The sequence below is a fragment of the Salinimonas chungwhensis DSM 16280 genome, from assembly GCF_000378185.1.
GTDB classification, from domain to species: Bacteria; Pseudomonadota; Gammaproteobacteria; order Enterobacterales; family Alteromonadaceae; genus Alteromonas; species Alteromonas chungwhensis.
Genome location: NZ_KB899390.1, coordinates 1 through 57,671, shown reverse-complemented (window position 1 = coordinate 57,671; position 57,671 = coordinate 1). Strand labels below are relative to the sequence as shown.

Genomic DNA, 57,671 nt, shown 5'->3' with positions numbered 1-57,671 from the left:
CGGTTCCAACCCACTATTAAGCATATTTGTCAGGAAATGGCTGCACTCATGCAATCAGAGGGCATGATGTTTGAACCACAATTATTAGCTGATCAGGTTCGTCATGTAATCGATGCTACAGCGCAAAATTATTCCAGTATGCATCAGGACATTAAGCATCGCCGGCGTACAGAAATAGATGCCATTAACGGATTTATTGTCGAACAGGCGCAAAAAAAAGGCATCGACGTTTCCGTCAATGCCATTTTATATGAAAAGATAAAAAAAATGGAAGCCGCTTACTCCTGACCTTCCGGCCGCATATGCGGGAACAATATGACATCTTTAATTGTCGGACTGTTCGTAAACAGCATAGTTAAACGATCAATACCAATGCCTTGACCCGCTGTAGGGGGTAAGCCGTGCTCAAGGGCGCGGATGTAATCTTCATCAAAATGCATCGCTTCATCATCGCCGGCATCTTTTTCAGCAACCTGCTTACGGAAGCGTTCAGCCTGATCTTCTGAGTCATTGAGCTCGCTAAATCCGTTAGCAATTTCACGCCCGCCGACAAAAAATTCAAAGCGATCGGTAATAAACGGGTTGTCATCATTGCGTCTGGCCAGTGGCGACACTTCCCAGGGGTACTCGGTGATGAATGTCGGCTGTTCCAATTGTTCTTCTGCAGTAGCTTCAAAGATTTCGCATAAATATTTACCAGCGCCCCAGATGCCTTCAACGTCTGGCTCTTTAATATGAAGCTGTTTTGCCATAGCTTTTAATTCATCCAGATGGGATTCTGGATCGCGAATGGCCGCTTCATTCGCTTCTGGCCAGTATTTGAGAATAGCATCGCCCATACTCAGGCGGTCGAAAGGCTGACCAAAATCATAGCGCTTTTCTTCCAGCACATTACCTTCGGCATCGGTTACCGTATTAAGCAGTTCTGACGTGCCCAGGATATCCTGCGCCAGCGTACGCAACATATCTTCAGTCAGATCCATCAAATCATGATAATCCGCGTAGGCCTGATAGAATTCCAGCATGGTAAATTCAGGATTATGGCGCGTAGAAAGTCCTTCGTTGCGGAAGTTTCGGTTGATTTCGAATACACGCTCAATGCCGCCCACTACCAAACGCTTAAGATACAGCTCAGGCGCGATACGCAGGTACATATCAATATCCATGGCATTGTGGTGAGTCACAAACGGTTTTGCTGTAGCTCCACCTGGAATCACCTGTAGCATCGGCGTTTCAACTTCTATGAACTTTCGCTGCGTCAGATACTGTCGGATCCCATTAATCAGCTCACTGCGAATACGAAATGTCTCGCGGGTTTTATCGCTGGTGATCAAATCAACATAACGCTGGCGATACTTGGTCTCCTGATCGCTCAGGCCGTGAAATTTTTCAGGTAGCGGCCGCAACGCCTTGGTAAGTAGCTCATAATTTGCCATATCCACATACAGGTCGCCCTTTCCTGACATTTGCAGGGTGCCGGCAACACCAATAATGTCACCGATATCGAGGCTGCCATAGCGAGCTTTAATAGCCTTTTGCGCATCTTTTGAGGCGTAAGCCTGAATGCGTCCGGTCATATCCTGTAGCAATAGAAACGGCCCGCGTTTGGCCATTATACGGCCGGCAATACTCACCTCATTGCCCTGCTCTGCCAATGTTTCTTTATCCGACTGCCCGAACGCGTTCTGCAATTCGTCGGCATAATGTTCGCGACGAAACTGGTTAGGAAATCCATTGGAACGACAGTTTTCGCGAATCGCGCTCAATTTTGCCCGGCGCTCGGCAATTAATTTATTCTCATCTTGCTGTTGACTGGTCATACCTAATCACTTGTCTGTTAAAGCCCGGACTTCAGGCTGGCTTCAATAAATTTATCCAAATCACCGTCTAACACGGCCTGGGTATTACGGTTTTCTACACCCGTGCGTAAATCTTTAATGCGTGAGTCATCCAGCACGTAAGAACGAATCTGGCTGCCCCAGCCAATATCTGACTTACTCTCTTCCAGAGCTTGTTTCTCAGCATTCTGCTTTTGCAGTTCAAACTCATGAAGCTTGGCTTTGAGCTGCTTCATAGCCTGATCTTTGTTCTTATGCTGAGAACGGTCGTTTTGACATTGCACCACTATCCCGGTGGGCTCATGGGTAATACGCACCGCCGAGTCGGTTCTGTTTACATGCTGACCGCCCGCGCCTGATGCCCGATACGTATCAATGCGTAAATCTGACGGGTTAATATCTATTTCGATATTGTCATCAATCTCCGGATACACAAACGCAGAAGAAAAAGACGTATGGCGTCGATTACCCGAATCGAAAGGCGATTTTCTTACTAACCGGTGAACGCCGGTCTCTGTGCGTAACCAGCCAAACGCATACTCGCCCTGAAACCGCACGGTAACGCTTTTTATGCCGGCTACATCACCTTCAGATAACTCAATGATTTCAGTTTTAAGGCCATGGGATTCCCCCCAACGAAGGTACATCCTTAGCAGCATGTTCGCCCAGTCCTGAGCCTCGGTGCCTCCTGAACCTGCCTGCAAATCAATGTAACAGTCGGCAGCATCATTGGGCCCGGAAAACATTCGGCGAAACTCCAGCTTTTCCAACTTCTGTTGCAGGCCTTCCACCTCGGCTTTGGTCTCTGAAAATGTTTCCTCATCTTCAGCTTCCACTGCCAGTTCCAGCAGACCTTCCACATCCTCTGCACCCTGCTCCAGTTCATGGATGGTTTTTACCACCTGCTCCAAAGCAACTTTTTCTTTCCCCAGATTCTGGGCATAGTCCGGATCATTCCAGACATCAGGATTTTCAAGTTCCCGATTAACTTCTTCTAACCGCTCTGACTTTGCATCAAAGTCAAAGATACCCCCTAAGAGCCTCGGTACGGCCCCGGATATCAGAAATAGCATTCTGTACAGGATTGATTTCGAACATAATCCGCTTTCGCTTGTTTAATAAGACGGCGAATAGTATCTAAATTACGACTTTTTTAATAGCCGTCACCAAGAAGAAATTAGTCTTTGCTACCACCGGCGGGAATAAAGAGAGGGGCAGAATGGGTGAGCAATCAAGCTCGCTCACCCGGATAACATTAATTACACACTTTCTGACATAGCATGGCCGTGTCTCTACCCAGCCCTTTGAGTTGTTTGATGGTCTTTTCGTCTGACACCTTGTGGTTATCATCCAGCAGACCACTGACTTTTGCGATAGCCTTTTGGTTCGGGGCCACAATCACCCCCATATTTTCCAAAAGCATGCGTAGCACTACCAAGACTCGCAAACCACCAATACTACCGGCCGAAGACGCCATAATCCCGGCCACTTTGCCTTTGTAAGCCTGCATCATCGTTTCATCACCAGTCTGACGGGAGGCCCAGTCCAGTGCATTTTTTAACAGTGCAGGATAGCTGCTGTTATATTCAGGTGAAGCGATAAGAAAGCCATCATGTTTAATCAGTAATTCTTTGAAGGCCTGCGCATTGGCCGGAATGCCTTGTTCAGCTTCGTCATCCTCGTTGAAAATAGGCATAGCATAATCAGCCAGACTGACCATTGTAACTTCAGCACCGGCCTCCTGAGCCCCTTGCACAGCAACATCAAGAATAGCCTGATTGTATGAATGACGACGGGTACTTCCGGCAAATGCTAGTAATTTGGGCATAAATACTCCTTCAAAACAAAAAAAGGCTGTCACCAAAACAGCCTTTTATTAATTAAGTAACATGGGTGTTCCCACATACAAACACAGTTTACATTTTTTCCAGCGTTTCGATACCCAGTAACGATAATCCCAGCGACATCGTGTTGGAAACCAGGGCTGCCAATGCCAGACGACTGTGCCGAACTGCCACCGGCGTATCGTCGCGCAGTATCGGACATGCTTCGTAAAAACTCATAAATGCAGAGGCAAGATCATACAAATAGGCGCATAACACATGGGGGGTCGCATCCCGGGCGACCACATTAATGGTTTCTTCGAACTGCATCAGCTGAACTGCCAACACATGTTCCTGTTTCTCAGCCAATGTTATTTCTACGGGCAGGTCCGCCACGGAAATTCCAGACTTTCTGAAAATACTCTGTACCCGCGTGAATGCATACTGTAGATAAGGCGCTGTGTTACCTTCAAAACTAAGCATACTATCCCAGTTAAACACGTAGTCGGTGGTTCTGTTTTTACTAAGGTCGGCGTACTTGACCGCACCGATACCTACTTTACGCGCCACCTCGTCCAACTCGTCTTCGCTAAGCTCAGAACTGCGCCTGGCGATAAGATCCCGGGCCCGGATTACGGCCTCATCGAGCAAATCCACCAGCTTAACCGTGCCACCGGTGCGGGTTTTAAATGGTTTACCGTCACTGCCCAGCATCATCCCGAATGGACAATGTTCATAAGATTGCTCAGGCGTCATAAACCCTGCTTTACGGCCAACAATTTCTGTTTGCTTAAAGTGATATGCCTGACGCGCATCTGTCAGTATCAGGGTGCGATCAGCATTAAGCTTACCACTACGATAACGCATCGCCGCTAAGTCGGTGGTGGCGTAGAGATAGCCACCGCCAGATTTCTGTACAATAAATACCGCCGGAGTGCCTTCTTTATCGGCAAGCTCAGGCAAAAATACTACCTGCGCGCCCTGATCTTCCACGGCAATTCCCTGCTGTTTCAGCTCAGCTACCACATTAGCCAGATCATCATTGTATGCTGATTCACCCATCACGTGGTCGCGCGTCAGGCTAACATTGAGTTTCTTATAAACTTCTTCACTGTGTTGAATAGAAATATCAATAAACTTTTCCCACAATGACAAACACGCCGGATCGCCACCCTGAAGCTTCACCACAAACTCACGGGCGCGATCGGCAAAACCCTCTTCTTTGTCAAAGCGAACTTTTGCTTCACGATAGAAATCTTCCAGATCAGACAGTGCCGTCTCAGCCATCCAGTTGGCCTGGAGTTTGTCATTAAAATGGGCCAGCAACATACCAAACTGGGTGCCCCAGTCGCCCATGTGGTTCTGGCGAATTACGTTGTGCCCTAAAAACTCCAGCAATTTTACTACGCTATCGCCAATAATCGTGGTACGCAGATGCCCGACGTGCATTTCTTTAGCCAGATTCGGTGACGAATAGTCCACCACCACATTTTGTGCAGGCTGTTTGGCAATTCCCAGACGCGGGTCGTGCAGGGCCAGCTCACACTGATTAGCCAGCCAGTCATCGTTCAGATGGACATTTATAAACCCGGGGCCTGCTACTTCAAGTTTTTGTGCCACGTCATCCAGCTTTACCTGCTCAACAATGTTTTGCGCAATATCCCGAGGCTTTTGTTTTAACTGTTTAGCCAATGCCATGGCGCCGTTGAACTGATACTCCCCGAACTCAGGGCGAGCGCTTCGGGCCACCGGAACCGGTGCATCCTGCACGTTCATTTCTTCCAATGCCTGCCTAAAGCGGCTTACTAATAATGCATGTATGTTCATATTAAAATCTTAGTGCTCGCGAGTTTTAGTAAACTGGATGTCTGGATAGCGCTCCTGCGCCAGTTGCAGATTAACCATGGTAGGTGCGATATAGGTCAAATTGTCACCGCCATCAAGCGCCAGATTCTGTTCAGCCTTGCGACGAAATTCATCCAGCTTTCGTTCGTCGCTGCTATAAACCCAGCGTGCGGTATTAACACTGATGTGCTCATAAAGCGCATCCACATTGTACTCTGCTTTGAGCCGGGCAACGACCACATCAAACTGCAGCACACCCACGGCGCCAACAATGAGATCGTTACTGGTCAACGGGCGGAAAACCTGGACAGCCCCTTCTTCAGCAAGTTGAATAAGGCCCTTTAACAATTGCTTTTGCTTCAACGGATCACGCAGGCGGATCCGCTTGAACAGTTCCGGCGCAAAGTTAGGGATACCGGTGAATTTAAAGTTTTCACCTGAGGTAAATGTATCGCCAATACGAATCGTACCGTGGTTATGCAAACCAATAATATCGCCTGCATAAGCTTCCTCAAGCAACGAGCGGTCACCGGCAAGAAAAGTAAGCGCGTCGGCGATACGGATGTCCTTCCCTATCCGCGAGTGGCGCATCTTCATGCCTTTTTCGTATTTACCGGAAACAATTCGACAAAAGGCAACGCGGTCACGGTGTTTGGGATCCATGTTCGCCTGAATTTTAAATACAAAGCCGCTGAATTCAGGCGAATCGGATTCCACTTTACCGTCTTCTGTTTCTCTGGACTTGGGCGCCGGCGCCCATTCAACCAGACCATCAAGCATATGATCGACACCAAAATTTCCCAGCGCGGTGCCAAAGAAAACCGGGGTCAGCTCTCCTTCCAAAAATAATTCTTCATCAAACTCGTTAGACGCTCCGCGCACCAGTTCCAGTTCATCGCGAAGTATGCCAGCCAGCTCGCTGCCCACAGCGTCATCCAGGTCGGGATTATTTAACCCTTTCACCGTGCGGGTTTGCTGAATGGTATGGCCCTGGCCACTTTGATAAAGAATAGTCTCGTCACGATAGAGGTGATAAATGCCCTTGAAGCCTTTACCGCTGCCGATAGGCCAGGTAATGGGAGCGCACATCATGTTCAATTCGGTCTCAACTTCATCCAGCAGCTCCATAGGATCCCGGATATCACGGTCGAGTTTGTTCATAAACGTAATGATAGGAGTATCCCGTAGTCGGGTAACTTCCATCAGCTTGCGCGTTCGGGCTTCAACCCCTTTTGCCGCGTCAATTACCATCAGACAAGAGTCGACTGCCGTAAGAGTCCGATAAGTATCTTCAGAAAAATCTTCGTGTCCGGGTGTATCCAGCAGATTCACCAGATGATCGGCATAAGGAAACTGCATCACGGAGGTAGTTACCGAGATACCCCGTTCCTTTTCCATTTCCATCCAGTCGGATTTGGCATGCTGACCAGACTTTTTGCCTTTTACCGTACCGGCCTTTTGCAGGGCACGTCCAAATAACAATACTTTTTCCGTGATAGTGGTTTTTCCGGCATCCGGGTGCGATATTATAGCAAAGGTGCGTCGTTTTTGAATTTCGCTCGCTAGCGCGTTATTACTCATGATCTGACTTATTGGTTAGCAGGCAGGCTGGTGTAAGCGCCCGGCCATTAGATTGCAAAATTAATGGGACGAGATTATATAGTGTAAAAGCACTGAAATACACTCGGCCGTTACAAAGTGGTAGGTTTACGGCTGAGAACGCCGCGGGATAAAGCGTAGCTAATAAAAAAGGCACTGTGATTACAGTGCCTTAAAGGATGAAATCAGGGGTATTTATTTAATTTGTCCAATCGCGCGCATTTCATCGTTAAACGCGCGTAACATATGGGCATCGGCTTCGGTTTGTCCCTGTGTTTCTTTCAGGCCGATGGTGCGTGGCCGATCGTTTTGGGCATAACTTGCGCTGTCACAGTACTCGGGTTGCTGAGAACCTGAGATACCTTTGCCTGCCACAAACAGACCGCCCCCCTCTTCTCGCCAGACAGAAAATACCGACTGGTAAACATCGTACATCTGAGAACTTTTAAGCACCTGGTAGTTGAGGTATGACGAAGCACTAAAATCATGGCCGCCTGAATAAGCCGTCAATGAGAGATTATAATCCCGGGCCAGCGCCGCGGCGCGACGAATTGCGTAACGCAAGCCCGGCGCATGGGCATCTTCGTAATACTGACTGGTACCATCGACAAAATTGATCGCGTCGATAAGCATGGCATCTGCACTGGCTACACTAAACTGGTTGGCTGAGTTGTTCACCACGTGGGGATCTACCGCCAGAGAATCTACCAACAGTCCCGGCGCATCGGTATTTTCGAATTCCTGCAACAATAAGCCTTCCAAAAGCATAGCGTTATACTGATGGTCCTTCATAGTGTTGTTAACTGTACCGGATAAAACAGTTACCACTCTATCAGCTTCATTTTGCCAGACGGTGTCGAAAATAGTCTGTATTTCCAGAGTCCGGGCAGCCTGCCAATTGCTGATAAGCATATTCTCTTTTGCCAGCAACGAATAGGTCCCGAGCAACTCACTCCCCATGGCGTCTGGCCAGCGTCGCTTAGCCTGCTCAAGCGCATACGCTCGCCCTTCGCGCTGAGGATATGTACGGCGAGCCAGTTCATTACCCAGCTCAATATACAGAATACGGTTTACATCCAGTGTTTCACTCAACAGCTGGGCAAGTGCCGTTACATATTCATCATCTGCTGCCAGCGGAATATTCAGCCATAAATCTGATATTGATTCGTTCGCCAGGGTAGTCATCGCTTCATAAGGTACCCCTGATATCGCGCCCCAGTGACTGCTTTGCAGCGTACTTCGATTAGACCAGCCGTTTCCGGTAAACAGGGCTATATGTTCCGGTAGTGCATAAAGTGCTGCATCACTGAACATGCTGGTTGTGCGAACCACTTTGCCAGGCTTCAGATAGTCCACATACGCCTGAGAAAAAATACTATCAGCTGCCGCCCCGGGGCGGACCAGAGAAATATTCTTCAGATAATCTCCGGTCTGATCAGGGTCAGTCTCTGTGATAGCCACTTTCAGCGCCCCGGCTCCGGGATACTGCAAACTAATTGTATTATCTGTCTGATCAATGATATCAGCATTTTCAAACCGGAAGGTCCCCTGCCCCTCAAAGCGCAAAGTATATACTCCGGCCTCGTAAGCATTATCCACTGATGAGGTCATTACTGTTGTGTAGATTTCGTCTGCGACTGAGCCATTTTTCAGGGTCATTGTAACAGGCCAGCCATCGGCATCGGTCTGGATTTGTTTTTGATCGTCAGTGTGTAAGGTACCTTCTTTACTGTAAAACCAACCGTGCTCAGATTGCCTAATCGAGGCGTTTGCTGAGCCACCGGATTTCAAAACATCGGAAAACATCCAGGCCGTCATATCGCTGCTTACACCTGAGACCTGATGGCCCAGACGATAACGAGCAGGATCAGCGGTCACATCTTCTGTAAGCTGACCTATGGGAATGCTTTCTTTAGGCAGCTCAACAGGTGCCGGCTCTTCTGCAACATCCTCTGTGGGTAATTCCTCTTTGCTTTCACCGGGTAACGGGTTACTTGGCAAAGGGTTACTTGGCGCCGGTAATGCCCCCGCAATCAATGGTTCGGACTGATTTGGCGCCGGTAATGTTTCAGTGCTTTCACCGCCCGAACCACAGGCAGTAAGTGTTAAAACAGAAAGGCATATACTGGAAAGAAGAAATCGTCTGGTCATAATTACAACACACTTCAATTAGGACATGAAAAGCGACCGGGCTGGTCGATTAGATGTGCTAAGAGTAGCGGTGAAGTAGACAACTGACTAAGGATTGTGGGTATAACAGCTGATACGCCAGTATCGACACTTTTTGAAAAAAAGGCTAAAGGTCAGGCATACATCTTGTAAAACAGCAGCTTATCAGTCTCGCTTTAGGTAAGAAATAATCTATATTCTAAACTTAGGGGCGTTGAGGTGCAGTTCTGCTGTTATCCGGGCGCGATTTGATACTTCATAATCACCGCATCTTCTTTACCTGCAGCGCTATTGTAATAGTTTTTACGCCGCTCCTGCTCGGTAAAACCATAGGATTTGTATAAATTCAAAGCGATATTGTTACTGGCGCGTACCTCTAGCCATAAGGTAGACATCTGCTTTTGGGTACAAATCTGCATAACTTTATCCATCAACATGTTGCCATAGCCAAGACCACGGCAAACTGGCGCCACGCCTATGTCCATAAGCGTTGCTTCATCGGCAACCATAAGAACAATGGCATAACCACAAACACCAGCAGATGAAAGCGTTATTATCTGATAAGGCGGCGTTGTGCAATCGACAAACGTAGCCAGTCGCCATGGGGCAAACGTGACCTGGCAATGAATCTGATAGGCCTGTTCTATGGCATCAGCATCCTGTGTGGCGAGCTGTAAAACCGGCTTTACTGCCACAACAGCTTCCACAGCATTGATTTTTGCTTGGCAGATAATGCTTCAGGCATGACTGGCAGGACGATGGTGGTAGATGATACAGACAACGCTGCGCCAATATGGACAGCAGGAAAAGGTTTGGAAGGATGACACCCCTTCCAGGCCAGTTTGAGATCAGTCACAAATGCGGCATGTTGCTTTTGTTGCTGAGCAGTCAACGGTACTGGCTCCCTCCCATCGGTGCTCTCTGGCATAGCGTTCAGGGATTCACGAAGTTGGGCGACGCGTGCCTGTGAGGTTGCGTTATCCACAGACGCTCTTGTCTCATCCGCAACCTGCGTATCGGCAGCCACAGACGTTACCGCTTTATTATCTGATCCCGCCATTTGGGCAGGCAAATCAAAATTATTGGCGCGTTGCCAGACGCAGATTCCCATCTGTTGCAGGGCGGCGATTTGAGCTTGATTAAGAAACGACATGGCCATTGTGGCTTTAAGATTTGTGCTAACTATACGACAAAAAGAAGGAAAGTGGCAGGGGTGGAGGGACTCGAACCCCCAACCATCGGTTTTGGAGACCGCTGTTCTACCAATTCGAACTACACCCCTAGCGCGAAATGCATTATACGTATGCGTGCTGAAAGGTAAAGACTTTTTAAGATGCCCTTGCGCTAAGTGGTCAGGATTTCGCCATTAATGATAATAAGAGTAAAAACTGGCTAGGACTGGTCAGGATGATTTGCTTTAAGTGCTGCTTCCCATAACGCTTCGGTCACGGCAACTACCTGTTGTTGTTCAGCAAAAAAATGTTCCACAGTGGTATGGCTGATGGTTGTCGCCCTTGCATATTCTTCGATTAACCGCGCGGTTTCTGTCTCATCGAACTGATTGATACTGGCGCAGGAAGCCAGATCAAAAAAACGGTTTCCCATCGCTCCATATTCCCAGTCTACAATTATCATTGGCTCTACCGACTGAACGTGTCCCCACGACAGATCATTGTGGCAAAGGACCAGATGCTCAGCAGGTACATAATCCAAGGCGTACTGACTAATGATCTGATGGGTTTGCCTGACCAACTTATGATCAGGCGCTAACCCTGCCCTTTCAATATAATGATGTAACCTCTGGGGCAAATTCAGGGGGCGCACTGTCACCGGCTGACTATGAATATTGGCTATCACCGCGCCCAGGGTTACAGGAATATCTTTGCCAGCCAGTTCTTGTGCGGGTTGCTTTTCCAACCACTTTTCCACCCACAGATTCTGCGACTGATTCATCCAGACAGGAGACGGGGCGATACTGCGATGAGCCAGTTGTTCTTGCAAAAGATATTGATGGAAACGATTAATACCACTGAATTCATCCCTGGCCAGCGACTTAACCGCATAACAGTTGTGGCCGTCCTCCAGCTGAAAAACCTGATTGACTTCACCAGCTTCGATTTGAGTAAGCCTCGCCTCATCTGATAGCGATAATGCAGGCTTTAATTCTTCAATTATAGACATGTGTTCCATGTTGCAGTTTCCATTGGCCGAGCCATTGCCAGTATCCGTAAACAGAAAATCCTACATATCCAGCAAACAGGCAGGCAGATAAAATCAACCCTGATTGAGCATAAAGATACGCTGAAGCGAGGTTTATGAAAAACCAATACACCCAGTTTTGCAAGACTTTATGTGCCACCATAAACGTTGTCACCACACTCAATACCTGAATACAGGCATCCAGCCACAAAAATTCGTTATTGAACTGCCCTGCCGCAATGGTCGCCAGCCCCCACCCGGCAAGCAGTAAAGTTGGGACTATCGCAAGGTGCCAATACCATGGCAGTGACTGCACGCCGGCTTGCTCCTGCCCGCCTTTTTTCCACTGCAAGTACCCGTAAACAGCCATAATCATATAAAAAAAGTTCAGCAGGGACTGAAATGGCAGGGTAACCTGCCAGAACAGATAGGTGTATATGGCTGTGCTGAGAAATGCGCACAGCCAGCACCAACTGTTTTGTCTTGCCGCCAGCCATACATAGGCAATTGCCAGAACTACCGCCAGCCATTCGGCCAGCGAGGTAGCCAAAATCTGGGCAAAAAATGTATCAGTCATGGTCACGCGACTGCATGGCATCAAAATTTAAAAATTTGGCCACAAATACTGCCTGCCCAACTTCTTCATGGGTACGTTGCATCTCCTGGCCCAGCAAGTTCATCACCTGCTGGTAATCACCCGTTATCTGGGTGCTGGTTGAGCAGGTAGTAACCGCCAACTCATCATAGCTGTTGATACGATCCAGAAATGCTTTGATGGGACCAATAAATTCATTGGCCAGCGGATATAAAGAAAGTTCTACCATTACTTGCATATATTGCTCCTAAAATTGATAACCTACCGTGACACCATACTGACGACCCGGGCCGAGTTGATAGTAAGGCTCTGGCATACCGTAGCCCTCTTCACCATCGCGGGGATCGTTGCTGAATCCACCAAAACCACGCACATAGTAGGTTTTATCGAACAGGTTATTGGCCCATATCGACGCATACCAGTTGCTGTCTTCCCATTTAAGCTGCGTATTTACCAGTGTGGTGGAAGGAGACATCACATCGTGACCGTCTGAGAAACGGTAGCGGTCTTTAAAATCAATATCTGCCTGCCAGGACCACTGGTCAGACAGCAATACTCGGCTAAACAAATTAGCAGTCCAGCGCGGGGCCTGAGCCTGACGCTGTTCAGCGATAAAGTCGCCCCGTGCATTGGTATATTCCTCAAACTTTGCGTCGAGGTAACCGACGCTGCCCTGCAGCTGCCAAATAGCCGTGACAAGCCAGTCAGCTTCTATCTCAACGCCGCGATTGGTGCCTAAATCAGCATTATCAATGATATCAATAAACTCTGGCGTGCCGTCATCACGAATCAGAACATCGTAATCATTGACTTGCGTGTTATCCCGCTGCATATAAAAAATAGCCGCACGAACCGTGGCTTCCGGCACCAGAAACGGTCCTTTCACACCAAGCTCATAATTCCAGTTATACTCTTCATCAAAAAACCGTTCTTCTTCAGTAACACGCTGCGCAGGATTGATACCAGCGCCTTTAAACCCGCGCGAGATACTGGCGTACCATGTGTGCGTGTCCGGCGTATATTGCAGTGCTACTTTTCCACCTACCATATCTGTATCGTATTCACGGCTAAGGCCCTGATTATCGGCATAATCAAAACCATAATTTTCAAACCGCAATCCGGTGGTAATAGAAATGTCAGGGGTAATTTCTGTTACAGTCTCACCATATAACGCTTTTGTTGTTGGCTGGTATTCACTTACAAAATCACCATTAGCGTAGGTATATTCTCTTAACAGATCCTCATCGGTAGCTTTGTACAATGTTCCCACAAGCCAGCTGGTAGTATCGTTAAACAGCAATGCTGAGGGTGAACTGGTAAATCTGACCTCTGCGGTTTGCGTTTCTATACTACGATAATATGCATCAAATGATGTGTATCCGAAAGGATGAAAACCGGTGTATGTCCAGTCCTCATCAAAACCATAATCAAGGTTATGGGAAGCGTGAGTAAGAATACTGGTAAGTGTGCCATATTTATAAAGGGTCGAAAGTTTAGCACTGACCGCGTGAGTTTGTTGTCTGTCGAAACCAGGCTGGTCGGCCAGAGAGGTGCGGGTATTATCCAGTGAGAAGGCGTCGTAGCCGTTATCGATATCATACCAACGATAGTTTACATCAAGTGTGCTGGTATCGCTTAAGTCCCACTGTAAAGCAGCTCTGGCGGCGGTTTCACTAATGTTTGCGGTATCATCCACATTTAAAAATGTGTTGTTAACAAAACCATCGCTGGCATTTTTCACCACTGCCAGGCGATAACGCACGTTATCGGTAATGTCGCTGCCGGTAGCCGCTTCTATCCGATATGCGTCTTTGTTTGCGAGACGGAGTTCTGCGTGACTTTCCTGCTCTTCATCAGGCTGGTTGGAAACGATTTTGATGGCGCCGGCGAGTGCTCCTGTGCCAAATAAAGTAGACTGCGGCCCACGAAAAATTTCCACCTGCTGCGTGTCAAACAAAACACCGGCAGCACCCAGTCCGGAAAAATCGAAGTCATCTACCAGGAAGCTCACTGAAGGATTGATGGGCTCAGCAAATTGTGAGCGCTCACCGATCCCCCGGATCTGCACAAACCGTCCCCGTGATGCGCCTGATGCAAAATTCACATTCGGTGCTACGTTTAATATATCATCAAGAAACGTTGCCTGACGTGCATTCAGTCGGTCATTAGACAATACTGTGGCGCTACTGCTTAACTGGTCAAGGGTTGCCTGTCTAAAATCACCGGTTACAGTGATTCGTTCAATATCCTGCGCCATCAAAGGACTCGATATTGTTAGTAAGGCTGCAAGTATTGCGTTGTATTTCATTAAGGATCTCTTGTCTGATTAGAAAAAGATCCGGTACTGCGGCAGGAAAGCTGGCTGGATTCTATCACCATCCCTACGCCGGTATTATCCGGATCAGGTAAAGGGTTCCCGCGGGTGGCGGATCTCAGCCTAACTGGCACCCCTTGGTATTGCAGAGTCTGAATCTGCAGGCGTGCAGTGTAACAAGTAATGTAGCAGGGTCAATAAAAAACGCCCGCATGAAAGTGACGGCGCGGGCGATAAGAGGTCGGACAGACCAGTTGGTAAACACGTTCATTTTAAGCGGCAACGATAATAATGCGGAATGGCAGATGAACTACTCCACATATCTCGCGGTAGAAGCTATAGAACGTAAACTAATTATAAACAGTGCAGGACTCTGGCAACAGGACACTTGCGGCTGACTATGGGTCAGTTGATGCTGCTGTCTGAAAAAATCCGGCTGACTCTTTCTGAATAATGGAGCAATAATGACATTTCACGGACTCTTCTGGTCGGCGATTATTCGAGCTCTGCTTAGCCTGCGGCGTGATTTACAAATTCAGTCAAACGCTGATGCTAAAGCGTTTGAAAAACTCGCTTCAGTGGAGTCAGAGCGTATTGATGATGATGAATTTGATGCTTTACTAAACGATCTATCCCCTCGTGAACTATGCCAACAGACAGGTCGTTCTCTGGCCGGTTATTTTGATTTCAACAAAATGGGGAATTTGGTGGTGTATATGATATCCACCAAGAATATACAGCGGGCCTTGCAGATGCTCAAACCTCGAAGTGAATCTTTACTCGCCAGCAAAATTACCATCACTCATTCCGAGGTACCGGCACGAATTACTATGCAATGGGATAGTCAGGGAGACATTATCAGAGATGAGTTTTTCTGCTATTTTTTTCTGATTCTGTTCAGGCATATTGCCGGCAGACGTTTTGATTTTGATTCTGTGACACTTCCTGGTAATGGCGCGGGTATATTGGAACCATTGTCCTGCGCCTCATTTACACAGGGAGAGCAAATATGCCTGACATTTTCCCGCAGCTGGTTAACCGAGCCATCGTTTTATCACAGCCCATCTATTGAAACATTGCTGGAACCCGCCCTGGCAATTCGCGCCCCTTCGGTGAAGCAGCAATTACTGGATACCTTCGAGACAGCCCCGATGCCAGCGCGTATCAGGGCTGAATGGGTAGCTAACAAGCTTAATGTCTCACAGGGCGCACTAAGAAAAATGCTCAAAGCTGAAGACATTATTTTCAGTGATTTGCTTAAATCGTTTATTCACGGCCTCTCCTCAGGGCGGCTTCTGCACGGAGAAAAAACTGATGAGGTCGCAGTGGCGCTGGGATTTTCTGACCGCCGGTCGTTTGAGCGAAGTTTTAAAGCGTTCTCAGGCATTAATGCGGGTCAGCTGAGACAGCTTGGGGCACGGTTGCGCTTCTCGCGTGGCAACGATAATTTGCTGACTATTGTGGATAACTTACCGCCTTTACCCGCGACCATTCAGGCTATCATGAGTACCCCTGAAGACAAGCTCACCTTAAAACAAGTGGTCGCGCTTATCCAAAAAGATCCGATATTCCATGCGCATGTCATGAGTAAGGCAGGTAAAGCTGTGTATGGTGGTAGCGTCAGCACGCTGGAACAAGCCGTAGGACGCAATCTGGGACTGACTACAATAAAGCACCTGGCGATGCTTTTTGCAGCGCAGCAACAGCTTAGCGAGCAATGCCGGCATCCCAATATAGAACGGCTAACTGATGCCATGCTATTTAGTACATCAGTATTTGACGCACTTGCTGAAACAAGATTAAACACGACCGAGCGCGAAGATGTGCGTCAACAATTAGTGTTTGGCACCCTCTCATTACTGCTACTTTTCCATGAAGACTGTGTGTTTGCCGATGGTGCGCTCAGAATGTGGCAGGACAGCGATACATTTGCAGATTTTTCAGCCCAGTTATCGCGAGAACTGGGTGTCTGCGTGTACGGCGCATCTTCACTTATGCTCTTAAGATGGGGATTCGGGCATGATACCAACCATGCCCTGTGGCAATTGTGTAAATACATTGAGGCAGCTGACGGAACCAGTGTGCAGGAGGAGATTGTCCAGGCCCATAACCTCGCCTTTTCAGCTCTGGCCAGCCGGAACGGTACCGAATCCTTGCAACATTTTGACGAGCCACTGCGATCCCGGGTAATAGCTTTAAAAGAAAAGTGGGGCTAACCAGCAGATTCCGCCAGTAAATTCAAACTACGCAGCTCTTCATCGGTTTGTGCTTTAAGACTTTCCAGTGTTTTGCCATGGGGGGCTGGCTGGCGTGAAACCGGGTCAACCTTAACAAATACAATATCATCGGCCAGACATATCGTCTTCTTGGTGGCTTTATTACGCACCAGGCAACTTACCGTGATAGACGACCGGCCGACTGCTTTTGTCGCTAATCCGAATTCAACGATATCTCCCTGCATAGCTGGCGATTCAAAACTAATTTCACCAATATGCTTAGTGACCAGACAATTGGTTTCAAGCTGACATATGGCATAGATTGCAGATTCTTCGTCAATCCACTCAAGCGCACGTCCCCCAAAAAGCGAGTCAGCATAGTTAAGATCATTGGGCATCACTAAACGGCGTGATAAAAAACGCATTCGAATTCCTTAAGATTAATAGGTTAAACTTCAGCTTTCATTATACGGTAAAAATAGGCTGATGGCTTTTACGAACCTGATTGATTGGCTGCGCTACCCTGAATCCGCGACGGCACCACGTTATCATCGGCAGTTATTACTGTATCCGATGGAAACAGATGTCTATGAATCGGTCAATTGTCTGCTCCAGGCGTTACCCGAGACTATCAGGATCGCTCTGCTTGGTTGCGCGGTTGCAAAGGATACATACCCTACTGTGACGCAGAGCGATTTGCGTCATTACAAAAATCTCCTCGGTCAGGAATTTGATATTGGCATTTACAACGCCTACGAGGGATTTCATCCCAACGCATTACTGGCACTGGCAGGTACGCTACGTCGTGCCGGTAGACTCATAATACTTTGCCCGCCTCTTGCACAATGGCCAACGCACAGCAGTGTTACCCGACCACGGTTTCTGAGTTATGGCTGCACACTGAGTAAAAGTTATTTTATCGAGCAATTTATCCAACAAGTAATGGGAGAGCCTTCGGTAGCTGTGTTTGAAGCGGGGCGGCTACGCTTACCCGTTTTACCCGTTGACGAACACAGTGTGGCAGGCCCTGACAATCCAATCTTTGCAACTCGGGACCAAGAGAATATCTATACCAGTATCCTTGCAGATATAGGTAATAATCTTCCACTTTGTGTTCTTACCGCGCCACGTGGAAGAGGTAAGTCAGCATTAGCCGGATTAATCTGCGGTGCACTAATTCACAAAGCAATGAAATTGCGGCTGATTAGCCCTTTGCATCAAAGCCAGACTGTTTTTTACCGTCATCTGGCACAAAGCCTCGCGACTACTGAAGAAAAAGCAAAATGCCTGGTGCCATGGCTTCCTCCGGATCATCCTGATATTACCGCTGATATCGCCGACATTCTGATTGTAGATGAGGCTGCAGCACTGCCCCTGCCTGTGGTACTTCGTATCGTTAATAGTAATGCCCGCTGTTTATTAACCACTACCACGCTGGGTTTTGAGGGTTCGGGCCTGGGCTTTTTACACAAATTTCTGGCGCCCAGACTTCACCATGGTTCACTGGCTCATTTTGAACTGCATGAGCCTGTCAGATGGGCCAGTGATGATCCGGTAGAAAAATTATTGGACCGCTGTTTATTGTTTATACCATCGCAAATACCGATGCAGCTATCCAGCGAGAATATTTTATTTGAAAGGGTCCGCGCTGAGCAATTAACCTTTGAAAAACTGGCAGAAGTGTTTCACTTACTTCACGAATCACATTATCAAACCTCCCCTGATGATCTGATGAGACTTACTGATGCACCGGATATTATTTTTATCCTCGCCAAAAGTGACGGGCATTTGATTGGCGCGGCGGTTATCAATATCGAAGGGGGAGCATGTCTTACTGGACTCGCACAAGCGATCGCAAGTGGCCAGCGGCGAATACAGGGACATCTCAGTGCACAAAGTATTGCGCTAGTTTGCGCTCAGCCGGAATTTGCAAATCAGGTATACTGGCGTATCAACCGAATTGCTGTGCACCCTTCTTTCAGGCGACAGAGAATTGGCAAAAAGATGGTCAGATATATCGCTGACTTGGCTGAAAGCCACAATGTAGACTGGTTAAGCTGTTCATATGGCTCGACACATTCGGTAGATCGGTTCTGGGAGGATTGCGGCTTCACTATAGCCAGAAAAGGCAACAAGCAAGACAAAGCGAGCGGTCAGGTAAGTAATCTTATTGTACAACCACTCAGTAATACCGCCCACAACAAATTATCACTTATCTACGGACTACACCTGTTTGACAAAGCCGATTCAGACGATGAGCTATGCCAGAGCGTAAACGATTTTGGCCTCCACACTGTTATAGCAAACCGTCTAAATGCGTACCTGAAAGGCTCTCGGAATCGGTATCAGACAGGTAATGCATTACGATATGCCTTTTTAAAACGCGAACAGGCGTCTAAAGCGCCACTTCCGGTTATGGTCGCCATGTACATAGAAAGGGTAACTGAACATAAAATTATCGAAAAATTTAAGCTGGCAGGAAAAAAGGGGCTTGAGCGAAAAATCAGACTAGAGGCGGAACAACTATTAGCAGACAGGTGAAATAGAAAACCGACTAATTAAACATCGCTGTTTGTCAGACATAAATCACAAAAGCTTTTCATCGTTTTACAAGCAAAAAAAAAGCCCCGTAATGGGGCTTTTTGTTAAATATCAATATTCCGGTTTTTAGCCTTTTCCTTGATGTAGGGTTCCCATGCTAAGGCGTTACGCCGCATAGAACTCTCTTTTTTCGCTAACTGATTATACTTCCAGGCTTCTTTGTAGTTACCCTGGTAGAAATGCGCTTCCATCAAAGAGAAATTAATTTTCCCTTCTTCTTCAGCACCACGGTCAAGAGCATTATTCAACGCTTTAACCGCACCTTTATAATCTTCAGCAACAAGCAAAAGTGTACCCTGTTTCTGGAAATCTTCTGGATCCGAACTTAGTTCACCCGCTTTACCGTAGTAATTGGCGGCTATATCATAGTTCTTGGCCTGGTGGTAAGAGTTAGCAATGTTTCGCATCATCGCCTCATCTTTTTTGATATCACCAGATTCCAGGTGCTTTTCCAAAGTTACAGCAGCTTTATACGGAATACCGTTAGTGGAATACAACTGTGCAAGATTCTTAAACTGAGACTCTTTTTCAAGATAGCCTGCATTATAAGCAATCTCCATCGTCGCCAGCGCGTCATCGTAGTTTTCTACCAACATGTAGAAAACTGCTAACTGCGTCCACCACGTGGGGTTTTCTGGGAAGGTGTTAACCAGCTTCTCTGCCACCTCAACGGTTTCCGGATACATCTTACGCTGATAATAAGACTGAAGCTTAAGCACATAAGGATTCTTGTTCGGCTCTTCGTAAAGCTCAATGGCTCTATTAGCCGGCTCAATTACCTTATCCAGTTCCTTTGTCTCAAAATACGACTGGGCCATACGGACATAGACATCAGGATCTTCCTTACACGTAAAGTCCATCCACTTGTTATACCACTCGATGGCTTCTGCGTAGTTTTCTTCCCGAAGATTCAGGTTCGCAACCAGTTGCAGCGTTTGAGCATGCTCAGTGTCATTAAGGATCTTCGTATCAACAGCATCAGTTAAGTAGCGTAACGCCTCATCCGACTTTTTCTCATCTGAGGCAAGCAAATTACCAATAAAGCGGCCTACATAGGCCTTGTCAAAGTCATCGGATGCATCGATATCATAAAGAATATCCAATGCTTCCTGAACCTTGTCTTCATTGTAAGCTTCAAACGCTCGCTGAACTTTTTTACCAGCCCGCTCACCAACCAGCTTAGTTTTGCCCTTTTCATAACCGGGGCAAACTACCGCAGCACTAGACTGCGCCAGGACAGGTGTTGCAAATGTGCCTGCTAAACCCACTACCAAAGCAAGTGCTGACATTTTGAATGCTTTTTTCATCATGATCATTGCTCCAGTTTAAAGTCTAGCTGAACGAACATATTAGTTTGCTTAACACGTTTACCATCAACAATTTTTGGCTTGTACTTCCATTTACTTAACGCTCGACGCGCTTCACGGTCAAAGATACGCTTTGGATCCGCATCGATAACTTCGATGTCATCTACGCCGCCTTGTTCATTAATAGTAAATGATAGCTTAACCCAACCTTCCCGGCCATCTCGAGCAGCCTGTGGCGGATATTTAGGGTCAATACGAACAATTGGTGTCGCTTCACCATCTTGCTGCATTGCACCTACTGCACCAATGTTTGCACCAACACCACCTGTATCAACAGACGGAACAGCTAAGCTGAAACCACCTGCATCTGGCTCCGCAGCGTCCGGCTCAACAGGCTGTTGCTTCGGTGGCTGTTGAGGCGGTGGCGGCGGTGGAGGAGGCGTACGCTGACGAGTTTGCGTGTCAGAGTCTGGCTCCTGCATAATCACATCAATCACTGGAGCTTCGGGTATTTCATCCGCTGGACGCTCTGTGTTGCTTATTAACATTGCCATCACGACAAATAATCCAAAAGCAACCGCCGCGCCTAATAATATAGAAACGATAACTCGAACCATCTTATCCCCTTGCTGCTACTGATATGCGATCAACACCGGCAGCTTTAATCTGGTCCATGACTTTCACTACAGTACCGTGTTTGGCCTTAACGTCAGCCTGGATGATAACGTAATCAGTCGGCTGTTCCGTCAACAACCGTTCGATGTTTGCTCTAACACTATCTACAGACACCTCACGCTTGTCCAGCCAAACACTACCGTCGTCTGTAATAGCGACGAAGATATTGGCATTTTTGCGCATGGTGGCCTGATCTGCATCAGGCTTGTTAACTTCAATACCTGCTTCTTTAACGAAAACAGTAGTAACGATGAAGAAAATAAGCATGATAAATACAACGTCAAGCATTGGCGTCATATCAATCTGCGCATCTTCCTCTTCAGTTCTGACTTTCCGCGCCATAATATCTCTCTCTAGTGATGTGGCAGGCTATCTACCAAGCCTTCTCTTGCCATCTTAGCTTTGGCTTCGAGACGAGAACTGATAAATAGTCCCGACAAAGCTGCAACCATACCGGCCATTGTCGGAATTGTTGCCATCGAAATACCAGAAGCCATCAAACGAGCGTTGCTAGTACCTTGCGTTGCCATGGTTTCGAAAACACTAATCATGCCGGTAACTGTACCTAACAGTCCAATTAGCGGGCACATTGCCACCAACGTACGGATGATTAGCATACGTGCGTCTAAACCGTCTGACGCTTCAGAAATCCAAGCTTCACGGATTCTATGCGCATACCAAGAGGTCGTATCAGAGCGGGCGTCCCATTTGGCGATAATATCTTTCTTCACCTTTGGGAAGACTGCTGTGATGTACCAATAGCGCTCAATCATTAATACCCACATTAGAAAGAGCGCGGCAGCGACAAAATAAAGCACGTCGCCACCGGTAGCGATAAATTCCCTGACAGATTCCCATAATCCAATCAGGCTATTCATATTACGCTTTCCCCGTCTCTTTATGAGCTGCGATGATACCCGCGGTTTGCTCATCAAGAATGTGGATGATTGATTTGCTGCGCGAAGCAACAATGCTGTGTGTCAAAATCAATGGCAATGCCGCAATGATACCCATCGCCGTTGTTATAAGAGCCATTGAGATACTACCTGCCATTAGTTTAGGGTCGCCCGTACCAAACAGTGTGATTGTCTGGAACGTTGCAATCATACCTATTACGGTACCTAACAGACCTAATAGCGGTGCGATAGCAGCAAAGATCTTGATAATGTTGATACCACTTTCGATAGAAGGCAGCTCTTTAAGAATTGCTTCATCCAGTTTCAGTTCAAGGTTTTCCACATCACTGCTTTTATTAGACTGATAAACTTTAAGAACACGGCCTAACGGGTTACCAGTAGATGGATTGCCTGGGTTTTTCAACTGCGACTTAATCTTACTTCCGGTAATAGAAAGTGTGACAAGCTTATAGATACCAATCAACAGACCAACTATCAGCATGACAGTGATTGTGTAGCCTACCGGACCACCTGCATGATAACGCTCTTCCCATGTTGCTTTTTCTTTAAGCAACCCAAGAATTGCACCTTGCGAAGGATCAGCATAAAAAGGAACAGTACCTGAGGTCGCTTCAGCAAGCTCCTCAGCACTGGACGCTAAATATCCTTCAGGCTGACGTCCAAGCGGTTGAACCACGTCATTTTCCGCATCATAGGAAAGATAGCCCTGGTCACTTACCAGGTTAAATGTACCTACACGCACTACTTCATGCTGACTGCTACCACCATCAAGGTCTACAACTTCAGTAGTAAAACGATCAATCTGACCGCCCTGAGTCATTTCTGTCTGTAGAGCAAACCACAGATCTTCAAGTTCTTGCATGTTAGGAAGGCCCTGAGACTCTTCAGACATTTTTGCAAGGAACTCATCACGATTAGGATATTGCGCACTTACAATTGATGTAGATACACGACCATAGGCTTCTGAAGCAGCCTGACGTACAACACCGAACATTTCGCCCAGCGTACCAGTCGCTTGCTCAAGCTCAGATGATTTTTCATTCAATGTGGTTTCATTGTCAGAAAATTGCTGTTGTAAACGATCGCCACGATCCTGCTCGGCCTGAAGGTCAGACTGGGCTTGACGAAGCAATGCTTGTTTATCCGCACGCTCAGAACGGAACTCTGCTTCGCGATCTTCATTGATGCGCGCCTCAGAGACACGATTCTTCTTTACCTGCTCCAACAGATCTTGCAGGCTGGCAGCTTCCTGTGCCTGCGCGCCGGTTGAAATAACCGCCATAGTTGCAGCGGCTACAAGAGATTTAAATACTTGTTTCATTAAAACTTACTCCGCTGCTTTGATTGGTAATTTGATAAGGTCTGGGGTTTTCACACCGTTGGCCATTTTCACAGCGTCAACAACCGATGCCAGATAATCATCACCCAAAGCTTTCCACTGACGCTCTTCGTTATCCCACACCCACGCACTGGTCTGATCCAGTGACAGTGCTAAGAAAGCGGTACGTCCAAGATTAAAGAAATCAACCGTGTTTTCAGTACCATTAGCATTGATGGTGCCTTGATAAGAAGACATCTTTGTACCGTATTCAACTTCAACCAAATAGGCTTCGATTACCTGACGGAACTGTTCTGATACGGTCACATTCGAATTAGCCATCAAATCGCGCAGACGCTGAATGCGTTCGCGGCGCTCTTCAAGATAAATTGGAATATCCAGTTCAACAAACTTTTCCAGGCTGTCGATCATACGGAACATCAGAGGAACAATGCCTTGCTTTGTTTCTTCGATGCTGTCGATCTGACGCTGAAGTGAGTCTATGCTGCGCTGCTGATCTTCTACCAGGCTCGCAATATAGTCGTTGTAAACTTTCAGGTTCTCTGTTTGATCAACAGTTGAACGATACTCGACCAACAACTCTTGTGACTGTTCAAACAGTGCGTTTATTTTTTCTTGAGATTTCGCTGCAGCCGCGTGAATCTTAGCTTCTTCTTTTTGAAGATCGTTAAGAGTAACTGCAGAGACGGCTGCACTGCCAGACAGTGCAAATGCACCCATGACAGTAGAAGCAATAAGAGTTCTCTTGCTCATCTTGGACATAGTTCCCAACCAAATTTCTTTTTTAAATCCTCGCTGTGCTAATCACAGCAAGGGGCGTATAAACTTTGCTTTTTTGCTTTTAGAAGGTAGCTGCCAATACATACATACCAGCACTACGAATCCCTAATAGTCACATGGAACAGATTACAGAGTCAAGTAACACCGTCTTTACACAGTGTTTCGCACGGTGCGCAGACAGAATGTGAACATTTAGTAACCAAAAGAATAGTACCCATTTGTACTTGCCAATGTCGTAAATTTGCCATCCATGAGACACTTATAAAACTCAGACTGGTAATAAAATCAGATTTTCTGCTCAAGCTATATTAAATAAAGCTGTAATTTAATTACTTTTTTTCACATTTTTGAGTCCAGCTTCGTTACAACTTGTTTACCCTGTTAGTGGCTTCCGTTGTTATTCGGTAAATGAAAGTCGATAGAACAACTGTTTTTTTAACCTTACTTTTCATTTAATAGACAGAAAACACGTGCCGCGGTTCCACGCTGGTCGTTTGCACCAATAACAAGCACGTTGCTGGCTATTAAATGTACTAAATATTCTGAAGCACGTCACTGCTGTAAACATTAACTTTTATCGCTAATGCCACTTGCTATTTCACACCAAACCAACCTGTCAGGGCATACCGAGCGGACTTAGCAAATGGGGTTACGTAAGTAACACTATGAATATTTTTAACCCCGAACAGGCTCAGTGTATTAAATTCTGGTGTCCAGCTTTCAGTGCTGGTTCCATCGGTGTCAAAAAACTGAAGTAACCCGCCCCAGTCTGGATGCCACACAGGCGACAAATTGAAAACATACGCTAATCTTCGCCCTTCTGACTCAACAATATCATTGTGGCGGGTGATAAACTGGCCTGGTAAAAAACGCGTAGCCTGCATACTGGCATAGTTTATTTCGCTATAACCTGAAAGTTTTCGCATTTCAGTGAGAAAAGATTCTGAATTTAATGTTTCAAACGCGTATTTCAGCGCTGAATTTTGCTCATTTTCGTCGACTTTTTTTCTACCATAAATGAAGCCTTTTCCATCCGCTGCGTTTGCCATTATCTGTTGACGAATTTCCCGTTTTCTTTTATCTGGCAACTGGGACCAAGCCTCATCAGAAAGCATAACATTCTGGTTTTCAAAGAAGAGCGCGGTCTCAAAGCTCACATCTTGCTGCAGCGTAGTAGACAGCGACTTACTGGTCTCAGCGCTCAAGACTGATGTTACCCGCAACCGCTCTTTTGCAAACGCATCTTTAAAATCGCTAATCCTAAGCTGGGTATGTAAAAATGATGACATCACTTTCCTCTTCTTTTTGTTTTACTCCGATTCGTGAGAAACCAGGTACGGTTTATCGGCCTTTGCTCATCGCTCACTCACCCAAATTAATTCATAGCGATATCAAAGGCTATGGTTAGCCTGTTCTGGTCACTTTCAAAAGGCAGGGTGCCATGCCAAACATGAGAAGGGAAAAGAACCAGTTTGCCGCGCTCCGGCAGAACGCTGTATTCTGGGTTTTCCTCGCCTGTGGCAAGAAACTCGGGAATGCCAAACGCGAGATGTCCCTGTAGGTCTGATGTCCCTATTTCCTGCGGCAAGTCAATATAAAAGACAGCGCTCAATGCTCCCTCCGGATGGATATGATACTGATGTTTACCGTCGCGCTTTAAGCTCACTGACCAGCCCTCCAATACTGTATAACGACGATTTGCAAAAGAAAAACCACTGATATAATGCGTGGCTTTATTATGAACAGCATCAATATACCTATCTACAGACTGGTGGATAAATGACAGCAATTCTGTGGAAGCAGGATTGTCTGCATCATACAATACATTGGAGATTTGTGTGCCCCCATTAACAGATTGAGATTGGGGATGGGTGGCATGTTGGTGTCTTGCTTCCAAATAGCGCTTTAGTGCTTCCAGCGTATCTGATGACTCAGCGGTGTCTGCAAATCGAAATTCTTTGACTAAGGCTTCGTAGTCAGCTTTTACTGACACCGGATCGCAAGGCTGACAATATTTTAAAGCATGCTCAAGCGCTTTGGTTTCGATGGAAAAGTGTTGCTGTTTTTTCAGAATTGAAAGCGTATGGCGGGCATTCTGCCATTGCTGGTCCTGAATGTAGCGTTTTGCCAGTTCAGGCTTTAACGCTATATGCGTATCCTCTTGTGCCAGCAATGCAAGCGCTTTGGAGCGGTCATGTTCCCATAACAGGCGAGATTTAATTTTTATAATATCAACGTGATGCTGAAGCTCGCCGGGCGCCTCATCCAGGATGCGCTGTGCTTCTTCATTCTGCCCCTCACTGATAAGTGCTTCGCATAATTTACCGTACACTGGTGCTTGTAGGGGATTATGCTCAATACATTGGAATAAAGGCTGCAGGTACGTCTCTTTTTCGCCAAGCTCGTATAATGTAGAGGAAAGGTATATGTATGCTCTGATATCATCAGGCTGCAAGGCTATCGCCTGATTAAAGTCGTCCCTGGCCAGGTTTTTTCTGTCAAGGTTATAGTAGGAAACCCCACGATTAAAAATCACATCGAATGTTATGGAACCTGCGTCTGTCAAGCGCTCGTAAATATTTAGCGCACGATGATACTGGCCCACTTTGTCCAGCGATAATGCCAGTAAATACTGACTTTCATCATCTTTTGGTGATATAGAACAGACATAGTCAAAATACTTTGCCGCCAAATGAAAGTGTTTTTGAATAAATGCCTGTTTACCTATCTCCATTATCTGCCAGGATTTTAGCTGAGCGGGGTCAAGCTTATGCGCACTTTTGTCGTACTCAACGCATTTAACATAGAGCTTGAAGCACTTTTTGTTATTCAAATGCTTTTGAAGGGCTGTGCGGACTTCATCATATTTGTTTAGCGCATAAAGATTTTTCGCAAAGGCATAAGCAATGTCGCCGTTGTCTGGTACGGCCTTAAATGCGAAAGCAAGTAACGGTTCTGCTTTTGAGAACGTCTGTTTTTCATGATAAAGAGACCCCAGAAGATAATGACAGTTAACATCTTTTGGGTGGCTGTTCATAAGTTCAAGATAAAGCTTTTCAGCTTCATCGAACCTTTTAGCTTTATGTAGTTTAATTGCTGAAGTGAGTTTTTGCGCTAGCACTTTTTGCCCCTCACTGACCACGCTACAGGTTCATTTTGACTTGAAATATACAGGGGTTGGATAGCCAGATTATCTTTGATACCGCCCAGAAAGCACATATGTTTCACATCATCTTCTGATTTTGCTACCGAAACAATTTCCATCATATTATCTAAAGCCGCCTGCAACTGCTTTTGCATACCTGAGAACCAGTTTCTGACGTCACCCATTGTGTACTTATTGTAGTTACTAAGTAGCTGCGTACTGCCAGCATATAATGCTTCAGGACCGGTGAGAAGATCAGACAAATTAAGCCCGGTCTGCGCCCATATTCCTTTTGCCTCATTTGTTAACGTTTCCTGAAGTCTGGCACTGCGCTCATGTAATTCACCAAGACGTGCGCATACATCGTATTGTAAGAGAGATTGAATCTGTTCGCCTTCCGCCTTGTATTTATTGTAAATGTAGCCGGATTTTTTGTGTACCAGAGCTGCAAAATTCCCCCCCGGTAGCAATGTATCAAATGCACCTTGCACGTGCTCATCATCTAAATACTCTATACCAAACTGGCTGACTAACTGTTCGATAAAGGGTTTTTTATATTGCAGTAACCTCTCGTTTGATACTTCCGAGGCGTGTGGATATTTTTTTAAAACCTTACTTCTAGCAATGGGTGAACCATCATGCGCGTAAAGAGTATATGCATTAGCATTTTTAATAGCGTCAAAAACAGCACCCGCCCCGCAGGCGACATCTAAAACTACTGCCTTTTCAGCTAGATTTTCAAATACAGACGCCCAAAAGTCGCATATCTCCACACGACTCTGTCCTAAATGATTGGAAAAAACAGGCGTGTTCGGATTGTTATTTTGCCAGTATGAATCCCATGCTTGCATATACATTTCCACAAAATTTTTTGAATAATGAATAAACGTTATTTCTAAAGACATGTTCTGAGTTGCGAGACGCTTTTGAGGCAAGTGAAAGGAATAAAGCTGTAGCGTATTTCTGTGTGCTCGGGTTTGCTAGTTTCTTTCCTTACATCAAAAAAAGGCCAGCGAAATGCTGGCCTTTCCACACTATCATCAAATGATAGTAATACTCATGTCGCTTAGAAGCGCGCTGTTACACCAACAAAGTATGTGCGTCCGAAAACGTCATATGTCGCAGGCCAGGTGTTTGACTGTTCTGCGTTACCACCAAATGCTGGCGGCTCTTTGTCAAGCAAGTTACGAACACCGGCATTCAGACGGAAGTTTTCATTCAGGTGATAGTTACCTGAAAAATCAAAGTAGCTGAATGAACCAGTTTCTTCACGGAAGTATTGTGTTTCCTGGTCATCATCGTCGGTAGAACCGATGAATCTCCACAGAAGCTGAACATCAAAGTCATCCATGCCCCAGCCTACAGTCATACGATGCGAGTATTCAGTAGTTGGTTCGCCACATACGTTACCAAATTGGCCAGTACAGTCGACCTGGAACGGACCGGGATAAGTGGTAGAGCTCTCATCAAGGATGGTACCCAGATAGTTGATGCTCATATTTCCACCAGCTACTTCCATGCTGTAATCAGTAATGATGTCAAAACCGGTAAGTTTAGTTACCGCAGTGTTTTCGTTACCAGCAAGAACCTGTTGGATTGAACCATCTTCACGACGTGTGATTGCGTCACACTGAGGAGAACCTACACCACCTGTAGGTGAGGTGTAACAAGTACTCAGAATGTTGGCAACACCGCCAGAGAAGGTTGCGATAGCATCTTCGATTTCAATATCGAAATAATCAACAGAGATACTCAGGTTATCTGTTGGTGTTACAACCAAACCGATTGTCAATGTATCTGCTTCTTCTTCTTTCAGATCTTCATTACCAACAAAGATACCCGGCGTTTGACCTGAAACAGCGTTAAGCGTGCTGGTGAAAACTGAGTCAGCCGGCGCGCCTGTTGCTTCACAAATCGCGCGGATAGCATCTGCATTGGCGCTATCGGCATTACCGCTTGCTGCTGAACAAGGATCTTCTGCTGAAGGGAAACCCTGCGCTTCAGGCTGGAACAACTCACCGATATTCGGCGCTCTTACCGCACGGTTAAAACCAGCACGAGCTCGAACCATATCGTTTACAGTCCACGAACCAGCAATTTTAAATGCGGTAGTTCCGCCCACTGTTGACCAGTCTGCATAACAGTATGCTAGTTCCAAATCAACCACTTCGGCAAATTCTACGCCTTCAAGCAGAGGAATATAGGCTTCCGCAAAGTATTCATTTACATCGAATCCACCAGAAACTGCAGGAGAACCGTTAAATCCGGCTATTGTACTTGCTGCCAGATCCTGTGACGGGTCAAAAGAGAAATCTTCTTCACGGTGCTCAAAACCAAATGCCAGACCGATAGGACCTGCTGGTAGTTCTAACCAACCAGAAGAGTCACCGGTTACGTTAAATGCAGCAAGTTTTTGCTCGTAGGTAGAATCAGCGTTAACACGGGTACGCAGGAACTGTGCAGCGTCTTCAGAAATGTTACCTTCACCGTACAGGTTAAGAGGTGAACAACCTGTCAGACCACCATTTGCACTGGTATCCGCACAGCTTGGGTTGCCGTCAGCGTCCAGAATTACGTCACCATTTTCGTCGGTGGCCAGCAACAATGCCTGGTCGAAACGACCACGGTTAACGTTACCTTCCTGGATAGAGTTCTGGGTTACACGGCCAACCTGGAAGTAACCATCGTACATCCATACTGAATCACCGATTGCACCACGAATACCAGCAAGCATCGAGTACATTTGGCTATCATCTTCAACCTGACGAGGACCAACCTCAAGCAGACGACGACGCAGGAACGCACGGCCCTGATCATCAATACCGTCACCATCTGTATCTACGCCCTGACCAAACGCATCAGAAATAATTTGTTGGGCACCAGAATCAATGAACGGGTTACCGTCCAGCGTAAAAGTAGAAGTCTGGAAAATAGGCGTTGCAGCCAGCTGCTGAGGAACATTACTGTTAGCATAGCTACCACGAACATAAACTTCTGCATCATCGCTAACTTCATAGTGCGCCATCGCTGTGATGTTGTGACGCTCTTGTGGAAGCTGCAAGTAGTTTACCGGAGCGAAGTTATAGAAGTCATTTTCATTGCCGCTTTGTACAAACGGTCTGATGGTACCATCAGGATTAAAAATAGCTGCTTCGCCAAAGTTTTCTGGTAATGCACCACTGAAGATAGACGTGCCAGGTACGCCTGACGAACCAAATGGCTCCAGGAAGAAATCACCATTTGCATCAGTTTGGTCATCCAAAGCGACACGTGAGATAGAACGTGAGTCAGCAAATAACGCTTCACGCTCGGTATATTGCATGCTTACAACAGCATTACCCTTACCGTTGTCAAAGTTGCCACCAATTGTCAGAGCGGTATTCCAAATTTCTGCATCGCCCTCTTCGCTTTGCTCATAACTTGAATTTAACTCAACACCCTCAAAGTTCTTTTTAAGCGAAAAGTTAACAACACCGGCAACAGCATCTGAACCATAAACCGCTGATGCACCACCTGTTAGTACTTCAACATTTTCAATAAGCGCGGCTGGAATAGTGTTGATATCCACAGTACCAGCAGATGTTGTAGGAACAGCGCGAACGCCATTGATCAAAACAAGTGTACGAGACGTTCCCAGACCACGTAAGTCAACCGTAGCGATACCGCCGCCAGGGTTGTTAGAAGAGCGATCAAGACCTGGAACAGTCTGTGGAAGTGTATTAAGAAGTGCTTCTGTGTTTACCGAGTTAGTCAGTTCGAACTGCTCAACACCAACAGTAGCAACAGGCGCATTAGTTGCGAAATCCACTTTGCGAATGCGAGAACCTACAACCGAAATTTTCTCGACAGATTGCTCTTCAGCAGAAGCATTTTCTTGTGCAAGAGCAACATTGGATGTCAGAAGCGCAGCTGAAGCCGCACCAAAAGCGCACGCCAGCTTAACTGACTTAGCCAGTCTATTATTTGTAAACATGTATTGTGTCTCCCTGGACCACTAATGCAATTAGTGATTGTAGTGTAAATCGTTAAAACGACTTTTTATTTAAGTAAGACCCTGAGTCTTGAGTTGATAATAACCACATAGAACTTGTGCGGTCAACTGTCTTGCGCATGAGATGAAAAGAAAATTGAACTTTTTTGCATCCCGTTTTTAGCGGTTTTTGTCAATTAATAGTTACACTATGTTTACATTAAGTCCGCCATTTCGTAAGTCACTTTTAAAAATGTAGGAAAGTTACGAAACGAATACGAGCAAAACCGGCGTCTCCAGTTCTGCATAGTGTTTCAGTTCACGTGCATATTTAAACACAAAGAGTTGTAAATAAGAAACAAACAGTTTACAAAGCCAGCAAAGAAATTATTGCTAATAATTTTTCAATGTGTCAGCGAGGTTTCCACATTGTTCATTCATATCTAAAACTGACAAAGGTGTGAAAACTAACAATCTTGTCGGTGAAAATAAAAAAGGCCGGTAAAACCGGCCTTTTTAACTTATTAGTATTTATTTACTTATTCAAAGCGAACCGTAATCCCCGCGTTAACGCGACGGCCAAGCAGATCATATAGTGCATTGAACGTATAACCAGGTGGAACCTTGTTGGTAATGTTTCTCACACCAAGGAACAATTCCATGTTGTCACTCAGGTCATAATTAACACTTACATCGTGGGTCCAGATTGAACCAACAAAGCTGATGTCCTGATCTATACGGGCACGGTTTTTTGGGGAGGCCAGTACTGAAACATTGGTAAGTAATTGTTAGAAGTTACATTCGAAGGTAAAACGTTACTAGCTTCTCAGATTTTTGAAACTAGCAACGTTAATTTTTACTTTAATAAACAAAGTTATTAAAACGCGTGATTTACACGCAAGCTAAATCTACGCCCTAACCTTTCGTCCAATCCAAACTGACCGAAACCAAATGAAGTAGCGCTTAAGTCATCTGCTGTTCTGTCAAACAAATTTCGAACATTCAACTGAATGGTCGTTGATTCACCCAATGTATAACCAACACTTAAATCGTGAATGAATCTTGAAGCATTCTCATTTGTGAAATCACCAGTAAGCGTGTCGTCTTCCTGACGTTCGAAATTATACGAGTAGAGTTGTTGCTCAAGTGAATCAATTAAGGTTCTGTTCTGCCAGCGAACTCGATGGCTAACAAAAAACTCTTGATAAGACCAATTAATATCCACGGTACCATTCCACTCTGGGTCAGCCCAATCGCCAACATCTTCCTGAACTTCAGACGTTGCGGTGGCTTGATTTTCATTGGTAATATTATGTTGTGTGGCTGAGCGAATTCCTAAATTACCCCATTCACCAAAGTCATAGTTATAGAATATGGAAAGCGACACAGCTTCAAAAGTAGCCAAAGCTACGTTAGCAGGGCGGTTACCAGCGCGAACAACCTGAAATTCATCATCTCGAGTAAAGGTTGAACATGCTGCGTCAGTAGGAAAATCTGGAGAATCATAACAGTTGGCGGCAAGTGTCTCGAACTCAACATCATCGATAGCGCCTTCAATTTCCAAGTTATAATAATCTAAGCCAATTTGTAGATTTTCTATAAATTGCGGTGTCCATGCTGTACCAATTGTGTACGATTTACTAGTTTCAGGGTTTAGCTCTGGATTACCTGAAACATAACCGGTTGAAATTGTACCGTCAGAGATAGAGGACGTAAATGTATCAGTATCTATTCCTATGGACTCACAGTTTGCCCTGCGGACATCTGGATTTGGGCCCAAACCTACATAGCGCGCATCACATGGGTCATCGCCCGAAATAAATGACTGCGATAATGGCTGGAACAGTTCATTTATAGACGGGTTACGGAACGCTGTAGCGTATGTTGCACGAAACGACAGATCATCGTTGACTATCCATTTCATGCTCGCCTGAACCACATCTTCTTCAGTAGAGCGGTCAGAAAAACCAGCAGGAGCGTTAGTATTGAACTCTTGGTTGCGGTAAGCACCGCTAAGCTCAAAATATTGAACAAATGGAATATCCATATCAGCCGAGATTACTGGCGCTACCAGCTCAATATAGTACTCATTTGTATCATAGCCGCCGGAAACTGGCCGATCAATGGAACTACGCGTAATTGGCACGCGCCCTCCCAATGCTGGCTCGTATTCGCTTTTTTCAATACGACGCTCTGCTCCGACAACAAAATCTAGAGGGCCTGCAGGCAGTTCAAATAAGGTACTTCCTAAGTTGAAAGTATAAACGGTCTGCATGTTACTAGCCTGTGACATTTGAGAGCCGCCAGTAATGAAGTCCAACGAAGCCGCAGACGCTTGTGAGCCGAATAGATTCAATGGCTGACAGCCATCTAGGAAAGGCAGGTCTTCGTCAGTTAGGCCAGAGCCTGAAGCTTGGGAGTTGAAGCCTTCCAATGTCCCGGCAGCAAGATCAGCATAAGCACCACAGATAACATCACCACGTTGAAAGCCGCCGGTAAAGGCTGCACGCGCGCCTTGCAAGGTTGCTAGCGCGTCATCGAGAGTTTCCAAACCTTGTTCTGAACGGATTTGCTCAAGTAAATCGTCATCAACGCGTCGCGCGTCAACCGCATTAAGAAAGCGGCCATCTACTATTCCTGTAGTTTGGATATTCAAATCCGAGCGACCGTGTACAACAGCAAAGTCCCAGTAGAAGTAACGATCAGCAAGTTCAAAATCGCCTTCTAAAATATTGCTTATGCGCCACGTGTGGGTTTCGTTAGAGTTTCCACCCAACGACACAAGGTCGTTATTAAAGCGGTGAACAGAGAACTGGTCGCCTTCTAGACCAGCTTCTATCAAAGTGTCTCTCGCTTGCGTTGAAAGGAAAGGGTTGTCCAAGCCCAAAGTGATTGCAGCAGACGTACCACCGAAGAAACCAGTTTGGAAGCCACCTTGATTCACTAGCTCCGTACCACTTGTATTCGCATATACTACATCACTGCTGAAACGCAAATTATCAGCGATATCGTAGTTGAAAGATGCATACAAGTTATGACGGCTAGTGGGAGATCGAATCTGGCTCACACTATCGAAAAAGTCAATACCACATATATTGCCACGGCCATCGTTGTAGGTCTCCAGCAGTGCACGACCAGACGGCAATTGGGGTCCAGCCATACATTCTTGAATCTGACCATCACGGGTAAACTCGTAAAAATTTCCGTTAGGCAGAGCACCACTGCCCACACTGGGAGCGAAACCAGCGCCAGCAGGAGTCACTGCGCCAAAATCAGTAAACAGTTGTAGGTTTACTTCATCATAGAACAAAGAAACTGACTGCAAATCTTCGGCGGTGATTTCGCCGTCCCCGTTTATATCATCCGGCTGACCATCGCCATTACGATCTAAATATTCGTTTGTTGTGCCTCCGGAGCCCGGGTTATTATTACATAAAAATTCTTGGTCACAATCCAAAAGACCATCGGTGCGTGTATATTCCACACCAAAGGTAATATTACCACGGCCATTATCAAAATTACCGCCACCTAGCATGCTGAATTGCATTTCTTGCGCATTGCCGTTGTCGTTATCACCGTACTGTGCAGTAACTTCAAAGCCTTCGTAGTCGTCCTTTAAGATGACATTAACCGTACCGCCGATGGCGTCTGCCCCGTATGTGGCCGCACCAGTCAACGGTACTACCTCGATGCGCTCAATTAAAGCTACTGGGATCGTATTAATATCCACCTGACCGCCGCCCAGTGAAGCTGACTGGGAGCTAACCATGCGCCGACCATTAACCAGCGTTAAAGTACGCTGCGTGCCCAAGTCAAAAATATTGGCTTGGTTTTGTCCAGCGTTTTCTGCGTCTTGGTCACCCTCTGGTGTTAAAGAACCCCCAAAAAGTGGCGACTGATTGAGGATATCAGCTGCATTAGTGAAACCGCGAACCTGGATATCTTCGTCACCGAATGAAAAGACCGGTGTACTGTTACTGATTTCAACACGTTGGATCCGTGAACCAGTAACTGTTATTTTTTCAACACCAACTTCCTTAGCCTTAATATCATCTTCGCTTTGAGTTTCCTGCGCAAAAGCGGCGCCAGAAGTTGAAATAGCCAAAGCCGTGCCGAAAGCACAAGCCAGTCTGACAGACTTTGCTACCCGTGAATTGGTAAACATTATTATTTTCTCCCTGGAACGCTAATCCTTTAGCTACAACTATTATTATAATTTGGTGATTATGCGAGGTTTTTTGTACCTCTAAGGGATATTAACCTTAATTTATTTAAAGTTTCAATATGTAAATAGAAGTTAAGTCTATTATTTATTTTTCTAAAATACCGGTCTAGTAAATTTACTACCACCGTCTCCGCGTATATTCTGCACCATGTTTTTAATCAATAAATTCAAACACCTAATTAAATTTTAATCATTCACTTACTAAGGATCCAAACTTACAATAATATAAGGTTTTCCTCATATTCAGGCATAATGGAAGCCAAAGTAATGTTTTACCTGATCAGGCAAAGGGGGAAGCATATCCTTTGGCAGCAGAAAAGTTGCCATGTTGAAAAAGTCTACAAAGATTCGGTTGGATTCCGTGGTTTTTTTGAGGTAGTGGTGGCCTGATGAACCACCGGTACCGATTTTGGTGCCCAACATGCGCTGCACCATCATTGCATGGCGGTAACGCCATATGGTTAATTTTTCATCAATTTCTGTCAGGGCTGTTATCAACTGAAAGGGTACATTGAAAATAGGCTCTTCAGGATATTGTTTGATAAACAACGTCGCGAGCATCGCCTCATGACTCAGCCTGAACGCACCCTCTTCACGCAGTTTTGCGTAAGAATCTTTATCAAAAAGAGCATCAAATGTTTCTCGCGTCCCCTGCCAGTCTTTCAGTTCCTGACGCTTTTCTTTCTCTGTAAGGGTGGGATTTTGTTCTATAGTTTGCTTATCGTTTATGAGTAAATCATCAGCCGCCGTTTTGTAATGCTGCCAAAACGCAAATTCATCTTTTTCCAGCAAGGGCAGCCTGGCTAACCATGCATCAACCAGCTCAAACAAACTCGATTTTTTCTCCAGTTCCTCCAGCAAGGCTCTGTCTTTTTCAGACAATCGGTTGAAAAAGCTTTGCTGATCAAAGTCTATGCGATACTCACGTTTTAAACCCAGCGAAATTTCCAGTGTTTTGAACTGGATTGACTGAAATCCTGAGGCGGGCACCAAATAATCGCGAAAGGCTAAAAACTGCTGGGGTGTCATGGTTTCCATGACACTGATTTGATCGTTCATCAGTTGCTGAATCTGAATGATCCGGTGAAGCCGGTGCACTACACCAATAAGTTGATCATCCGGCATTTTAGGCTGGCTGAACGTATCAATAACGGCGTTTAACTCGTGCAAGACCTGCTTAAACCAAAGTTCATACACCTGGTGCACAATTATAAACAGCATTTCATCATGAGCCGGCTCACCGTACTTTTCACTTTCAAAAGCCTGGGCGCCAAGAATTTTGTCTAACTGAAGATAATCACCATAGTAAACGGGCGTTTTATTGCGTTTCATCACTTTTACAGGTTGCGAAATTGTCCATTTAGTCTAACACTTTGTTAACAGTACAGACATTGTCTACCGATATCTGTACTTAAACGCTGTAAAACCTTTTGTATCGCACGCAGGATTACTATGAAATTACACAGTGATATTCACAATTATTATGAGCATTTGATTGTGGAAAGAATCAGTGCTCTGGGTTTAGACAAGACCAAATCAACGGACTATCTGGCAGACCTTTGCTGCCTGGCGCTTAATGAAGTACCACCGCGCTATATCCGTTTTGAAGTTGATATGGCTTTTTATCTGCCGCAAAGCGAACGTCAGCAGATGGAAATGAATGTTGATTATGCTTTGAAAAAGTCCAGAGAATTTCTGGATAAAGAAAATAGCAGAGAAGTAGGCATATAGGGTGGCAGGCCCCCAGCCACATCTCGGCACATGAGTCGTCTGCTGCGGCTGCTCCCTTCCGGGCCTGACCGAGTTCACAGAGTATCATTGCGAGAGGACCAAAGGCCTACCATAGACACTACGCTGATACGAAGCGATGCTTCATCTCAGCGGCGCGCATTATGACGAGTTGCGCGCCAAGTTTCAACCCTTGTTTTTAAAACGCTCTTCGGCAATGACATTAGCCACGCGACTAGTGGCTCTGCCTTCGGCATCAGCGCGCTCAAAGATTTCTTTAAGCGTGTCGCCGATTTGGTCAAGATGATCCCGCAGTGCTTCGTTAGAAGATGACATTCTTTGATGATAAATATCAATTACACCGCCAGCGTTGATAACATAGTCAGGCGCGTAAATAATTCCCCGCTCCTGTAATACATCACCAATTTCCTCACGAGCCAGCTGGTTATTGGCTGCACCGGCAATCACCTTGGCTTTAAGGGTAGACAGTGTTTCATCGTTAATTGACGCGCCCATGGCACATGGCGCAACAACATCTACATCCAAGCCATAGATTTCTTCAGGGGCAACCGCTGTTGCACCAAGCTCCTTCACCGCGCGGTCAACGCCTTCAGGATAGATATCTGTTACAAATAATTTGGCCCCGGCGTTGTGCAGATGCTCCGCTAACCGATAACCCACATGACCCATTCCCTGAATAGCTACGCGAACCCCATTGAGATCAGATTTCAGGGCATGTTCAACTGAAGCTTTCACACCCACGAATACACCGTACGCAGTAGAAGGTGCCGGATTGCCATCTGCTGTTTCACCCGCATAATGATACTGCGCTTTTGTTCCGGCGATAAATTCTGACTCTTTAGCCATTATCTGCAGGTCGGTCACTGAGATACCTGAATCCTCAGCTGTAAAATATTTGCCGCCAAGGGAGTCGACAAATTTACCCATAGCCGTCATCATTTCCGGCGTTTTTATTTTTCGGGGATCGCCGATTATAACGGACTTGCCGCCACCAAGCTTAAGATTAGCCATGGCTGACTTATAAGTCATGCCCTTGGATAACCGCAGAACGTCAGTCAGCGCTTCGGCACTATTGATATACGGCCACATGCGGCAACCGCCCAGCGCAGGTCCTAAATTGGTATTGTGAACGGCAATAATGGCGCTAAGTCCTGCCTTTTCGTCATGATAAAACGCAACATGCTCATGGTTATCAAATTCAGAGTGATCGAATACAGACATAGGGCCTCAAATTGTAGTCTTAAGTTTACGAGATTTTACCGATGAATCAGGAGGACATGCCTTGCGATGTTTGTTAATGAATTTAACATACGAAAACATCGATACCGGCAAAAACAGATTGCTATGATGCTTATCCTAGAATCTTTTTCAATATATAATAGCCATCATAAAAGCTTGGAATATTGTACATGAAGTTAGACAAATTTGATCGCGAGATTTTGCGGGTTTTACAGCAAGATGCCACTGTCTCTATGGCAGAGTTGAGTCAGAAGGTTGGTTTATCACATACACCCTGCTGGCGACGGGTGAAACGCATGGAAGCAGACGGCATCATTGTCGGTAAAGTTACTTTGCTGGACAGCAAAAAACTTAACCTAGGCGTATCGGTTTTTATTTTTGTTACACTTAAAAATCATGATGGTGATTCTTTGATTGATTTTGAACAGTCCGTCCAATCCATTGATGAAGTAGTAGAGTGCCATACCACCAGCGGTGAGAAAGATTACCTTTTAAAGGTAGTGGTGGAAAATATAGAGGAATATGAATACCTGCTGAAAAATAAGCTGACCCATCTACCTCTGGTTGACCATCTCAGCTCTACCTTTGCATTGAAGCAGGTTAAAAACACAACGCAACTACCAATTAAAAGCCAGTAGCAATGCATTACTGTACTGCATCAGGCTGATTTTCAGGCTTTGCGTTTGCAAATGCTTCCAGCGCATTGCAGTTTGAATAAATTTTGCTGATCAGAGGAAATGAATCAATGTCGAGCCCGAAGCGTCTGGCATTGTACACCTGCGGAACCAGACAAATATCGGCAAGGGATACCTCAAAATTAAAGCAAAACTGCCCCGCTTGCGTGTGCAGGCGTTGCTCTATGGCCGTAAAGCCGCGTTGGCTCCAGTCCCTTACCCACTGTGCTTGTTCATTTTCATCCGCGCCGAAACGATGAGTCAGTGTTTGTAAAACTCTGAGATTGTTCAGCGGCTGAATGTCACAGGCAAGATCCTGGGCTAAAGCTCTCACTCTCGCCCGTTTTACGGGGTGGACAGGCAGTAGCTGATGAGGCTGCGGATATTTTTCATCCAAATACTCCACAATACTCATCGACTGGTGGAGAATAATATCCTCATCATCGTCTACAAGGGTTGGCACCAGCTGTGCAGGGTTAAGGTGCCTATAGCTTTCAGAGTGTTGCTCTCCGCCTTCCTTCACCAGGTGGACAGGGATATAGTCATAGTCTAATTGCTTCAGGTTAAGAGCAATCCGCACCCGGTACGTTGCGGACGAACGCCAGTATCCATAGAGCTTAAGCGCCATAGCCTGTTTCCTACGCTTTAAGCGGCTTGAGCTGCTGATCGATGGCGCCAAAAATACTGTTGCCCCTGCCATCCAGCATTTCCATATGAATCTTGTCACCAAATTGCATAAACGGCGTCGAAGGGCTGCCGTCGCGAATGGTTTCTATCATACGAATTTCCGCAATGCACGAATAGCCACGGCCGCCCTCGGCCACTGCCGAGCCATGCGCCGTGCCCTGCTTGTTAGAAACGGTCCCTGAGCCGATAATGGCACCAGCACCAAGGTTGCGAGATTTTGCCGCATGAGCAATGAGCTGGCCGAAGTTAAAGGTCATATCCTCACCCGCTTCGGGCTGACCAAATAGTTCACCGTTATAGGTTGTGCGTAGTGGTAGGTGTACCTTGCTATCCTGCCAGGCATCGCCCAGTTCGTCCGGTGTCACGGCTACCGGCGAGAACGCACTGGCTGGTTTTGACTGGAAAAAACCAAAGCCTTTGCCTAACTCACCAGGAATTAGCCCCCTTAACGATACGTCATTGACCAACATTATCAGTCGGATACGTTTTGCCGCCTCTTCCGCTGAACATTGCATGGGAACATCGTCAGTAATCACCGCAACTTCACCTTCAAAGTCTGCGCCCCACTCATCGCTGGGCAGAATAATATCCTCCATCGGCCCGATAAAGTCGTCGGATCCGCCCTGATACATCAGCGGATCTGACCAGAAACTTTCCGGCATTTCTGCGCCTCGGGCTTTTCTAACCAGTTCCACATGATTGACATAGGCACTACCGTCCGCCCACTGATAAGCCCGGGGAAGCGGTGATTCGCAGCGTTGGGGGTTGAACGGCTGTGCCTCGATCTGCTGGTCATTTAATTGCTGATATCGCTGTTTAAGCTGCGGTTCAGTCTGCGCCCAGTTATCCAATGCATATTGCAATGTTGACGCAATGTCACTGATCTCGCAGGCTTGGGTCAAATCCCGGGAGACCAGCATTAGCTGGCCGTCCCGGCTATCATTCCTATAGGTTGCAAACTTCATTTATGTTCCCTGTTTATCTTCGTCGCTGCGCCAGCTGTATACATAGTCCGGGTTTTCTACTGCACTGGCGGCTTCACCAATATCCAATGCATCCCGGGTGTCCAGCATCACCGCAACCTCGTCAGTGAATGTTTTTTTGTGTTGACGGCCGGCTTCAAATGCTTTTGGGTGCGGGCCGTGCGTAAAGCCTGCCGGATGAAAGGTGACCATCCCTTTTTCAATATTGTCACGGCTGAAAAAATCCCCTTCGTGGTAAAAGAGCACTTCGTCATAGTCGTCGTTGTTATGATAAAACGGAACTTTCAACGCGCCGGGATCTGATTCAATTGGCCGGGGCACAAATGTGCAGATAACAAACCGTGCGGCCACAAATGTAGTATGGGCTGAAGGTGGCAAGTGATAACGATGGCTCATCAGCGGCCGGATATCACGCCAGTTGAGTCGCACTACAGTCAGATCCCCATGCCAGCCGATGGCGTCCAGAGGATTATAGGGGTAGGTAATTCTAGATAAACGATTGTGTCGTTTTACCTCTACCTGCCAGCTAGCCTCATCCTGTTGTTGTAAAAACGCAGGATTAATTTGTGGTGTATCCAGCACTGCTGGGTCAAAAATGGCATGCCCCCCAACCATTCCCTTCTCGGGTAACTGGTAAGCATCATTGGTCGCCTCGATCATCAGTATCTGCATCGCAGACTCTGGCACCAGGCGCCACATGGTTGAACGCGGGATAACAATATAGTCGCCTTTAACTACCTGCAGATGCCCAAAATCACAAAACAGATCACCCTGCCCTTCGTGGATAAACAATAAATCATCACCATCAGCATTGCGGGCTAATCGAGGCATGACTTGGGTACAGTGCCACATCCGGTACTGACAGTGCGCGTTGCTTAAAATCACCGGTGCGCTAAAGGGCGATGCGGCGTCCGCAGGGTGATTATTTGCATCCAGTTTATTCAAATCGAACGCCCGTGGCCGCAAATCGCCTTCCCACTCTACCCAGCCGGTGGGCGCATGTTTATGATGCATGTGGGAAGCAGGGCCGAAAAAGCCACTGCGGCCCATTTCCCGCTCGTAGATGCCCTCTTCCGGAAAGTCGGCATGCGCCTGACGTGAATGGCTTCCCTGTGCGGTAGGAAACTTAATCCAGTTACGCATCTTCTTTCTCGCCAGAAATTACGCCACGGCGGATCTGATCTTCCTCAATCGACTCAAACAGTGCTTTGAAGTTACCTTCGCCAAACCCTTCGTTACCTTTGCGCTGAATAATTTCAAAAAATACCGGTCCAATAACTGTATCGGTGAAGATTTGCAGCAAAATGCCATCTTTCATTGGCGCGCCGTCGATCAGAATACGTAAGTCTTTGAGCTTATCCACCGGCTCATCGTGACCGGAAACGCGATCATCGATTGCTTCATAATAGGTATCTGGGGTATCCATAAACTTCATACCACGGTCGCGCAGGTCAGACACGGTTTGATAAATATCGTCAGTGGCCAGAGCAATATGCTGAATCCCTTCGCCTTTGTACTCGCGGATAAACTCTTCAATTTGTGATTTATCATCAGAAGATTCATTGATGGGGATCCGAATTTTGCCGCATGGAGACGTCATCGCCTTACTGACCAAACCCGTAAGCTTACCTTCAATATCAAAATAACGAATTTCACGGAAGTTACCGATACGCTCATAAAAATCAGCCCATACCGCCATATTGCCACGGCGCACGTTATGGGTAAGATGGTCGACAAAATCCAGACCGGAGTTGGCACGTTTCATCCGGGCTGTCCAATCGTCATAAAAATTGAAGTCAACATCATAAATGTTGTCCTCCAAATATCGGTCGACAAAATACAGGGTGCTTTCACCGATTCCGTAAACGGCAGGAATATTAAGCTCCATCGGCCCTAAATTACCGACAAATTGTTTGGCGCCGTTGTCAACCGCATGTTGTAAGGCTTTACCGGCATCTTTTACCCGAAAGGCCATGCCGCATACACTCGGCCCACGTAAGCGGGCAAATTCTTCGGCTTGAGATGCGGGCTCTGCATTGATAATGAAATTGATATCATTCTGCTTGTAAAGCCACACATTTTTAGACTTGTGTTTAGCAACCTCGGCAAAACCCAGAGAAGAAAATAGCTCCTTAAGGGCCTGTATACCCTTATCATCGGCGGCAGTATATTCCACGAACTCAAAACCGTCTGTACCAAGGGGGTTATAGGAATGATCTACATTCGTCATGAGCAAAATCCTTAATCTGTTATTTACAATACATTTACACAATAAACATGATTTACCGGGCTATGGAAAGCCGAGGCATGCAAATAACTGATCGGACAGGTTGACACGATGTGTACAGAGTTTTTGACAGGCAAGATGAGGATAAAATAAGTGCCGGTAGCACGCTCGCTGCAGCTGAGCGGGCGGCTTGCCGGTATCGCCTAACGTGTATTTAAAACTTTACAGTACCTTTATTAATGCCATATTCACGCAATTTATTCGCAATCGCGGTATGGCTAAGACCAAGCTTTTTAGCCAGTTGCCGGGTGCTTGGATAAGATGGATAGAGCCTCTTTAATAAGTCGCGCTCAAATTTTTTGACCTCTTCATCCAGGGTGCCCTGAAAATTTTCATCAATATAGGTGGTGCTGGGCGCACAGCTGGGTAACTGAATATCTTCTTTGGTAATCTCTTTACCATCTAGTAAAGAAAGTGCTCTATACAGTGCATTTTGTAATTGTCTGACGTTGCCCGGCCAGGGATAATTTTGCAGATAGTCCACACAGGACTTACTTAACTTTGCCGGACGCCGCCCCAGTTTTGAACTGTGCTGGACAATAAAGGCTTCTGCCAAAGGCACGATATCCTGCTTGCGTTCTTTAAGAGATGGCATGACCAGCGCCAGTACATTTAGCCGATAGTAAAGCTCTTTTCTGAAAAGACCATCTTCCACAAGCTGTCCCAAATCCCGGCATGTTGTACAGATAAAACGCACATCAATTTTGACCGGTTTATCATCACCCACGCGACGAAATTCACCGTTTTCCATTACCCGTAACAGCTTGGCCTGCAATTGGGTGGACATATCGGCGATTTCGTCAAGAAGCAAGGTACCGCCGGCAGCAAGCTCCAACAACCCAGGTTTGCCTTCCGGCTGATTGAAAGCACCGGCACCGTATCCGAATAACTCTGTTTCTGCCACGCTGTCGGGTAATGAGGCACAATTGAGCGCAAGAAAATCGCCCTCATTACGCCGGCTCGCCTGATGACAGGCCCGCGCAATCATTTCCTTGCCAGTCCCGGTCTCGCCAAATATTAAAATGGGTGCATCCAGATCGGCCACTTTACGCGCCTCTCTGACAGCTTTGTCCATCGCCGGGGATTGCACAACAAACTTGTCAAAGCTGTCGGTTTCCTGCTGATGAAAAGCGGTGAACTGCTGACCCAGCCGCATTTCTGATTTAAGCAAAATAACGGCCCCCGCCATTATCGTACCGTCCTCACCATCGGGTACAATAATAGGTAGCATATCAGCCAGGTAGTCTTGTTGGATGAATTGTACTTTAGACGATGCAGGGCCAATTACTGAAGATTCCAGCCAGCGATGAAAATTAAATCCTTTGACCCATTCAGCGACTTCCTCACCTTTAATAGACTCAACAGACATCTCTAGCCCCGCTGTCACCGCTTCGTTGCACATTAGGATATTGCCCCGGGTGTCGATGGAAAAGACGGGATCAGGCAATGTCTGTAGGATCGCAGAAAGCTGGTTTCGCTCCCTTTCGGCGGGCATGAAAGGGGTGGTTTTAACATCATCGATACCATCAATTCGACGGATCTTGGGCATTAAGTGCTGGAAATCAGCAAATTCTATATTGGGGAAATTGAGAAAGATTTTACCGCCGACATCGATTTCTATACCGCGAAGGTCAATTTCGTGCGCGACCAAAATATCAAGCACATCCTGGGCAATGCCCAGTCTGTCCTGACAACTAATCTCTAAACGCATACACCACTCTAAACTGTAAAGTATTTTTTACAGAATATCACATTTGCATAACATGTGAAGGGTTTTTATAGCTCCCCAGCTAGTTTTGCCCGCTCACCTTTTTCTCTTTGGGCGGAAAGAGTGGCTCGAATAAACCCAGCGTCTTGGCTTGCTGTACCAACGCCATCAGATCCATTTCCGATAGCGTGAACAAATCATCAAACTGCTCCAGAATATAATAAAGCGGCTGCATGATATCTATCCGGTAAGGTGTCCGTAGCGCATCAACAGGCTCCAGCGGTTTACGTACCGGTGTCGCGCTTTCCAGCGCATAGATAGTTTCTCCGGGTGAGGACAAAATACCACCGCCATAGATCCGCAAGCCATCGGCGGTATTTACAAGCCCAAACTCAACAGTAAACCAGTAAAGTCGTGCTAAAAATACGCGATCTTCTTTGCTGGCATTCAGGCCAAGCTTGCCGTAAGTATGAGTGAAATGGGCAAAGGCAGGGTTGGTCAGTAACGGGCAATGCCCGAAGACTTCGTGGAATATATCCGGCTCCTGCAAATAATCGAACTCTTCACGCGTGCGGATAAATGTTGCTACCGGGAACTGTTTGTTAGCTAATAATCGAAAAAACTCTGAAAAATTAATCAGCGCCGGGACCTCTGCGGTTTGCCAGCCAGTTGTCTTTTTCAATTTCTTATTTAATTCTGGCAGTTGCGGTATGCGGTCATTACTTAGCTGAAGAATATCAAGGCCGTCGTGATACTGATCGCAGGCGCGATTTTTAATAAGCTTTATTTGCCGGTCGAACAGTTCAGACCAAACCTGATTCTCTTCATCGCTCCAGTGAATGATGCCGTTGCTATCAGACTCTCTGGACTTATACTGCGTACCTTTCGACATGAAAGAACCTCTGTGATCGTCGTACGTGATAGGTATCAAGTCTATCGAAAAATCGCGTGGGCAAAAGCTTTGTGGCGACGATGCGCAGCGTTGTCACCGTAACAGTTTATTTACATTATCCTGGCGGTTGCTACTGACAAGCCGATAATAGAGGGCGCCAGGTAAGGAATACCTTTCACGCGCTGAAACAAAAAAAGCAGGTGTGACCCTGCCTTTTAAGCGTGTTCTCATCAACAGTTGGTTACAGGCGGTTAATCTCCCGATTAAGCTGATACTCCCGTGACGTGACATATTTTTCCATACTACGCAGGCGTTTTTCGGTTTCATCAAAACGTTGCGAAATGTTGCTGACTGCACGCCTGGGCGAGACGCCGGCCTGCCACACTTTGCTTTTTACCTCAAACCGTTCGTCAATGTCTTTATTGGCTGCATGATTGTGCCACCCTTTGCCTGACGACTGGTGGGTGGTATCGGCAGTACCTTGAGTATAAAGCGTATCGGCTGGCTTCTTTTCCAGAATAAACCAGCAAATAATGTATCCAACAAAGATAAATGAGCCGGCCAGTAAAAAGAACGCCGTAACCACCAAAATTCTGACTAACCACCGCTCCAGGCCAAAATAGTTGGCGATGCCGGCACATACACCCGCAATCTGAGCATGCTCGGTATCGCGATAAAGATGTCGGTTTACTCTCATGCGCGGTTTCTCCACTCCGGGGACTCACTGTCTAATATAGCTTCCAGGGTTTTCACACGCTCTGACATAGACTCGGCCTTTTCCGCCAGTTCATGTAAAGATGCCTGCTCCTCCTGACTGAGTCCCTTGTTGATATGACGCTTACTGCGATAATGCAGAATCAGCCAGATTGGCGCGATAAAAATCATAAATAAGATAATTGGCGCCACTAATATCCCGAGTATAGCTTCGTCCATTGTGTGTACCTCCGTCTAAATAAAATTGCTCACTAGCCCTGCCAACCTGATACCTGTGAGCAAAGTATCAGGTTAGGGCAGTCGGTCTTATTCAGCCGGCTTGTCTTTATTATTCATTTTAGCCTTTAATTTGGCTAATTCCTCATCAATTTTTTCATCCGATTCTAAATCGGCGAACTCATCGTTGAGGGTTTTCTTGCCGAGATCGTAGGCGTCTACCTGCGATTCCAGATCGTCGATTTTACGCTCATATTGCTCAAAGCGTCCCATCGCGGCATCTACCTTGCTGCTATCCAGCGTACGTTTCACATCTAATCGCGAGCTGGCGGTCTTCTGGCGCATGATGATGGTTTTCTGACGAGCTTTGGCATCAGCCAGTTTATCCTGTAACTGACCAATCTCTTCCTGCAGCTTGCTGATCTGTTCATCGACGACACTGAGCTCTTTATTCAATGCCTCAGCAGCTTCTACTGACTTTTTCTTTTCCTGCAATGCCGCCCGGGCTAAATCATCGCGATCTTTACTGAGCGCCAGCTCCGCCTTTGCTTCCCAGTCAGCAGCATCGCTTTCATATTTATTGATTTGCGCGGTGATTTCTTTCTTGCTGGCCAGGGTCTTTGCAGAAGCAGAACGCACTTCTACCAGCGTGTCTTCCATTTCCTGAATGATCAGACGAACCATTTTTTCAGGATCTTCGGCCTTATCCAGCAGGGCGTTGATATTTGAGTTCACTATATCGGTGAAACGCGTGAAAATACCCATATTTATTACCTCAGACTCATGTTAAAAATAATGCGCGTTGGCACATACTGGTATTTACTATTCAAATTGCTTGCCAACCCTAACATCTCTATAACCTAATGATATTTTTGATTTTTTATCCATTAAAATAAATTCGTCACATCATGCTTTTTAATTTACACTAGATATTGGTCGAAATGACTAACTTTTGAGGCAATAAATGAGTAGATTTCGCCAGCAGGATAATTTGTTAGGTCAGGCTAATAGCTTTCTTGAAGTGCTCGAGCAGATTTCGCAAATTGCACCGCTGAATAAACCTGTGTTAATCATTGGCGAGCGAGGTACCGGCAAAGAGCTGGTGGCTGCTCGCCTGCACTTTCTTTCCCAACGCTGGGACCAGAATTATGTCAAGCTCAATTGTGCTGCTCTGAACGAAAACTTACTGGAAAGTGAGCTGTTTGGTTACGAAGCTGGCGCATTTACCGGCGCAGCCAAACGCCGGGAAGGCCGCTTTGAAATTGCCCATAATGGTACGCTGTTTCTGGATGAGCTTGCAAATACCTCCGGGCTGGTTCAGGAAAAGCTGCTTCGGGTGATTGAGTACGGCGAATTTGAACGTGTAGGTGGCAGCAAGACGGTTAAAACCGATGTGCGACTGGTCGCTGCAACTAACGAAGATTTGCCATCACTGGCTGAATCCGGTGAATTTCGGGCTGATTTACTGGATCGTCTGGCCTTTGATGTCATTACGATCCCACCTCTGCGCGAACGCCCGGAAGATATCATGATGCTGGCTGAACACTTTGCCATTAATATGGCCCGGGAACTGGAAATGGAACTGTTCAGCGGGTTCACTGAAAAAGCGCGCCGTACCCTGATGGGACATGCCTGGCCAGGCAATATCCGAGAACTCAAAAATGTCGTTGAACGCGCCGTTTATCGGTGCAATAACCCACACCTTCCGGTGCATGAAATTGTGCTGGACCCGTTTGCTTCGGCCTACCGCCCCACTGGCAGAATAAAAACGCAGGACAGAATTAGTCGTTCATCTACTGCTGCTGGCGATACGCCCTCGCCTGAACCCTCGGTGCAGCCTGACGATGCAGAATCGATGGCCAGCTTACCTGCACAGCCTACATCCGACGAGATTATTTATCCGATAGATTTAAAGGAGCGCTCAGCGACCTATGAAATTGCCATGATTGAACGTGCGCTATCTGATAGCCAGTTCAATCAGAAAAAAACGGCTGAGAAGTTAAGTCTCACTTATCATCAATTGCGAGGTTATTTAAAAAAATACAATCTGTTAGACTCTTCACAAGAAAGCCCTGAAGCTCAGTGACTCAGCCCATGACGCGTATCGCAACTGTTTTGATATGTCTGGCCAGCATAATTACCCTTGGTGCATGCAGCAAAAAAAATACTGACACCTTTTATCAGTCAGGGATATTGTACTGCTCGGAAAGCGCTCCGGTTAATTTCAATCCGCAATTAGATACATCAGCAACCACATCCGATGCCACTGCGCACCAGCTATACGACCGGTTACTGGACTTTGATGCAGAAACCGGACGCATAGTACCCAGCCTGGCGAGCAGTTGGCGGGTATCTGATGATGGCCTGACTTATACATTTCAGCTGCGTAAAGACGTAGCTTTTCATACTACCGAATACTTCACACCAAACCGGACCTTTAATGCTGATGATGTGCTGTTCAGTATTAACCGCTGGCGCCAGCCCTCGCATCCATTTCATGATGTATCTGGCGGTCGTTATCCCTACTTCGAAAGCCTCGGTATCGCTGACAACGTTGCTGCGGTGAATCGGGTCAATGGTTATCGGGTGGAGATTCAGCTAAAAGAACGTGACAGCTCATTTTTAGCCAATCTGGCAACCGATTTTTCAGTGATGCTTTCAAAAGAGTATGCTGACCATCTTATGGCCCAGGGTGACCCCGAACGCATTGACCATTACCCTATCGGCACCGGCCCCTATAAATTTGAAAGCTATCGCAAAGATCATTATATCCGTTATCGCGCTCATGATGCTTACTGGCAGAATGCCACGTCCTCACAACGTCTTATCTTCGATATCACACCTAAAAGCTCTTTAAGACTGGCTAAACTGATGACGGGTGAATGTGACGCTATTGCATTTCCGGCCCAGACAGAACTGGATATTATACGTAACCGACCAGACCTTGAGCTGGCCGAGAAGCCTGGACTAAACGTAGGTTTCTGGGCCTTTAACACCCAGCGCCCTCCCTTTGATAATCCTGATGTGCGCAAAGCGCTGGCTCACGCCATTGATAAAAATACGCTGCTTGAGGCGGTTTATTTTGACAGCGCCTCGCGGGCTAAAAGTTTACTTCCGGTTGCAAGCTGGGCGTATCAGAATGATGCTGAGGATACCGCTTACAATCCTGTACTGGCTGAGCGCCTGCTCAGAGATGCCGGCATCGAGCCGGGTTTTACTATGACTATCTGGGCGATGCCTATAGAGCGTTCTTATAATCCCAATGCTGCAAAAATGGCTGAGCTCATTCAGCGTTATCTTGGTGATGTGGGTATCAACGTTAATATTGTTACCTATGACTGGACCACATTTCGCCGGCATTTGCGTGAGGGACTTCATGATTCTGTTCTGATTGGCTGGTCTGCTGATAATGGTGATCCTGATAATTTTTACCGACCGCTACTTAGCTGCGGCGCCATACCTTCTGGAACCAATCGTGCCATGTGGTGCAATGACCGCTACGATGCGTTGCTTAATCAGGCGTTGGAAACAGAGGATTTAGCCAAGCGCAAAGCTATCTACGTACAGGTCAATGCCTTGCTGAACAGGGAATTGCCAATCGTTCCTATCGCACACGCGTATCGTTATCAAGCCTATCGCAAAGAACTCAAAGGCATGCAGATTAATCCTTACGGTAGTATTCGTTTTGGCGGGGTAACCAAACAACTGTGATGAGAATTTTACTACGATTCAGCATTTTGTTTATCCTTACCCTGTTGGTACTGGTGGTGTTGTCCTTTGCCCTGATTTACCTGTTTCCCGGTGATGTATTAAACAACTTGACCGGTATCTCGGCGCAAAGCGAGGCCCATCGCGACATGCTGGTTGAGAAGCATCGCCTGGATGAAGCTTATTTCTTTCAGTTTACCCATTACGTGAGCGAGCTTTTCAGCGGCAACTGGGGACAGAGTTTTGTCTCTGGTCTGCCATTGAAAGAAGAAATAGGCAGAGCGCTGCCAGCGACAATTGAGCTGGCGTTCTACGCCATGTTTATCGCTGTGGTAATTGGTATACCAGTGGGATGTTATGCGGGCCTGAAAAGTTATACCCCGGTGGACTACTCTATTAACTCTTTATCGATGGTAGGTTACTCATTTCCGGTCTTCTGGCTGGCGCTGTTGTTTATCCTGATGTTCAGTCTTGAGCTGAACATCGCGCCACTTTCCGGCCGAATCAGTTTGCTGTTCGATATACCGCACAGAACCGGGTTTATCCTAATCGACATTCTGCTGGCAAAGGATATTGATACAAGTCTTGCAATGCGCGATGCTTTTCGTCACCTGTTACTGCCTACCCTGGCCATCAGTGTGATCTCGACGGCTTCGATGATTCGAATGGTCAGACGTTCGGTTATCGACGTGCTCAATCGCCCGTACATTACTGCAGCGCGTTCACGGGGTTTATCGCGCTGGCAAATCTTTTCCCGCCATATTCTGCGCAATGCGTTGCTGCCGGTGTTACCTTTAATGGCCATTCAAATTACCACACTTATTACCAATGCCATGATCGTCGAAACGCTTTTTTCATGGCCCGGGATTGGTAACTGGCTAATCCAGGCGATCTATCAACGAGATTTTCCCGCGTTGCGGGTAGGTATGCTGGCGGTGGCCTCGCTGGTAATAACGCTGACTATTACTATCGATTTATTTAACCGCTTAATCGATCCAAGCAGGGACAAGTACGAACGTGGCACAATTTAGTCTCTACGAAGAAGAATATCATCCTTCTCCCTGGCAGCGTACCTGGCGGGAGTTTACGTCCAGCCATATCGCGGTACTCGGTCTGTTTGTACTGGCAATATTCTTGGTGTTTGCCCTTTTTGCCCCGCTTATCGCGCCCTACGATCCGTTGCAGCAAAACATAGACTCTCTGCTGCTTCCTCCGAGCTGGGAAACCAACGGTAGCATTAGTCATCTATTTGGAACTGATGCATTAGGCCGGGATGTTTTTTCACGTATTATTTACGGTTGTCGGGTCACGTTCGGCAGCAGTATTTTGTTGGTGATGATCGCCATGGGCGTCGGGGTGACCATCGGCACAGTGGCCGGCATGATGAGTGGTGTACGCTCAAGTATAATGAACCATTTGCTTGATGCACTGATGGCCATCCCCACATTACTTATTGCGATTATTATTGTCGCTATACTGGGCACCGGGTTGGTCAATAGTATGTGGGCGATTACTCTGGCCCTGATTCCGCAGTTTATCCACTACACGCGCAGTTTCGTGCGCAGTGAGATGAAAAAAGAATACATTCTGGCGTCTAAGCTGGATGGCGCTAGCGCCTGGCAATTGTTTCGTCACTCGATTTTACCAAACATGATCGAGATGCTGGTGGTACAGGGGTCGCTGGCGCTTTCTATTGCAGTGATAGATGTCTCGGCACTGGGCTTTTTAAATTTGGGCGCACAACCCCCCTTACCGGAACTCGGTGCCATTCTGGCCGACGGCCTGGATGTCGCCTACTTAGCCCCGTGGAATGTGGGGCTTCCAGGTTTGTCTATATTTTTGATGGTTCTGGCCATCAATTTAGTGGGAGATGGATTACGCTCAGCATTGCGAAAGAGGGTTAGTCATTAATGCCTATACTTGATATCAAAAACCTGACCCTGGAAATTGAAACTGCTGGTGAGCGGGTTAAAGCACTGGATAAAGTGAGCCTGACCATCAACAGTGGTGAAATCCGGGCGTTGGTGGGCGAATCAGGCTCGGGTAAAAGCCTCATTGTGTCGGCAATATCAGGCGCATTGCCACAAAAGTTTCATCTCACAGCGGATCGTATGAGCTGGAAAGGTAAAAATCTGCTGAGTATGCCTACCGAGGAACGTCGGCAACTCATGCGCAGAGAGATTGCGGTGGTTTTCCAGAATCCGGGCACCGCGCTGGACCCTTCTGCAACGTTGGGGGAACAGCTCATGGAAAGCATTCCCAGTGAGCTGGTTGAGGGAAAATGGTTTTGGCAGCGTAAGCAGTCGCGACGCAAATCAGCGATTTCCACGGTACACAAGGTAGGCATTAAGCATCACCGGCACTATTTGAATGCCTACCCGCACCAGATCCCAACGGACATCAGTCAGAAGTTTATGCTGGCCATGGCCCTTATCTCTCAGCCACAGTTGCTGATAGCCGATGACCCCACCCGTGGCATGGAAACGACCACTAAAACACAGGTGCTAAAATTACTCACCCGGCTCAACCAGACCAAGTCATTGTCTATTTTATTTATCAGTCATGACCTGTTGGCGATATCCAGTATGTGTCACTCAATGACTGTTCTGTACTGTGGGCAGACCGTAGAATCAGGCCGAATGAAGATGCTGCGTAAGCGTCCACTGCACCCTTATACCAAAGCATTGCTGGACAGCGCACCGAGTTTTCAAAAAGACTTACTGCCCAAAAGTCTGTTACCTACACTGGATGGCACCATTCCTTCATTAAAGCATGTACCTATAGGCTGCCGGCTCGGGCCGCGTTGTCCGCGCGCCCAGCGTGATTGTGTTATTACTCCTGCGGTCAGGCGCATTCATGATCACACTTACAGTTGTCATTTCCCGTTACATATGGAAAAACTATGAACCAGTTAATGCATGTTGATAAGCTGGTTTTCCGCCATCACAAAAATAAGCGGTGGCTCAAGAAGGCGGAAGTATTCCAGCTTGGTCCTATCGATTTAACGGTCAATAAAGGCGAGACTATAGCTGTGATCGGTGAAAATCGTGCTGGTAAGTCCCTTTTGGCTAAGATGCTGGTGGGCGCAGTGGAGGCAGATGAAGGCAAAATTGCACTTAGCAGCGTGAAGTACAATGCAGCAAAACGGCGCTCATCCCGGGCATATAACGCCAGCAATGATATCCGGATGATTTTTCAACACAGTGCAGAAGCCATGAACCCTGGCATTACCGTGGGAATGATAATGGATGAACCATTACGCCTTAATACCCGATTAACGGCAAAAGACCGGCGGGCTCGTATTGAAGAAACATTACTCAAGGTTGGGTTGTTGAGAGACCATATTTATTTCTACCGGCACATGCTCTCTGACGGTCAACAGCAACGTGTTGCGCTGGCCAGAGCGTTGGTATTGCAACCTAAGATCCTGGTGGCCGATGAGCCCTTTGCCGCCCTCGATCCGTCGGTTCGTTCACAAACTGTCAATCAAATCCTTACTCTGCAGAAGGAGCTAGGGCTGTCTTTTATATTCATTACCCATAATCTTGGGGTGGTTCGGCATATCGCCGACAGAGTAATTGTGATGAAAAACGGCAGGATCGTAGAATCGGGTAAAACTGAGACCATCTTTCGATGGCCTCAGCATAGTATGACAAAAAAACTTATTCTGGCCTATCAGTCACTGGTGCCACAGCAAAAGCTGACCTAACCTACCAATGCCAGTAGCACCCCGGCAGCTACTGCCGAACCAAGAACACCCGCAACATTTGGCCCCATGGCATGCATCAGAAGAAAATTATGCGGATTTTCCTGTAAACCCACTTTATTAACAACCCGAGCTGCCATCGGTACCGCAGACACGCCCGCCGCTCCAATAAGCGGGTTGATGTTATCCTGTGATAACCGATTCATTAATTTTGCCATCAGCAAACCGGTGGCAGTACCAATGGCAAAAGCCACCGCGCCCAGCCCCAGGATGCCCAATGTTTCCACCGTCAGAAATTTCTCCGCAGAAAGCTTAGAGCCTACTGCCAGCCCTAGAAAAATGGTGGTGATATTGATCAACTCATTCTGGGTTGTCTTGCTCAGCCGATCGACTACACCGCACTCTTTCATCAGATTACCAAGGCAAAACATGCCAACCAGAGGGGTTGCTGAGGGTAGAAACAAGATCGTCAGAATTAGTACAGCGAGTGGAAAGATAATCTTTTCACGCTGTGATACCGGCCGTAGTTGCGCCATCTTTATCTGACGCTCTTCCTTCGTCGTCAGAGCTTTCATAATGGGCGGCTGAATGATAGGAACCAGGGCCATGTATGAATACGCTGCCACGGCGATAGCCCCAAGCAAATCTGGCGACAGCCTGGACGCTAAAAAGATCGCGGTAGGACCGTCGGCCCCGCCGATTATGGCAATGGCACTGGCATCCTGCAGACTAAACTCAAAACCGGGGACAAAGTTAAGTGCAATCGCTCCGAATAGTGTGGCAAAAATACCAAACTGTGCCGCAGCACCCAACAGTAACATACGGGGATTGGCAATCAAGGCACCAAAGTCGGTCATGGCCCCGACTCCCATAAATATAAGCAAGGGAAAAACCCCCGTTTCAATCCCGACAGCATAAATGTAATAAAGCAAGCCGCCCGGCTCTGAAAACCCAGCCAGGGGAATGTTGGTCAGTAGCGCCCCAAAGCCGATAGGAAGCAAAAGTAATGGCTCGAACTTTTTGACGATGGCAAGGTACAATAACAACAGCCCTACGCCCATCATAATCAGTTGCTGATAATGAAAATGGGCCAGTGCGGTGCTGTCCCATAAAATACTTAATTTTTCCATTTTTCTTACAGCTCAATCAATGGTTGACCGCTGGAGACGGCATCGCCTTCCTTGGTTAGAATACGACTTACGGTGCCCGCAAACGCACTTCGGATCTCGGTTTCCATCTTCATCGCTTCCAGAATTATGACCACGTCACCATCTTCAACATTATCGCCTTCTGCGACCAGCACTTTGAATACATTGCCGGATAACGGCGCCTCAATTATCTCGCCGTTACCCGCACTTTGTTCCTTGCTGTCTTCGACCGCATCTTTGCTGTCAGCACTTTTTGCTTTAGCTGCGGGTTCAACATTTTTCAGGGTTCCTGAAGCGGCCACTTCAACACGGTAGACCTTACCCTCAACCGCTACATCGTAAGAGGAAGACGAAGAAGATGCCGATGCCGCTTTCTGTTTAGTTTCTGAGGCTGTTGAAACAGTTTTTTCGCTGTCTGCGGTCGGTGCAGGCTCAAAGGCATCGGGGTTGCCCCGGTTTTGCAGAAACTTAAGCCCGATCTGTGGAAAAAGCGCGTAGGTCAGTACATCATCCACTTTATCGTCAGCCAGTGTAAATGACTTTGCACTGGCCAGCTCCTGCAACTCGTCAGTCAGCGAGTCCATTTCCGGCGCAATATTATCCGCTGGTCGACAGGTAACAGGATCATCACCGTCAAGCACGCGCTGTTGAAGGTCCTCATTTACCGGTGCAGCGGTTGCGCCGTACTCGCCGCGAAGTACGCCGGCGGTTTCTTTAGTAATGCTTTTATAGCGTTCGCCGGTAAGCACATTCAGCACAGACTGTGTTCCGACAATCTGTGAAGTGGGCGTAACCAGTGGAATATACCCCAAATCTTCCCGGACCCGGGGAATCTCTTTGAGCACTTCATCAAACTTATCCTGCGCGCCCTGCTCTTTTAGCTGATTTTCCATATTGGTAAGCATGCCACCAGGAACCTGAGCCAGCAAAATGCGAGCGTCGACACCCTTCAGGCTGCCTTCAAATTGCGCATATTTTTTGCGCACCTCCCTAAAGTAGCTGGCGATGCGTTCCAACTCTGGCAATGATAACCCTGTATCTCTTTCGGTACCCTCTACTGCCGAAACAATAGTTTCAGTGGCGGTGTGGCCGTAGGTCATACTCATGGATGAAATCGCTGTATCGAGCATGTCGATGCCCGCATCAATGGCTTTTTGATACGTTGCCGTAGATAAACCGGTGGTCGCATGACACTGCATGGCGATAGGAACATTGACCGTATCTTTGAGCCCTTTAATCAGCTTTTCGCATTCATAAGGGTTAAGCAGGCCTGCCATATCTTTAATACAAATAGAATGCACGCCCATCGCTTCCAGCTCCCGCGCCATTTTCAGCCAGGTATCCAGCGTGTGAACCGGACTGACAGTATAAGCGATTGTTCCCTGGGCATGAGCGCCACAATCTATGGCAGCCTTTACAGCAGTTTCGAGATTACGCACATCATTCATTGCGTCAAAGATTCGAAAGACGTCAACCCCGTTATCGTGGGCACGAGCCACAAATTTTTGCACCACATCATCAGCGTAATGGCGATAACCCAACAGATTCTGACCGCGCAGTAACATCTGCTGGCGTGTCTTAGGCATCGCCTTTTTCAGCGCCCGGATCCGTTCCCAGGGATCTTCACCCAGATAGCGAATGCAGGCGTCAAATGTTGCTCCTCCCCATGACTCAACCGACCAGAAACCGGCATTATCCAGCTCCTCGGCAATGGGTAGCATGTCATCCAAGCGCATGCGAGTCGCAAGTAATGACTGATGGGCATCTCTTAATACCAGTTCTGTTAGCGCCAGCGGTTTACTCATGCGTTCTCCTACTGTTTTTCTTGTGATTGTCGATGTTGATGCACGGCGGCGCTAATGGCAGCCAAAGTCTGGGGTGTGATATCTGAATCTTTACTTGTTTTAGCCGGGCCCTTTTTCGACGAAGATACCGGCTGTTCAACTTCACCGGGAAATCGAGCGCACGTTATCTCAATCAGCTTAATGCCCCCAATCAGCAAAGCCAGAAAGGCGAACACAAACCCCATGCCGACCATCATAAGTGTGCCAGCTTCATTTAGCTGACCGGCAATTTCTGCATTCATAGGTTTCTCATTTATCAAACATGGAGATTAAGTACCATGAATAGTGAAAAATAACAAATGGGCATGCTGTAGAATTACATAAATATGCACTATTTATGCAGCCACTTTACGCGAAACCTGACGCTGCCTTTTTATTTGCGCATGGAAAGTCTTATAGCCGATTTATCAATATAATAATACGCGGAGTGCTATTGCCGGTGAAGAGTAATTCGTTGAGGGTGTTCTTATGAAAGCTAACAAATTTGCAGTTTGGCTGGCGCCGGATGAGCGACCCGAGCTCTGCGAGGGGCTGGAAATCCGCCCCACATAAAACAACC

The 57,671-nt window shown here is 46.8% G+C and carries 49 protein-coding genes, 1 tRNA gene, 1 other RNA gene and 1 riboswitch (1 of these 52 running past the window's edge); of the genes, 11 read left to right on the top strand and 40 right to left on the bottom strand.

Annotated elements, in window-relative coordinates; all coding sequences use genetic code 11:
• On the top strand, positions 1-288 hold the 3' end of the coding sequence (locus tag F458_RS0116785) for a ketopantoate reductase family protein (RefSeq protein ID WP_018984601.1). 636 nt of this gene lie to the left of the window's left edge; the window shows 288 of its 924 coding nt (coding positions 637-924); its start codon lies beyond the left edge, outside the window; the stop codon is at positions 286-288.
• Here the strand turns inward: F458_RS0116785 and lysS are convergent.
• The 13 genes from lysS to F458_RS0116715 all read right to left on the bottom strand — a co-directional run bounded on the left by lysS (position 279) and on the right by F458_RS0116715 (position 14,376).
• Complete coding sequence (gene lysS / locus F458_RS0116780) at positions 279-1,820, bottom strand: lysine--tRNA ligase (protein ID WP_018984600.1); 1,542 nt, start codon at positions 1,818-1,820, stop codon at positions 279-281. The two genes, F458_RS0116785 and lysS, sit on opposite strands and share 10 nt — an antisense overlap.
• 17 nt (positions 1,821-1,837) lie before the next feature.
• Positions 1,838-2,936, bottom strand: a protein-coding gene (prfB, locus tag F458_RS19785; protein ID WP_156824282.1) for a peptide chain release factor 2 whose coding sequence is annotated in 2 segments (ribosomal slippage) — positions 1,838-2,860 and positions 2,862-2,936 — 1,098 coding nt in all. Because the reading frame shifts where the segments join, the coding sequence is not laid out codon by codon here.
• 157 nt (positions 2,937-3,093) lie between these two features.
• The gene (locus F458_RS0116770; protein ID WP_018984598.1) at positions 3,094-3,666 is read right to left on the bottom strand and encodes an NADPH-dependent FMN reductase; all 573 of its coding nucleotides are present in this window, start codon (positions 3,664-3,666) and stop codon (positions 3,094-3,096) included.
• Between the two features lie 88 nt (positions 3,667-3,754).
• Positions 3,755-5,488 (bottom strand): arginine--tRNA ligase, encoded by a 1,734-nt coding sequence (argS, locus tag F458_RS0116765; RefSeq protein WP_026294752.1) that lies wholly within the window; start codon positions 5,486-5,488, stop codon positions 3,755-3,757.
• A gap of 9 nt (positions 5,489-5,497) precedes the next feature.
• Entirely contained in the window at positions 5,498-7,087 is a 1,590-nt protein-coding gene (gene prfC, locus F458_RS0116760; protein ID WP_018984596.1) for a peptide chain release factor 3, read from the bottom strand.
• Between the two features lie 213 nt (positions 7,088-7,300).
• A complete protein-coding gene (locus F458_RS0116755; protein ID WP_018984595.1) occupies positions 7,301-9,256 on the bottom strand; it encodes a hypothetical protein in 1,956 nt (651 codons plus the stop codon).
• A gap of 251 nt (positions 9,257-9,507) precedes the next feature.
• Entirely contained in the window at positions 9,508-9,969 is a 462-nt protein-coding gene (gene rimI / locus F458_RS0116750) for a ribosomal protein S18-alanine N-acetyltransferase (RefSeq protein ID WP_040610704.1), read from the bottom strand.
• Positions 9,960-10,427, bottom strand: a complete 468-nt coding sequence (locus tag F458_RS0116745; protein WP_018984593.1) for a hypothetical protein — start codon at positions 10,425-10,427, stop codon at positions 9,960-9,962. The genes rimI and F458_RS0116745 overlap by 10 nt, the downstream gene beginning before the upstream one ends.
• 52 nt (positions 10,428-10,479) lie before the next feature.
• Positions 10,480-10,556 (bottom strand) — tRNA-Trp (locus F458_RS0116740).
• 110 nt (positions 10,557-10,666) lie between these two features.
• On the bottom strand, positions 10,667-11,455 hold the full coding sequence (locus tag F458_RS0116735) for a phosphotransferase (protein WP_169334849.1): 789 nt from the start codon (positions 11,453-11,455) through the stop codon (positions 10,667-10,669).
• Positions 11,442-12,050, bottom strand: a complete 609-nt coding sequence (gene pnuC / locus F458_RS0116725; RefSeq protein WP_018984590.1) for a nicotinamide riboside transporter PnuC — start codon at positions 12,048-12,050, stop codon at positions 11,442-11,444. The genes F458_RS0116735 and pnuC overlap by 14 nt, the downstream gene beginning before the upstream one ends.
• A complete protein-coding gene (locus tag F458_RS0116720) occupies positions 12,043-12,306 on the bottom strand; it encodes a YkoF family thiamine/hydroxymethylpyrimidine-binding protein (protein WP_018984589.1) in 264 nt (87 codons plus the stop codon). Before F458_RS0116720 ends, pnuC begins: the two co-directional genes overlap by 8 nt.
• 9 nt (positions 12,307-12,315) lie before the next feature.
• Entirely contained in the window at positions 12,316-14,376 is a 2,061-nt protein-coding gene (locus F458_RS0116715) for a TonB-dependent receptor (protein WP_026294751.1), read from the bottom strand.
• Between the two features lie 53 nt (positions 14,377-14,429).
• Positions 14,430-14,530, bottom strand: a riboswitch (TPP riboswitch).
• Positions 14,531-14,846: 316 nt separating this feature from the next.
• On the opposite strand from F458_RS0116715, the gene F458_RS0116705 reads away from it, so the two are divergent.
• Positions 14,847-16,598 (top strand): HDOD domain-containing protein, encoded by a 1,752-nt coding sequence (locus F458_RS0116705; protein ID WP_018984586.1) that lies wholly within the window; start codon positions 14,847-14,849, stop codon positions 16,596-16,598.
• Here the strand turns inward: F458_RS0116705 and F458_RS0116700 are convergent.
• Positions 16,595-17,023 carry an acyl-CoA thioesterase gene (locus tag F458_RS0116700; RefSeq protein WP_018984585.1) on the bottom strand — a complete coding sequence of 143 codons (429 nt, stop codon included), beginning with the start codon at positions 17,021-17,023 and terminating at the stop codon, positions 16,595-16,597. The two genes, F458_RS0116705 and F458_RS0116700, sit on opposite strands and share 4 nt — an antisense overlap.
• Positions 17,024-17,084: 61 nt before the next feature.
• On the opposite strand from F458_RS0116700, the gene F458_RS0116695 reads away from it, so the two are divergent.
• Positions 17,085-19,139, top strand: a complete 2,055-nt coding sequence (locus F458_RS0116695) for a GNAT family N-acetyltransferase (protein ID WP_018984584.1) — start codon at positions 17,085-17,087, stop codon at positions 19,137-19,139.
• Positions 19,140-19,243: 104 nt separating this feature from the next.
• Here F458_RS0116695 and F458_RS0116690 read toward each other — a convergent pair whose 3' ends face one another.
• The 12 genes from F458_RS0116690 to F458_RS0116630 form a co-directional block, all read right to left on the bottom strand.
• Positions 19,244-20,509, bottom strand: coding sequence for a tetratricopeptide repeat protein (locus F458_RS0116690; protein WP_083928657.1), 1,266 nt, complete (start codon positions 20,507-20,509; stop codon positions 19,244-19,246).
• A gap of 2 nt (positions 20,510-20,511) precedes the next feature.
• Entirely contained in the window at positions 20,512-21,123 is a 612-nt protein-coding gene (locus F458_RS0116685; protein ID WP_018984582.1) for an energy transducer TonB, read from the bottom strand.
• 1 nt (position 21,124) lies between these two features.
• Complete coding sequence (locus F458_RS0116680) at positions 21,125-21,523, bottom strand: ExbD/TolR family protein (protein ID WP_018984581.1); 399 nt, start codon at positions 21,521-21,523, stop codon at positions 21,125-21,127.
• A gap of 11 nt (positions 21,524-21,534) precedes the next feature.
• Positions 21,535-22,059, bottom strand: coding sequence for a MotA/TolQ/ExbB proton channel family protein (locus F458_RS0116675; protein WP_018984580.1), 525 nt, complete (start codon positions 22,057-22,059; stop codon positions 21,535-21,537).
• Between the two features lies 1 nt (position 22,060).
• Positions 22,061-23,419: a MotA/TolQ/ExbB proton channel family protein gene (locus F458_RS0116670; protein ID WP_018984579.1), complete on the bottom strand. Its 1,359-nt coding sequence runs from the start codon at positions 23,417-23,419 to the stop codon at positions 22,061-22,063.
• 6 nt (positions 23,420-23,425) lie between these two features.
• Complete coding sequence (locus F458_RS0116665; RefSeq protein ID WP_026294749.1) at positions 23,426-24,190, bottom strand: DUF3450 domain-containing protein; 765 nt, start codon at positions 24,188-24,190, stop codon at positions 23,426-23,428.
• A 620-nt stretch (positions 24,191-24,810) separates the two neighbouring features.
• Positions 24,811-25,506: a 2OG-Fe(II) oxygenase family protein gene (locus tag F458_RS0116660; protein ID WP_018984577.1), complete on the bottom strand. Its 696-nt coding sequence runs from the start codon at positions 25,504-25,506 to the stop codon at positions 24,811-24,813.
• Positions 25,507-25,592: 86 nt separating this feature from the next.
• Entirely contained in the window at positions 25,593-27,338 is a 1,746-nt protein-coding gene (locus tag F458_RS0116655; protein ID WP_018984576.1) for a putative 2OG-Fe(II) oxygenase, read from the bottom strand.
• A complete protein-coding gene (locus F458_RS0116650; protein ID WP_018984575.1) occupies positions 27,332-28,267 on the bottom strand; it encodes a class I SAM-dependent methyltransferase in 936 nt (311 codons plus the stop codon). Before F458_RS0116650 ends, F458_RS0116655 begins: the two co-directional genes overlap by 7 nt.
• Positions 28,268-28,428: 161 nt before the next feature.
• Positions 28,429-31,335, bottom strand: coding sequence for a TonB-dependent receptor domain-containing protein (locus tag F458_RS0116645; RefSeq protein WP_018984574.1), 2,907 nt, complete (start codon positions 31,333-31,335; stop codon positions 28,429-28,431).
• An 874-nt stretch (positions 31,336-32,209) separates the two neighbouring features.
• Entirely contained in the window at positions 32,210-35,497 is a 3,288-nt protein-coding gene (locus tag F458_RS0116635) for a TonB-dependent receptor domain-containing protein (RefSeq protein ID WP_018984572.1), read from the bottom strand.
• A gap of 303 nt (positions 35,498-35,800) precedes the next feature.
• Positions 35,801-36,889: a tryptophan 2,3-dioxygenase family protein gene (locus F458_RS0116630; protein ID WP_018984571.1), complete on the bottom strand. Its 1,089-nt coding sequence runs from the start codon at positions 36,887-36,889 to the stop codon at positions 35,801-35,803.
• Positions 36,890-37,009: 120 nt separating this feature from the next.
• Between F458_RS0116630 and F458_RS0116625 the strand changes: the two genes are divergently transcribed.
• Positions 37,010-37,288 carry a late competence development ComFB family protein gene (locus tag F458_RS0116625; RefSeq protein WP_018984570.1) on the top strand — a complete coding sequence of 93 codons (279 nt, stop codon included), beginning with the start codon at positions 37,010-37,012 and terminating at the stop codon, positions 37,286-37,288.
• Positions 37,289-37,295: 7 nt separating this feature from the next.
• Here the strand turns inward: F458_RS0116625 and ffs are convergent.
• An RNA gene (ffs, locus tag F458_RS20545) (signal recognition particle sRNA small type) lies at positions 37,296-37,392 on the bottom strand.
• Positions 37,393-37,471: 79 nt separating this feature from the next.
• Complete coding sequence (locus F458_RS0116620; protein ID WP_018984569.1) at positions 37,472-38,527, bottom strand: Glu/Leu/Phe/Val dehydrogenase dimerization domain-containing protein; 1,056 nt, start codon at positions 38,525-38,527, stop codon at positions 37,472-37,474.
• Positions 38,528-38,715: 188 nt separating this feature from the next.
• Between F458_RS0116620 and F458_RS0116615 the strand changes: the two genes are divergently transcribed.
• The gene (locus tag F458_RS0116615) at positions 38,716-39,183 is read left to right on the top strand and encodes an Lrp/AsnC family transcriptional regulator (protein ID WP_018984568.1); all 468 of its coding nucleotides are present in this window, start codon (positions 38,716-38,718) and stop codon (positions 39,181-39,183) included.
• Between the two features lie 7 nt (positions 39,184-39,190).
• Here the strand turns inward: F458_RS0116615 and maiA are convergent, their stop codons facing one another.
• The 9 genes from maiA to pspA form a co-directional block, all read right to left on the bottom strand.
• Complete coding sequence (gene maiA / locus F458_RS0116610; protein ID WP_018984567.1) at positions 39,191-39,847, bottom strand: maleylacetoacetate isomerase; 657 nt, start codon at positions 39,845-39,847, stop codon at positions 39,191-39,193.
• A gap of 10 nt (positions 39,848-39,857) precedes the next feature.
• Complete coding sequence (locus F458_RS0116605) at positions 39,858-40,871, bottom strand: fumarylacetoacetate hydrolase family protein (RefSeq protein ID WP_018984566.1); 1,014 nt, start codon at positions 40,869-40,871, stop codon at positions 39,858-39,860.
• Complete coding sequence (locus F458_RS0116600) at positions 40,872-42,032, bottom strand: homogentisate 1,2-dioxygenase (protein ID WP_018984565.1); 1,161 nt, start codon at positions 42,030-42,032, stop codon at positions 40,872-40,874. It lies immediately after the preceding gene.
• A complete protein-coding gene (gene hppD / locus F458_RS0116595) occupies positions 42,025-43,119 on the bottom strand; it encodes a 4-hydroxyphenylpyruvate dioxygenase (RefSeq protein WP_018984564.1) in 1,095 nt (364 codons plus the stop codon). The genes F458_RS0116600 and hppD overlap by 8 nt, the downstream gene beginning before the upstream one ends.
• A 211-nt stretch (positions 43,120-43,330) precedes the next feature.
• Positions 43,331-44,887, bottom strand: a complete 1,557-nt coding sequence (tyrR, locus tag F458_RS0116590) for a transcriptional regulator TyrR (protein ID WP_018984563.1) — start codon at positions 44,885-44,887, stop codon at positions 43,331-43,333.
• 79 nt (positions 44,888-44,966) lie between these two features.
• A complete protein-coding gene (gene phhA, locus F458_RS0116585; RefSeq protein ID WP_269745209.1) occupies positions 44,967-45,806 on the bottom strand; it encodes a phenylalanine 4-monooxygenase in 840 nt (279 codons plus the stop codon).
• Positions 45,807-46,017: 211 nt separating this feature from the next.
• On the bottom strand, positions 46,018-46,473 hold the full coding sequence (gene pspC / locus F458_RS0116580; protein ID WP_018984561.1) for an envelope stress response membrane protein PspC: 456 nt from the start codon (positions 46,471-46,473) through the stop codon (positions 46,018-46,020).
• The gene (pspB, locus tag F458_RS0116575) at positions 46,470-46,709 is read right to left on the bottom strand and encodes an envelope stress response membrane protein PspB (RefSeq protein WP_018984560.1); all 240 of its coding nucleotides are present in this window, start codon (positions 46,707-46,709) and stop codon (positions 46,470-46,472) included. Before pspB ends, pspC begins: the two co-directional genes overlap by 4 nt.
• Positions 46,710-46,796: 87 nt before the next feature.
• Positions 46,797-47,471 carry a phage shock protein PspA gene (gene pspA, locus F458_RS0116570; RefSeq protein WP_018984559.1) on the bottom strand — a complete coding sequence of 225 codons (675 nt, stop codon included), beginning with the start codon at positions 47,469-47,471 and terminating at the stop codon, positions 46,797-46,799.
• A 199-nt stretch (positions 47,472-47,670) separates the two neighbouring features.
• Between pspA and pspF the strand changes: the two genes are divergently transcribed.
• From pspF to F458_RS0116540, 6 genes are read left to right on the top strand one after another with little or no spacing between them, the layout of a single operon-like run.
• Positions 47,671-48,792 carry a phage shock protein operon transcriptional activator gene (gene pspF, locus F458_RS0116565; protein WP_018984558.1) on the top strand — a complete coding sequence of 374 codons (1,122 nt, stop codon included), beginning with the start codon at positions 47,671-47,673 and terminating at the stop codon, positions 48,790-48,792.
• Positions 48,793-48,800: 8 nt separating this feature from the next.
• Positions 48,801-50,417, top strand: coding sequence for an ABC transporter substrate-binding protein SapA (sapA, locus tag F458_RS0116560; RefSeq protein ID WP_018984557.1), 1,617 nt, complete (start codon positions 48,801-48,803; stop codon positions 50,415-50,417).
• A complete protein-coding gene (locus tag F458_RS0116555; protein WP_018984556.1) occupies positions 50,417-51,445 on the top strand; it encodes an ABC transporter permease subunit in 1,029 nt (342 codons plus the stop codon). The genes sapA and F458_RS0116555 overlap by 1 nt, the downstream gene beginning before the upstream one ends.
• Positions 51,432-52,325: an ABC transporter permease subunit gene (locus tag F458_RS0116550; protein ID WP_018984555.1), complete on the top strand. Its 894-nt coding sequence runs from the start codon at positions 51,432-51,434 to the stop codon at positions 52,323-52,325. Before F458_RS0116555 ends, F458_RS0116550 begins: the two co-directional genes overlap by 14 nt.
• Positions 52,325-53,320, top strand: coding sequence for an oligopeptide/dipeptide ABC transporter ATP-binding protein (locus F458_RS0116545; protein WP_018984554.1), 996 nt, complete (start codon positions 52,325-52,327; stop codon positions 53,318-53,320). Before F458_RS0116550 ends, F458_RS0116545 begins: the two co-directional genes overlap by 1 nt.
• Complete coding sequence (locus tag F458_RS0116540) at positions 53,317-54,123, top strand: ATP-binding cassette domain-containing protein (protein WP_018984553.1); 807 nt, start codon at positions 53,317-53,319, stop codon at positions 54,121-54,123. Before F458_RS0116545 ends, F458_RS0116540 begins: the two co-directional genes overlap by 4 nt.
• Here the strand turns inward: F458_RS0116540 and F458_RS0116535 are convergent.
• From F458_RS0116535 to F458_RS0116525, 3 genes are read right to left on the bottom strand one after another with little or no spacing between them, the layout of a single operon-like run.
• Positions 54,120-55,250 (bottom strand): sodium ion-translocating decarboxylase subunit beta, encoded by a 1,131-nt coding sequence (locus F458_RS0116535; RefSeq protein WP_018984552.1) that lies wholly within the window; start codon positions 55,248-55,250, stop codon positions 54,120-54,122. The two genes, F458_RS0116540 and F458_RS0116535, sit on opposite strands and share 4 nt — an antisense overlap.
• A gap of 5 nt (positions 55,251-55,255) precedes the next feature.
• Positions 55,256-57,073, bottom strand: a complete 1,818-nt coding sequence (gene oadA / locus F458_RS0116530) for a sodium-extruding oxaloacetate decarboxylase subunit alpha (RefSeq protein WP_018984551.1) — start codon at positions 57,071-57,073, stop codon at positions 55,256-55,258.
• Between the two features lie 8 nt (positions 57,074-57,081).
• Entirely contained in the window at positions 57,082-57,354 is a 273-nt protein-coding gene (locus tag F458_RS0116525; RefSeq protein ID WP_018984550.1) for an OadG family protein, read from the bottom strand.
• Positions 57,355-57,671 lie beyond the last annotated feature (317 nt).

Coding starts and splice junctions, on each gene's coding strand:
- lysS (WP_018984600.1), bottom strand. CDS start 1,820: ATGACCAGTCAACAGCAAGATGAGAATAAATTAATTGCCGAGCGCCGG.
- F458_RS0116770 (WP_018984598.1), bottom strand. CDS start 3,666: ATGCCCAAATTACTAGCATTTGCCGGAAGTACCCGTCGTCATTCATAC.
- argS (WP_026294752.1), bottom strand. CDS start 5,488: ATGAACATACATGCATTATTAGTAAGCCGCTTTAGGCAGGCATTGGAA.
- prfC (WP_018984596.1), bottom strand. CDS start 7,087: ATGAGTAATAACGCGCTAGCGAGCGAAATTCAAAAACGACGCACCTTT.
- F458_RS0116755 (WP_018984595.1), bottom strand. CDS start 9,256: ATGACCAGACGATTTCTTCTTTCCAGTATATGCCTTTCTGTTTTAACA.
- F458_RS0116745 (WP_018984593.1), bottom strand. CDS start 10,427: ATGTCGTTTCTTAATCAAGCTCAAATCGCCGCCCTGCAACAGATGGGA.
- F458_RS0116735 (WP_169334849.1), bottom strand. CDS start 11,455: ATGTCTATAATTGAAGAATTAAAGCCTGCATTATCGCTATCAGATGAG.
- pnuC (WP_018984590.1), bottom strand. CDS start 12,050: ATGACTGATACATTTTTTGCCCAGATTTTGGCTACCTCGCTGGCCGAA.
- F458_RS0116720 (WP_018984589.1), bottom strand. CDS start 12,306: ATGCAAGTAATGGTAGAACTTTCTTTATATCCGCTGGCCAATGAATTT.
- F458_RS0116715 (WP_026294751.1), bottom strand. CDS start 14,376: ATGAAATACAACGCAATACTTGCAGCCTTACTAACAATATCGAGTCCT.
- F458_RS0116705 (WP_018984586.1), top strand. CDS start 14,847: ATGACATTTCACGGACTCTTCTGGTCGGCGATTATTCGAGCTCTGCTT.
- F458_RS0116700 (WP_018984585.1), bottom strand. CDS start 17,023: ATGCGTTTTTTATCACGCCGTTTAGTGATGCCCAATGATCTTAACTAT.
- F458_RS0116695 (WP_018984584.1), top strand. CDS start 17,085: ATGGCTTTTACGAACCTGATTGATTGGCTGCGCTACCCTGAATCCGCG.
- F458_RS0116690 (WP_083928657.1), bottom strand. CDS start 20,509: ATGATGAAAAAAGCATTCAAAATGTCAGCACTTGCTTTGGTAGTGGGT.
- F458_RS0116685 (WP_018984582.1), bottom strand. CDS start 21,123: ATGGTTCGAGTTATCGTTTCTATATTATTAGGCGCGGCGGTTGCTTTT.
- F458_RS0116680 (WP_018984581.1), bottom strand. CDS start 21,523: ATGGCGCGGAAAGTCAGAACTGAAGAGGAAGATGCGCAGATTGATATG.
- F458_RS0116675 (WP_018984580.1), bottom strand. CDS start 22,059: ATGAATAGCCTGATTGGATTATGGGAATCTGTCAGGGAATTTATCGCT.
- F458_RS0116670 (WP_018984579.1), bottom strand. CDS start 23,419: ATGAAACAAGTATTTAAATCTCTTGTAGCCGCTGCAACTATGGCGGTT.
- F458_RS0116665 (WP_026294749.1), bottom strand. CDS start 24,190: ATGAGCAAGAGAACTCTTATTGCTTCTACTGTCATGGGTGCATTTGCA.
- F458_RS0116660 (WP_018984577.1), bottom strand. CDS start 25,506: ATGTCATCATTTTTACATACCCAGCTTAGGATTAGCGATTTTAAAGAT.
- F458_RS0116650 (WP_018984575.1), bottom strand. CDS start 28,267: ATGTCTTTAGAAATAACGTTTATTCATTATTCAAAAAATTTTGTGGAA.
- F458_RS0116645 (WP_018984574.1), bottom strand. CDS start 31,335: ATGTTTACAAATAATAGACTGGCTAAGTCAGTTAAGCTGGCGTGCGCT.
- F458_RS0116635 (WP_018984572.1), bottom strand. CDS start 35,497: ATGTTTACCAATTCACGGGTAGCAAAGTCTGTCAGACTGGCTTGTGCT.
- F458_RS0116630 (WP_018984571.1), bottom strand. CDS start 36,889: ATGAAACGCAATAAAACGCCCGTTTACTATGGTGATTATCTTCAGTTA.
- F458_RS0116625 (WP_018984570.1), top strand. CDS start 37,010: ATGAAATTACACAGTGATATTCACAATTATTATGAGCATTTGATTGTG.
- F458_RS0116620 (WP_018984569.1), bottom strand. CDS start 38,527: ATGTCTGTATTCGATCACTCTGAATTTGATAACCATGAGCATGTTGCG.
- F458_RS0116615 (WP_018984568.1), top strand. CDS start 38,716: ATGAAGTTAGACAAATTTGATCGCGAGATTTTGCGGGTTTTACAGCAA.
- maiA (WP_018984567.1), bottom strand. CDS start 39,847: ATGGCGCTTAAGCTCTATGGATACTGGCGTTCGTCCGCAACGTACCGG.
- F458_RS0116605 (WP_018984566.1), bottom strand. CDS start 40,871: ATGAAGTTTGCAACCTATAGGAATGATAGCCGGGACGGCCAGCTAATG.
- F458_RS0116600 (WP_018984565.1), bottom strand. CDS start 42,032: ATGCGTAACTGGATTAAGTTTCCTACCGCACAGGGAAGCCATTCACGT.
- hppD (WP_018984564.1), bottom strand. CDS start 43,119: ATGACGAATGTAGATCATTCCTATAACCCCCTTGGTACAGACGGTTTT.
- tyrR (WP_018984563.1), bottom strand. CDS start 44,887: ATGCGTTTAGAGATTAGTTGTCAGGACAGACTGGGCATTGCCCAGGAT.
- pspC (WP_018984561.1), bottom strand. CDS start 46,473: ATGAGAGTAAACCGACATCTTTATCGCGATACCGAGCATGCTCAGATT.
- pspB (WP_018984560.1), bottom strand. CDS start 46,709: ATGGACGAAGCTATACTCGGGATATTAGTGGCGCCAATTATCTTATTT.
- pspA (WP_018984559.1), bottom strand. CDS start 47,471: ATGGGTATTTTCACGCGTTTCACCGATATAGTGAACTCAAATATCAAC.
- pspF (WP_018984558.1), top strand. CDS start 47,671: ATGAGTAGATTTCGCCAGCAGGATAATTTGTTAGGTCAGGCTAATAGC.
- sapA (WP_018984557.1), top strand. CDS start 48,801: ATGACGCGTATCGCAACTGTTTTGATATGTCTGGCCAGCATAATTACC.
- F458_RS0116555 (WP_018984556.1), top strand. CDS start 50,417: ATGAGAATTTTACTACGATTCAGCATTTTGTTTATCCTTACCCTGTTG.
- F458_RS0116545 (WP_018984554.1), top strand. CDS start 52,325: ATGCCTATACTTGATATCAAAAACCTGACCCTGGAAATTGAAACTGCT.
- F458_RS0116540 (WP_018984553.1), top strand. CDS start 53,317: ATGAACCAGTTAATGCATGTTGATAAGCTGGTTTTCCGCCATCACAAA.
- F458_RS0116535 (WP_018984552.1), bottom strand. CDS start 55,250: ATGGAAAAATTAAGTATTTTATGGGACAGCACCGCACTGGCCCATTTT.
- oadA (WP_018984551.1), bottom strand. CDS start 57,073: ATGAGTAAACCGCTGGCGCTAACAGAACTGGTATTAAGAGATGCCCAT.
- F458_RS0116525 (WP_018984550.1), bottom strand. CDS start 57,354: ATGAATGCAGAAATTGCCGGTCAGCTAAATGAAGCTGGCACACTTATG.